This window comes from Streptomyces sp. NPDC056628 (assembly GCF_042792555.1).
Classification (GTDB): domain Bacteria; phylum Actinomycetota; class Actinomycetes; order Streptomycetales; family Streptomycetaceae; genus Streptomyces.
In genome coordinates this window covers 1-53,791 of sequence record NZ_JBHTWG010000021.1, presented here as the reverse complement: position 1 = coordinate 53,791, position 53,791 = coordinate 1, and the positions used below count along the sequence as shown (strand labels likewise).

The window sequence follows — 53,791 nt, the reverse complement described above, 5'->3', positions numbered from 1 at the left end:
GGACGTCATCTGGACGATCCCCCTGGCCGTGGCCATCGGCTTCGCCGTGCACCTGGCCATGGACACCGGGCGGCTCGCCGCGGTCCTCGTCGCCGGGCGGCCGGTGGCCCGTACGGTGGTCTGCGCGCTGGCCGCCGGTCTCTGCGGTGCCGTCTACACGCTCGTCACCGACCGGAACCCCACGGACGTGGCGTCGTCCGGCCAGGCCACGCTGGCCCGGCTGGCGCAGGACCCGCACGCGTGGGGGGTCGGCGCGCTGATCGCCGTCCTGCTGTGCAAGGGCGCCGCGTACGCCGTGTGCCTGGGCAGTCTGCGCGGCGGCCCGATCTTCCCGGCGCTGTTCCTGGGGGCGGCGGCCGGTGTGCTGCTGTCGCCGCTGCCCGGCCTGGGCGTCGTACCGGGGCTGGCGGCCGGCATGGCTGCGGCGGGCGGAGCCGCGCTGCGCCTGCCGGTCAGCAGCGCGGTGCTGGTCGTCCTGCTCATGGGCGCGGCGGAGATGACGCCGGTGGTGCTCCTGGCAGCGGTCGCGGGCTTCGCGACGGTGGCCCTCCTGCCGCCGGGCCGCGCGGTCCCGCCCGTTGGGCAGCCCGAGGAGGCGCCCGCGCCACAGGATGCCGGCGGCAGCACCCGGGCCACGTGAAGCGGTCGCCATCGCCCCCCGGCGGTGCGGCAACTGATCCTCTACGAGCGCACCGGCGACCCGGAGGACATGGCGTACCGGAGGCTGCCCGGCCGGGGCGCGGTTCAGTCGCGGCCCCGGTCGAGGGCCGCGTCGAGATCGAGGGCCGCGTCGACGAGGGCCAGATGGGTGAACGCCTGCGGGAAGTTGCCCAGTTGCCGGCCGGTCGGCGCGATCTCCTCCGAGTACAGACCCAGGTGGTTGGCGTACCCCTTCATCTTCTCGAACACCAGCCGGGCCCGGTCGGTCCGTCCCGTCCGGGCCAGAGCGGCGACGTACATGAAGGTGCACAGCGAGAAGGTGCCCTCCGAGCCGGCCAGGCCGTCCGGCGACGCCTCGGGGCTGTAGCGGTGGACCAGGCTGTCGCTGACGAGTTCCTCCTCCATCGCGGCGAGGGTGGACGTCCACAGCGGATCCTGCGGCGTGAGGAACCCGACCGTCGCCATCCGCAGCAGCGAGGAGTCGAGGACGTCGCTGCCGTAGTGCTGCACGAACGCCCGCCGGGACTCGCTCCAGCCCTTGCTCATCACCTGCTCGTAGCAGGCGTCGCGCGCCCCGCGCCATCGGTCGGGGTCGGCCGGCCGCCCGTTGGCGTCGGCCAGGCGCAGCGCGCGGTCGAAGGCCACCCAGGACATGACCCGGCCGTAGGTGAAGTCCTTACGGCCGCCGCGGGTCTCCCACATGCCCTCCTCCGGTTGGTCCCAGTGGTCGACCAGCCAGTCGAGGTCCGTCAGCAGCGCGGTCCAGCCGTGATGGCCCAAGGAGTGTCCGTGCCGGTGCGCGAAGTAGATGCTGTCGAGGGCCTCGCCGTAGATGTCGAGCTGGAGTTGGCCGGCGGCGCCGTTGCCGACGCGCACGGGCGACGAGCCGGCGTAGCCCGCCCAGTGGTCGAGAATCTGCTCGTCGAGGTCGGAGGAGCCGTCGACCCGGTACATGACGTTCAGCGGGCCGGTGGCGCCGTGACCGCCGGCGTTTTCCTTGACCCGGTCGGACAGCCACTGGATGAACGCCTGCGCCTCCTCGGTGAAGCCCAGGCCGAGCAGGGCGTACACGGAGAAGGACGCGTCCCGGATCCAGGTGAACCGGTAGTCCCAGTTGCGTTCGCCGCCCAGTTGCTCGGGCAGCGCGGCGGTGGGGGCGGCGACGACGGCTCCGGTGGGCGCGAACGTCATCAGTTTCAGGGTGATCGCGGACCGCTCCACCGTCTCGCGCCAGCGGCCGGTGTAGCGGGACTGGTGCAGCCACGAACGCCAGTACCGCACCGTCTCGTCGAACAGCTGCTCGTACTCGGCGAGCCGTATCGTCCGCGCGGTCCCGTCGCCGCCCCATTCCAGGACCAGTCCCCGCTCCTGGCCGGCCTCCAGCGTCATCGTGAAATGCAGGGCGTCGCGCCGGTCGGCGAGGACGTCGAGCAGCCGCTCGTCGTCCGGCTCCCGGATCAGATGCACGGTGAGGTGCGCGCCGTCGTCCGCGGTGAACGTCGCCCCGCGGGTGGTGATGTGCAGCCGGTGCGGGCGGCGTCCGTAGTCGAACCGGGGGGCGATCTCCACCTCGAACGTCATCCGGCCCCGGACGCTGCGGACCACGCGCACCAGCTGGTGGCGTTCGGTGACGGTGGTGCCGGTGACGGGCATGAAGTCCTGCACCTCGCCGGCGCCTGCCTCGGTCATGTAGCGGGTCACCAGGATCGCGGTGTCCGGGAGGTACAACTGCTTGGTCGCGTAGGCGCCGTGCCGGGGCCGGACCGTGCAGTGCCCGCCGTTGTCCTTGTCCAGCAGGGCGCCGAACACGCTCGGCGAGTCGAACCGCGGGGCGCAGAACCAGTCCACGCTGCCGTCGGTGCTCACCAGGGCCGCGGTCTGCAGGTCCCCCACCAGGCCGTGGTCCTCGATGAGGGGGTAGTCGTCCATCGGGGCTGACCTCCCGGTGCGCCGGACCCGGTCTCCCCCTCCGTATCAGGGTAGGGCGGCGCTCCCGCATCGGCGCGCGGGGCTCCGGGCGCCCCGGTGGGCCGGCCAGGCCGTGGACGCTCTTCCCGTCCAGGTGCGCATCGCCGGCAGCCGCCGCCGCGCCCGCTCCGGGTGGACCGCCGCGAGTACGGCGGCCGGCCTGACGGCGCCCCGTTCCAGCCGGGAGCCGAGGAACGACGACGAGCCTCCGCGCCGACGAGCACCGGGGCGGCGACGAAGCACGCCGTCCGTCCGGTGATGAAGGCGAGCCCGGTGCGTACTCCCCCGGCCGACGCCACCACGAGGACGAACGCCGTCGGCGGGAGGGGATCGAGCGTGACGGCGAGGGCGGCGAGCGTCAGGTCGAGGACCGTCAGGGATCCCGTCGGGCACGGTGCGGGTCGGGCGTATGTCCGCGTGTCGGCCGCCCGCGTTTCCGCGCGGGTGCTCACGCGAGGTGGCCGACGGGGTGCCGGGCACCGGGTCCTCACGCACTCTGGGGGTGGGAAGGAGCGGCTCGATGGAGACTGGCCGACGCCGGGGGTCCCCGCTGCGCGCCACCTGGTGGCGTGAGCGTGCCCGGGCGTCGACGGTGTGGGCGAAGGGCGTCCACGCGCGACTGGAGCGCCGTTTCCCGGTGATCACCGGGATCGTGGACCGTCTGCTGTCCGTGAACGTCTTCGACTCGGCCACCCGGATCGCCGCGCAGTGCTTCCTGACGGCCGTGCCGCTGCTGTTCGTGCTGAGCGCGTACGCGCCGGAGGCGGTGCAGGATCAGGTGACGACGTCCATCACCACGGTGCTCGGTCTGACCGGGCGGGCGAAGGCCGAGGTGGAGCAGACGTTCCACCCGCCGTCGGAGGATCTGCGGCAGGCGACGGGCGTGGTGGGCGGCCTGATGGTGCTGCTGTCGGCCACGGCGGTGAGCCGCGCGGTGCAGCGGTTGTGCCGCAGGGCCTGGGGCATGCCCCGCTCACGGACGAAGGTCGCCCCGTGGCGGTGGCTGGCCTGGATCGCGCTGTGGCTGGCCGCTCTCGTCGTGCAGGGGCTGCTGCACAACGGGTTCGGGCTGGGGGCGACGCTGGGGTTCCCGATCGTCCTGCTGATGCAGGCCCTCATGTGGTGGTGGACGCAGCATCTGCTGCTGGGCGGGGCCGTGCCGTGGGGGCCGCTCCTGCCGGGTGCCGTCATCACGGCGGTCGCGGTCAGCGCCCTGTCGGTGACCGCGCACTTCTACATGCCGCGGGCGCTCAACCGGGCCCTGAGCGAATACGGTTCGGTCGGCTCGGTCTTCGTGCTGCTGTCCTGGCTGATCGTGGTGTGTGTCGCCGTGGCGATCGCCCTGAGCGTGGGCGCCGTCCTGTCCCAGGAGTCCTTCCTCCGCACCCGGTTGGGGCCGCTGCCGACGATCCCGGACACGTCCGCGGCCGAGTGACACGCGGCCGGCGGCGGGCGGCCCGTGCGGAGCCGCCGTGAACCGCGTGGACGAGGCGGTCGTCCTCGCCTAGGGTTCCTCCGCACGCGATCTTCCGCGGGCCGTTTTCCACTCATCGCCCGTGGGGGGGGTCGTCGCATGCCCGTTTCCTCTGAGCCGCTTCCGCGGCCGCACACCCGTCCGCCCGGCGGCGTGCGGCCCGCGTCCCAGGTGCTCCTGGCCGTCGTCTGCGTGCTGTTGGCGGGTATGGCGCTGGCCGATCTGTTCGCGGTGTTCGCCGGTCTCCGGATCCGCACGGTGACCGGGACCGACCCCGAGCGGGCGCTCGACGGCGCCTACACGCTGTACGAGCGGGCCGGTGACCTGCAGAGAATGGTGACCCCGCCCGGCGTGGTCGTCTTCGTCGTCTGGTTCTTCCTGACGCGACGGGACCTCGGGGTGCTGACGCCCGACGCCTTCCGGCACGGCCGCGGATGGGCCGTCGGGGGCTGGCTGATCCCGCTGGTGAACCTCTGGATGCCATACCTCGTCGCCGTCGACATGTGGGGCGCCGCCGCGCCGCTGCCGAGCGAGGGGCGGCACCGGACGTCGTTGTGGCCGGTGAACCTGTGGTGGGCGCTGTTCATCGGCGGCACGCTGCTCGGCCGGTACAACGGGTCGCGGTACGCCGACAGCGACAGCCTCACCGAGGTGCGGGACGCCGTGACGCAGTACATGGCGGCCGACCTGCTCAACGCCGGTGCCGCCGTGGCCGCCGTGTATGTCGCGGTCCGGCTGACGGCGATGCGGCGGCTCAAGGAGGCCGGCGGGCCGTTCGCGTACGCGGGGTGAGCGGGGCGGGGCACGTGCCCCGCCCCGCCCGCGGGGTGTCAGGGCTGGGTCTGCCGTTCCGTCTCGTCGGAGGCGGAGGCGCGGTCGCGGTCGCGGGTGAACCAGGCGACCGCCCACAGGACCACGCCGATCAGCAGAAGCACGCCCGCGATGCGGTACTCGTCGCCGGGGCGTCCCGACGACCACGGCAGCACCAGGTAGAGGCAGGCGACCGCCCCCACGACGGGCAGGACGCGGCCGGCCCGGAAGTGCGGTGCCGCCACCGTGTCCTTGCGCAGCACCAGGACCGCCACGTGCACCCCGGTGAAGACGGTGAGCAGCAGCAGCGACGTCGTGCCGCCGAGCAGGGCGACGACCGGGCTGTCGGGGTTCAGCGAGACGAACGTGATGAGGCCGAAGGCGATGACGGTGGTGAACAGGATCGCCGCCTGCGGGGTGCGCCGTACCGGGTGCACCTTGGCGAGGAACGGTGGCAGGACGCCCTTGCGGCTCATCCCGTACAGCAGCCGGCTGGCCATCATCATGTTGATCAGCGCGGAGTTGGCCACGGCGAACATGGAGATGAACGGCAGCAGGTCGGAGATGGGGAAGTCGGGAGCCGCCGTCTGCACCACGGTGGCCAGCGGCGTCTCGCTGTCGGCGAGGCGGCCGACGGGCACGACCGCGACCGCGCACACGGACACCAGGACGTAGATCAGGCCGGTGATGCCGAGCCCGGTGAACATCATGCGGGGGAAGATCCGCGCCGGTTCCCTGGTCTCCTCCGCCATGTTGACCGAGTCCTCGAAGCCGACCATGGCGAAGAACGCGAGCGACGTGGCGGTGCTGACGGCGAGGAAGACGTTCTTGTCGGAGGCGCTCTCGAAGGTGACGACTCGGGAGAAGTCGGCGTTCCCCCCGGCGATGAACCAGCCGCTGATCAGGATGACGAGCAGCAGACCCGACAGCTCCACGGCCGTCAGGAACACATTGACCTTGAGGCTTTCGCTGACGCCCCGCAGGTTGACGAGCAGCACCAGCCCCATGAAGCCGAGGGCGATCGCCAGGATCAGCCCGTCGCCGCCGTCAAGCCCGAACCCGGTGACCAGGTTGGCCGCGAAGGCTCTGGAGGCCGCCGACGCCGAGGTGATGCCGGAGCACATCACGGCGAAGCACACCAGGAACGTCAGGAAGTGCTTGCGGAACGCCTTGTGCACGTACAGCGCGGCGCCCGCGGCCTCGGGGTACTTGGTGACCAGTTCCAGGTAGGAGCAGGCGGTGATCAGGGCCACGGTGAACGCGATGACGAACGGCAGCCAGGCCGCGCCCCCGACCTCGCCGGCGACCTGTCCCGTCAGGGCGTAGACGCCGGTGCCGAGGATGTCCCCGACGATGAACAGCAGCAGCAGACCGGGACCCATGACCCGCTTGAGCGCCGGCTCACCGTCCGCGTTCGTGGCGGGCGAATCCTTCTGTCCCGTGGATGACATGGCGTACTCCTCGTCGTGGTGGCGGCCGGGACCCTCACTGATGACGACTACTGCCCCTGATCCATCCGCCGCATGTGCGCCACGGGGAAACGCCGAGGCCCGTCCGCGTCATGCGGACGGGCCTCGTGTCGGAGCGCCGGGCAGGCCTTGCACCTGCATCTCCCCGCAGGAAGCGGGGCGTCTTTCCTTGGACCACCAACGCAGGGTCGGCGACCGCGAGTTGCGGTGACCGGCTCTGGGAGCAGCTTAGTACATCCGGGTGAGTGCCCGCGCCCCCGGCCCTGAATCTCCGTCCGGGCGGTCGCCTTGCCGCAGGCGCTGCGGCCGGGACGGCGCCACCTGGTCGCGCACCAGCGGTGGCCGTCCGCCCTGGGTGCCTGGTGGCGGGGCGGCTTCCGGCCGGACCCGTGACGCGGCCCCGGAGGTCAGCCGCCCAGCAGGGGCAGGGTGAGGCCGCACCGGACGGGCCGGGCGTGCGCCGGGTCGAGGGCGTTGCGCACGAGCTGGGCGGCGTTGGTGTCGTAGGCGAGCGACAGATGGTCCGAGACGTCCTGCGGGCAGATGTCCTGGATCAGGATGTTCCGCACGGTGGCGCCCGGTCCCGCCGTCAGGAAGTTGTTGCGGTAGGGCGTGGCGAAGAGGTCGTAGCGGGTGGAGACGACCGTGTACGAGACACCGGGCCGGGTGTCGCCGTCGCGGTCGAGCCTGCGGTTCACCTCGGAGCCCACCATCTGGTCCGACCACGCCTGGCCGACCACCGCGGACACGGCCGGGTCGAGGCCCAGCCGGCCGGTCACCGTGCCGACGCCGGAGATGTTCCCGCCGTGGTTGGACGGGGCGAGCGCGACCAGCCGGCGCACCTTGTTGCGCTCGGGGTGCGCCGGGTCGGTGCCGCCCTCGAAGCGCAGATACCAGCGCGGGGTCGGACCGCCGCCCTGCGAGTGCCCCACGAGGTCGACCTTGCGGGCGCCGGTGGCCTTCAGGACGCGGTTGACGTACCGGGCGATCTGCCGGGCCGACTTCGGTACGGGTCCGGTCGCCTTGAACGGATTGCCGGGCGTGCCGCCGTAGTTGGGAGCGAAGACGCAGTACCCGAGGCTCTTCAGATAGGGGGACAGCATGCTCCAGTTGTTGTAGGCGTTCGCCGCCGAGCCGTGCAGCAGGACGACCGGGCGGGGGTGCGCGCGCGAGGGCCGGCACGACCAGTCGTCGGCTCCGGCGGGGGCCGCCTCCGGGTGGACGAGTCCGTACGCCACCGCCGTGGCGACGTCGAGGGTGGGGGCGGGAGGCGCGGGCTCGGCGGACGCGGTGGCCGTGCCCGTCAGCCCGAGGGCCAGCGGCAGGGCGACCGACGCGCACACCGCGGCCCAGCGGCCGCTCCGCCGGTTCGCACGGCTCCGGGAGAACTTCCGGTCCGCCATCGTCACTCCTCGTCTCCGGGCCGGCCGAGCGCCGACGCGAAGATCATCGGGGACCGCCGCGGCGGCGGGTGCCGGGGCCGCCCACGGCACCTCCGATGGAGCAGACGCATTTCATCCGGCCGGCCCAGCCGGTGCCCGGGGCTCGTGTCAGGCCGCCGCCTTCTTGCGCCGGCGGCCGCCCCCCGCGAGGGCGTCGATCAGCTCCTGGCGGCTCATCCGGGACCGGCCGGGGATCTCCCGCTCGGTCGCCCGTTCGTACAGCTCGGCCTTGCTGAGCTCGCGCAGCTCGCTCTGCTGGGGGGCGGCGGACGTCTTGCGCGCCGAGCTCTTCGGCCCGGACTTGGAAGAGGACTTGGACGGGGACGTGCGGCCGCGCCGCGCGCCGCCGCGCTCCCCGCCCCGCTTCTCGCGGCCGGAGCGGGCTCGGTCGATGCTGCCCTGGAGGACCTCCATGAGGTCGACGACGTTGGTGGCGGTCGGCGCCTCCTCGGCCGGGGCGATCTCCTGTCCCTCCGCCTTGGCCTGCACGAGCTCGCGCACCTTCTCCTCGTACGTGTCCCGGTACCGCGACGGGTCCCACGGCCCGCTCAGTGCGTCGACCAGCTGGAGCGCCATGTCGAGTTCCTTGCCGCTGCCGGCCCGCCGCTCCGGGAGCTGCGGCAACTCGCGGGTGGGGTCGCGGACCTCGTCCGCCCAGTGCAGGGTCTGGAGCATCAGCACCTTCTCCTCGGCGCGCAGCGCGGTGAGGTACTGCTTGCCCCGCATCACGAAGGTGGCGACACCGATCCGGTTCGCCTTCTCCAGGGCCGCGCGCAGGAGTTCATACACCTTGAGATGCTCCTCGCCGCGTGGCGCGAGGTAGTAGGTGCGGGCGAAGTACACCGGCTCGATCTCGTCGAGGTCGACGAAGTCGGAGATCTCGATGGTGCGGCTGCGGCCCGGTGCGATCTCGTCCAGCTCGTCCGGCTCGACGACGACGTACTCGCCGTCGGCGACCTCGAAGCCCTTGACGATGTCGTCGCCGGACACCTCGTCGCCGGTGCGCTCGTTCACGCGGCGGTTGCGGATGCGGTCGGACGTGCCGCGCTGGAGCTGGTGGAAGTGCACGGAGTGGTCCTGGGTCGCGGTGTACAGGCCGACCGGCACGCTGACCAGTCCGAACGTGATCACACCTGTCCAGATCGCCCGTGCCATGACCGTCCGCTCCGTCGTCTCCGTCCGGGGGCCGGCACCCCGGTGCCGGCCCGCTGCTGCCTCCACGCTGGCACCCCCGCGGCGGGCGCGCGCGGCGAGCCGGCCCGGCCGGGGGCCGACCGGCGGAACACGCCGTCCGGGACGCACCGGATGGGGTGAACCGCGCCGGGGGTGCCACCGGACCGGTGCGGCGGCATCGGAGCAGCACAGGTCCCGATCACCGCTTGGCGGCTCCGCCGTCCGGTCGCCGCGCTGCGGCGCCCCGGTCCGGTCGGTTCTGGTGGAGGTGCTCCAGGGCGTCCAGGACGACGGTGCGGCGGTACCAGGAGCGCCAGGCCGCGACGTCGGCCGCGAGGCGGGCGAGTTCCGCGCGCCGGGCGGGGGGCGGCCAGATGCCCGGTTCGTTCCTGTGCAGGGTCAGCGTGCCGGTGCAGTACGTCTCCGGCGTGATCAGCGGCACGCTGTACACGGCCCGGCGGCCTGCCGCCAGGAGCGCCTGACCGGCCGGGTGGGCCGAGAGGACCTCGTCGGCGGCGACGTCGGGCACGGCTGCGGGCGCGAGCCGTTCCCGGGCCACGGCGCACACCACCGGCGGGCCGGTGACGAGGGCCACCTCGTCCCAGTAGGCGGCGTCGAGCCCGCGACGTCCCTCGAGGAACAGCGCGTGGTCCTGGGCCGGGTCCGTGAGGTGCACCTCGCCCGCGTCGGCCCCGGCCACGGCGATCGCCGTGTCCAGGGCGGCGGCGAGCACATGACACCGGTCGGTGACGTCCCCGCCGTACGCCCGTACGAATGCGGTGTCGGGCGGCGGGGCGTGCGTGCCGCGTCCCAGGAACCAGTGGGCGTCCGTCTGCGGCGGGGGTGCCGTGACGACGGCGGACGCGAGGATCCGCAGCGGCACGTTGCACTGCTGCGAGCCCTCGCGCAGCAGCGCGAACGCGGCAGCGGGGCCGGGCAGGCCGTAGCGGGCGATGAGCATGCCCTGGGCGACGCCGATGAGTCCGCTGGTGCGCGCCTTGGCCCGGAGCCCGAAGATCTCGCCCCGCAGGCTCTCGGCGTCGGCCGGCGGCTTCCCCGTCCGGCGCGGCCGTGCGGGCCGGCCGGGGGCGGGGGCGGTCGAGGGGGGCAGCGACGTCAGGGCCTCGACGAGCGTGCCGTGGAGGCGCATGCCGGGGAGGTCGTCCTGCTCCAGTTCCTTGCGGACCTCGGGTGTCGCCACCACGAGGACGGGGGCGCCCGCGAGATACCCGGTCTCCTCCCGAAGGGTCCGGCGGGCCGCCTCGCCGACCGCGGGGACGGCCGTCATGTCGAGGACCAGCCGGTGCCCCTGACGGGCGGCGCGGTCCAGATGCCGCGTCAGTTCTCCGGCCAGCCGGACGCAGCAGTCGGCGTCCAGCGCGCCGGCCAGGCACACCACCGTGACACGGTCGGTGGCCGGCACCATCGTGAGGGGGGAACGACTCGTCATCGCGCCTCGCTCTTCCGCTCCTGTCGGCCGCGTGCGTCGGACGGCCGGAGCGCCGGCGTGGCCCCCGACCGACCGCATATCCACCCTCGCTCGCCTGTGCCGTGAGAGCAAGGAGAGACCACCGTCGGGGGGGCCGCGCCCGGGCGGCCGGAGCGGCCGGTCAGGGGCGGGCCCGGGTGCCGGACGCCGGTTCCCGCTGTTCCGCGCGGGTCGGATGCGGGGCGGGCAGCAGGGAGCCGGCCGCGACGACGACCTCGTGGGTGCCGATCCGCAGCAGGCACGGATCGGGGGTCCCGCCGTGCGGGTCGCCGGGCGGTCCCGGCGTGTACAGGGCGATGTGCCGGTGCAGGGGCGGCGGCCCCCACAGGCGGGGCGGGACCGGCCCGAACAGGGTCACGGACGGGGTGCCGTGGGCCACGGCGAGATGCGCCAGTCCGGTGTCGCCGCTGATGAGGAGCGCCGCGTGGGCGACGAGGGCCGAGAGCCGCGCGAAGGACAGCCCGCCGGGCCACCGGTCCCACGGGGGCACCCCGGCGCGTTCGGCGACCTCCGCGACGAGGGCGTCCTCGCGGGGCCCACCGGTCAGCACGACGCGGTGGCCCGCCGCGCCCAGGTGCCGTGCGACGGCGGCGTACCGTCCGGCGGGCCAGCGGCGGGCGGCGGACTCCGCGCCGGGGTGGACGACGACGGCGCCGGGGGCCGGCGACGGCGTGCCGGGCGGGGGCAGCCGCAGGTCGTCCGGGTCCGCGGGGATGCCGTGGGCGGCGAGGAAGCGGCACCACCGCTGCCGTTCGTGCTCGTCGGCCCGCCACACGGGCGTCCCGTCCGCGAAGGCGAGGAGCCGGTGGGGGCGCAGCGCGGCCAGGGCGTCACGGCTCGCGGGGCCGTTGCCGTGCAGGTCCACGGCGAGGTCGGGTGGCGGCCCGGTCCAGTGGGTCAGGTCGGGGACGCCGCGGCCGGGGGCCTCGGCCGGCAGGATCTCGTCGACGGCCCCGGTGGTGAGGGCGGCCTCCCGGAGGGCGGGGGGCAGCGCGAGGACGACGTGGTCCCCGGGGAACGCGCGCCGCAGCCCCCGCAGCGCCGGGACGCCGGCCAGGAGGTCGCCCAGGCCCAGCGCACGCAGGACCAGCACGCGCCGCCGGGGCGCCCCCGCGGGCGTCCCCGCCCACGCCCGCGGGACGCCGTTCATCGTCCGGCCCGGCCCGGGGTGAGGGCCGCCCGTTCGGCGATACCGGTGGTGGAGCGGCCGTCCAGGTAGGGGAAGAGGACGACCTGGCCGCCCCAGCTCTCCACCAGGGCCGCCTCCGGCAGGCGGGTCATGGCGTAGTCGCCGCCCTTGGCCCAGATGTGCGGGCGCAGCTCGGCCAGGAGGCGTTCCGGGGTGTCCTCGTCGAAGACGCCCACGGCGTCGACGCACTCGAGGGCGCGCAGGACGCGGACGCGGTCGGCCTGCGGGACCAGGGGCCGGCCCGCGCCCTTGCGGCGGCGTACGGAGGCGTCGGAGTTGACGCAGACGATCAGGCAGTCGCCGGTGCGCCGGGCGGCCTGCAGCAGGGCCACGTGGCCGGCATGCAGCAGGTCGAAGCAGCCGCCCGCGGCGACGACGGTGCCGCCCGCGGCCCGCACCCGGGCGGCCGTGCGCACCGCGTCGCCGGTGGGTTCGCGGTCGGCGGGCCGGAGTCCCGCGGGGGCGGTGTCCACGGCGTCGGAGCGCACCCCGCCCTCGGCGACGTAGCGGGTGGCGGCGTGCACGGCCTGCCGTACGGCCGTCTCGACGAGGTCGCCGTCCGCGAGGCATCCGGCGGCGGTCGCCGCGAACCGGTCCCCGGCCCCGCAGGCGTCGCCGTCGGCGGTGACGGGGGACGGCACCAGAAGCGGGGTGCCGCCGTGCGAGAGCAGGGCGCCGCGTCCGCCGAGCGTAACGGCCACGGACGCGGCGCGCCAGGCGTGGACGAGCCGGTCGGCGTCCTGGGCGGCGCTGTGCAGGTCGTGGTCCGGCCGCGGCTCCGCGTCGGCGGGGACGGGGGCGGCCCGGCGGGCGAGGGCGTGTGCCTCGGCGGCCGACGGGGTGGCGAGGCGGGCGCCCGCCACGGGCGCGCCGCCGCGTGGATGGGGGTCCCAGGTGAGCGGGACCCTGGCCGCGGCGGCGGCCAGATCGTCGCGGAGCACGGTGGCGGTGTCCCGGCCGTAGTCGGCGACGAGGACGGCGCCCGCCTCGGCGAGCGCCCGGCGGGCCGCTTCGGTGGCCTCCCGCGCCCGGCCGTCGCCGTCGTCGAGGCGCAGCAGGGGCCGGCCGTCCACGAGGACGCGGGTCTTGCTGGACAGGGCGTCGGTGAGCGGGAGTTCGACCAGGCCGACCCGGCCGTCCAGGAGGTCGCGCAGGGCGGCGCTCGCGGGGTCGTCGCCGAGCGCGGTGACCAGGGTGACCGGCCGGCCGTCCGCGGCGGCGAGGCAGGCGGCGAGCGCGGCGCCGCCCGGCCGGGAGGTGCGCCGGGGCCCGCTGACGACGGGGACGGGCGCGTCGGGCGCGAGGCGGTCGGCACGGCCGTGGACGTCGTGGTCGAGGAGGGCGTCGCCGACGACCAGGAGCGGGGCGGGAGCCGTCGTCACGCGCCCTCCTCGGTGAGCAGGGCCCAGCGCTGTTCGGCCTGGCGCCGCCGGGCCGCCGTCCGGCGTTCCACCGCCTCGTCGAACGCCTCGCAGAGCATGTGGACGGCGACGAGGTGCAGTTCCTGGACGGTGGCGGAGGTCGCCGCGTCGACGCACAGGGCGTCGTCGGCGGAGCCCGCGAGCGGGTTGGGCGCCGGGCCGGTCAGCGCCCAGACGGGCATGCCGAGCCGGTGCGCCCGGTCGGCGGCGGCGAGCAGGTTGGCGCTGGCGCCGCTGGTGGACAGGAGCATGAGGACGTCTCCGGCCCGGCCGTGGGCGGCGACCTGCCGGGCGAAGATCTCCTGGACGCCGTAGTCGTTGGCGATGGCGGTCGTCGCGGAGGTGTCGGCGTGCAGGGCGACCGCGGAGAACGGGGGGCGGTCGTCCCGGTAGCGGCCCACGAGTTCGGCGCTGAGGTGCTGGGCCTGGGCGGCGCTGCCGCCGTTGCCCGCGAGGAGGAGCCGGGCCCCGCCGTCGAGGGTGGTGGCGAGCGAGGTTCCCCAGCGCCGCAGCAGCGGGCCGGCGTAGCCGCGGAACCCGGTCAGTGCCCGCATCAGGTCGTCGCAGTGGGTGACGTCGGAGGCGAGTTTCATCGCAGGGCTCCCGAGAGCGAGGGGACGGAGGAGACCGCGCTGTAGGCGCGGGTGACGCCGTCCGCCACGCGGCCCCAGGTGTACCGGGACAGGACGCGGCGGCGGCCCTGGGCGCCGTACCGGGCGAGCCGGTCCGGGTCGGCCAGCAGGCGGCGGACGGCGGCGCTGATGTCGTAGTCGTCGTCGGCGGGGACGAGTTCGCCGGTCATGCCGTCCACGACCGTGTCGAGCTGTCCGCCGACGGCGGTGGCGAGGACCGGCGCGCGGCAGGCCATGGCCTCGACGGGGACGATGCCGAACGGCTCGTAGCGGGGCAGGGACAGCACCAGGTCGGCGCTGGACATCAGGGCGGGCATGGCGGCGCGGCCGACCGCGCCGAGGAGGGTGACCCGGTCGGCCACGCCGTGCTCCTCGGCGATCGCACGCAGTCGTTCGGCCTCCGGTTCGGCGAGCAGCAGGGCCTGTTCGGGGCCTCCGGCGATGAGGAGTTCGGCGCCGGGGACGTCCGCGAGGGCGCGGATCGCGCGGTCGAAGCCCTTGCGGGGCACGAGCCGTCCCACGGCGAGCAGCCGCCGGGGCGCGGAGGCCGGTCGGCGGGCGCCCGCGCGCGGCGTGAACTGCTCGGGGTCGACGCCGCACGGGACGACGGAGATGTTCCGCCGGGACAGCCCCATGGCCTCCAGCTCGCACACCTCGTCCTGGCAGGTCGCGATGATGCGGGCGCAGTCGCGGCCGACGACGGTCTCGATGGCGACGCGGTCGCTCGGGCTCGTGTCGGCGGCGCCCTGGTGGCGCCGCTTCACGGTGCCGAGGGCGTGGTAGGTCTGCACGACGGGCACGCCGAGCCCGTAGGCGCCGGACAGGGCCGCCCAGCCGGACATCCAGAAGTGGGCGTGCACCACGTCGGGTGGTGCCGCCGCCCATTCGCGGGCCAGGAAGGCGCCGAACTCCGGTATGTAGGGCGGGAGTTCGTCCTTGGGGACGGGCGCCGCCGGTCCGGCGGGGACGTGGACCACCTGGAATCCGTCCGGTGTGGTGACCCGCTCCGGCGACCGGGGGTCGTCCCGCCGCGTGTACACGGTGACGTCGTGCCCGCGCCGCACCAGGTGCCCGGCGAGCTGCGCCACGTACACGTTCTGTCCGCCCGCGTCGGGTCCCCCGAGCGCGGCCAGCGGGCTGGCGTGCTCGGAGACCATGGCGACACGGCCGGCCGAGGGATGCCTCGTAGTCATCGGGTGACCTCCTTGATCAGACGCTCCCAGTCGTCCAGGAACCGCCGTTCCGAGTAGCGGGCCTGCGCCGCGGCCCTGGCCGCCTCCCCCGTCCGGCGGGCGTCGTCAAAGTCCGCGAGGAACCGCCGTAGGGCGTCGTGCAGGACGTCGAGCCGGTTGGAGACCACGCCGGCGCCCTCGGGTACGGCCTCGCGGACCTCGGTGGTGTCGAGGGCGACGACGGGCATACCGAGGAACATCGCCTCCAGCAGCGACAGTCCGAGCGAGGTCCAGCGCACCGGGTGCAGATAGGCGCGGCACCGTGCCATGGCCGGGTGCAGTTCGCTCTGCGGGAGGTCGCGGCTGCGCAGCCGGCCGGGCGGCAGGCCCAGGTGGCCCGCGAGCCCTTCGGTGCGCATGCCGAACACGTCCAGCGGTGCGGCGCGCGCGAAGTCGGGCAGCAGGTCGGTGCCGGTGGTGCGGCCGCGCCGGACGGGCTCGTTGACGACCACCGCGGCACGGCGCTCCTCGCCCGTCCACAGCGGTCCGGGGTCGATGACGCCGTGCTCGACGACGGCGGTGGGCGCGCGGCCGTTGTCCCACATCAGCCGGTTGAAGTGGGTGACGTGCACGAGGGTGATGTCGGTGCGGCCGGCGAGCGGGTGCCGGGTGCCGGCGGGGGTCCCGTGCGGGCTGTTGTGCTCGACGTACACGGCGGGCACGTCGACTCCGGGGCGCCGGCCGGTCCAGTGTGCGGCCAGGTCGAGCTCGTGCGGCCGTTGCAGCACCATGAGGTCGATGTCGGCGTCGCGCAGCTCCTCGGGGGTCACCTCCCGCACCCGCCGCGGCCACTGCCAGGTACTGGCCCGGCCGAGGCCGTCGGGTCCGCGGTCGGGGGTGACGGGCACCAGGCAGGTGGCGGGGCCCTGGACGAAGGTCGTCAGCCAGGAGCCGTGCACGTGCCACACGAGTACGTTCATGTCGTCTCCGCGAGGAGTTTGTGCACCGCGGCCACCACGTCGTCGGCCGTGACCTCGTCGAGGCACGGGTGGCCGGATACGGGACAGGTCAGGGCCCTGGTGCCGGCGCAGGGCGCGCGCTGGTCGCCGAGGAGCACACAGGGCACCCCGTAGGGCGCCCAGCGTTCGGCCGGGACGACCGGGGCGAACAGCGACACCACGGGGGTGTCGACGGCCGCGGCCAGATGGGCGGGCCCGGTGTTGCCGCACACGAGGGCGTCGGCGGTGCGCAGGACGCCGGAGAGGGTGCGCGGGTCGGTGCGGCCGCCGAGGTCGACGGCCGTGCCGCCGCTGACCGCGCGGGTCAGGGCGGTCTCGCCGGGGCCGCCGGTGACGACGACCCGGTGGCCGGCGTCGGCGAGCGCGGCGACGGCCTCGGCGCAGCGTTCGGGGCTCCAGGCGCGGGCGGGGGCGCTGGCTCCGGGGTGCACCACGACGTACGGGCCGTTGCCGGTCAGCGCGACAGTGTCGGGCGGTGGCAGGACGCGCGGCCGTCCGTCGTCCCCGGTGTGCGGCAGGAAGCCCAGGGCGGCGGCGGTGTCCAGGGCGGCTTCGACCTCGTGCCGGCCGGACTGCCGCCGGTGCCGTACGTCGAGCAGCCGGCCGGGGTGGTCGACGCTGTCGGCGCCGATGCGCGGGACGCCGGCGAGGCGCAGCAGCAGGGCGGTGGGCAGCGGGCTCTGGTGGAAGGAGGTGAGGACGAGGGCCGTGTCGAAGGCGGCGTCCCGCAGGCGGCGCAGCAGGCCGTCGACGTCGGCGTCCCGGACGGACGGCGGGTCGAAGCCCTCCCAGGGGGCGTCCCACACGAGGACGTCGTCGAGGCGGGGCAGCAGGCTCGCGGCGGGTTCGCCGCGGGGGCCGCAGAGCAGGGTGACATGGGACGCGCCCGCCGCCACGGCCCGGATCGCGGGTCCGGCCAGCAGCACGTCGCCGAAGCTGTCGAGGCGTACGACCAGGGCCCTCATCGACGCTCCTCCCCCTTCGCGAGGAGCCGGCGGACCGCGGCGAGCAGGTCGGGCGCGGTGGCGGGGGCCGCCTCGATCTCGGCGGGGAGGGTGGCCGCGGTGGGCACCAGCACCGCCCGTGCGCCGGCGGCGCGGGCCGCCTCGACGTCGGCCCCGATGTCGCCGATCACCCCGCAGCGCCCGGGGGGTACACCCAGGCGCCGCGCCGCCTCGACGACGAGTCCCGGGCGGGGCTTGCGGCAGGGACAGCCGGCCTCGGGGGCGTGCGGGCAGTACAGCCAGGTGTCCAGGCCGCCGAGGAGGGCGTCCACACGGTCGTTGACCCGGTGGACGTCGGCCCGGGTGAGCAGTCCGCGGCCGACGCCGGACTGGTTGCTGACCACGCCGGTGGGGATGCCGCGGGCGCGCAGCAGGTCCAGGGCCGGGCGCGCGGCGGGCAGCGGGCGGACCCGGCCGGGGTCGCCGTTGTAGGGGACGTCCTCGATGAGGGTGCCGTCGCGGTCGAAGAGGACGGCGGCGACGCCGGCCCCGGTCATCGGGCGCTCCTCGGGGACGGCGCCCGGCGGTGGCGGACGACGCCGTCGAGCCAGTGCCGGATCGCGAGCGGGGGGATGACGACGCTGGTGGCGACCATGGTGGTGATCTCGCCGGGGGTGCGGGGCCCGGGCAGGATGCGGGCCAGGGCGAACTCGCCGGTGCCGAGCGCCCACAGCGCGGCGGCCGTGGCGGCGGCCCGTCGGCGGCCGGTGAGGGCGAGCACGGGGGCGGTGAGCGCCATCGCCGTCACGAAGGCGTGGCGGGGCAGGCGGCCCCGGGGGGCGCGGGCGCGCCGCCACCAGTCGGGGCCGTGCAGCCGGGTCATCAGGGCGTCGTCGGCGTTGCCGCGCTGGGCGCGCACGGAGGCCCAGCGGTCGGCCGGGCGGACGGGGTGCCGGGTGGTGCGCTGTCCCCGGTGCAGGGACCAGCCGGCCTCCTCGACGCGCAGGGCGAGGTCGGCGTCCTCGCGGAAGGCCCGGCCGAACCGTTCGTCGAAGCCCTGGACGTCCATCAGCGCGGTGGTGCGGTACGCCATGTCGGCGGTGGCCCAGGCGGCCCGCTCCAGGCCGGCCGTGCCGCGTTCCCAGTCGGTGGGCCGGCGGTCCTCGGGGAGGGGGACCCGCAGCCGTCCCTGGACGCCGCCCGTGGAGGGCCCGGCCGCCGCCAGGTCGTCGGCGAGGCGGCGGGACCAGTCGGGCAGCACCTGGACGTCGTCGTCGAGGAAGACGGTCCAGGGGGTGAGGACGGTGCGCCAGCCGGCGTTGCGGGCGGCGGCGGGCCCGCGCCCGCCGGTGCGCAGGGTACGCAGCCGTCCGCGCAGCGGGCCGGCCGCCGCCAGCGGCAGGGGGCCGGTGGCGTCCGGGCGGTCGTCCACCACGACGACCTCCTCGGGCGGATGGCCGTCGGCTGCGGCGAGCGCCCGCAGGCAGTCGGCGAGGCAGGGCCGGCCGATCGTCGGGATGACGACGCTGTAGGCGGGGGCGGCCGTCATGCGAACACCTTTCCGCGCCGGATCGCGAACGGGCCGAGGGCGAGGAGGTCCACGGGTGCGGAGCCGAAGCACTCCAGGGCGTCGCGCGGGTCGTCGACCATGGGCCGGCCGGCGGTGTTCAGGCTGGTGTTGACGACGACGGGCAGTCCGGTGCGGCGCTCGAACCCGTCGATCACGCGGGCCACGAGGGGCTCGTCGGCGCGGTCGACGGTCTGGATCCGGGCGGTGCCGTCCACGTGGACGACGGCCGGGATACGGCCGCGCCACTCCTCGGCGACGTCGTGCACGAACAGCATGTACGGGCTGGGCAGCGGTCCGTCGAAGAGTTCGGCGGCGCGTTCGGTGAGGACCATGGGGGCGACCGGGCGGAACTCCTCGCGTCCCTTCACCGCGTTGAGGCGTTCCAGGTTCTCCGCGCGGCCGGGGTGGGCCAGCAGGGAGCGGTGCCCGAGAGCGCGGGGGCCGTACTCGCTGCGGCCCTGGAACCAGGCGACGATGCCGTCGGCGGCGAGCTCGGCGGCCACGGTCTCGGCGATGTCGCCGGGCTCCTCGTAGGGCACGGCGGCGCGCTCCAGCCAGGCGCGCAGTTCGTCGTCGCTCCAGCCCCGGCCGAGCGCGGCCGTCGGCATGGCCTCGACGGCCTCCTTCTGGTGGGCGACGTGCAGGGCGGCGCCGAGCGCGGTGCCGGCGTCCCCGGCGGCGGGCTGGACCCAGACGTGGTGGAACGGGGTCTCCCGGTACAGCCGGGTGTTGGCGACGCAGTTCAGCGCGACCCCCCCGGCGAGGGTCAGCACGTCCTCCCCCGTACGGTCGTGCAGCCACCGTGCGAGGCCCAGCAGGACCTCCTCCAGGCAGGCCTGGGCGCTGGCGGTGAGGTCGGCGTGGTCCTGGGTCCAGTCGGCGCCCGCCGGACGCGGCGGGACGAGGGACGCCCAGGGGACGGGCCGCGCGCGGAAGCCGCCGTCGTCGTCGAGGTGGACGTAGGGCCGGACCCGGTCGAGGAAGCGGGGGGTGCCGTAGGACGCGAGGGCCATCACCTTGAACTCGTCGCTGCTGCGCAGGAATCCGAGGTGCTGGGTGAGGTCCTCGTAGAACAGGCCCATCGAGTCGGGCAGCGACTGCGAGCCGAGCACGGTGAGTTCTCGGTTCGCGTAGCGTCCGGCGAGGTGGGAGCCGCACTCTCCGCGCCCGTCGAGGACGAGGACGGCGCTGTCGGGCCAGGGGCCGGCCAGGCCGGCGGAGGCCGCGTGGGCGACGTGGTGGGCGACGAAGCGGACCTTGCCGGGGTCCAGGCCCGGCAGGGCCTCGGCGAGGAAGCCGGGGGCGCGGCGGGCGTACTCCTGGCGCAGCTGGTCCCAGGGATCGTGCAGTCCCATCTGGTCGGCGGGGCGGGCCAGTTCGGGGTCGTAGGAGTAGGCGACCGCGTCGAGGTCGGCGGGGGTCAGCCCGGCCTCGTCGAGGCACCACCGGGCGGACAGCTCGGGGAGTTCCCAGGCGGAGAAGGGCACGGGCCGCTTGCCGTGCTTGCGCCGGCTGAACCGTTCCTCCTCGGCCGCCGCCACGATCCTGCCGTCCACGACCAGGGCGGCGGCGGGGTCGTGGAAGAGGGCGTTGATTCCCAGAACGCGCATGCGATGCCTCCGTACGGCTGACGGGAAGGGCGGGGTGCGCCCAAGGAGTGTCGGGCACCGGACGCCACTCGCTGATCCGGCCCGATCGACACGACACGCCCTAGGCGGCCGGATCGGGCGCGGGCTGCGCCGCCGCGAAGTAGGCGATGGTCTGCTTGATGCCCTCCTCCCAGGGCACGCGGGGCGTCCAGCCGAGCAGCTCGCGGGCCAGACCGGTGTCGGGGCGCCGCCGCTGCGGGTCGTCGGTCGGACGGTCGACGTACACGATGGAGGAGGACGATCCGGTGAGTGCGACGATGCGCCGGGCGATCTCGCCGACGGTGACCTCGTCGCTCCCGCCGATGTTGACGGGCCGCACGGAGTGGCTTGCCGCGACCAGCAGCACCCCGTCGACGGTGTCGTCGACGTAGCACAGGGACCGGGTCTGCCGGCCGTCGCCCGCGACGGTGAGCGGTTCGCCGGCCAGGGCCTGGCTGACGAAGGTCGGGACGGCCCGGCCGTCGCGCGCGCGCATGCGCGGCCCGTAGGTGTTGAACATCCGGACGATGCCGGCGTCGGCGTCCCGGGTCCGTACGTGGGCGGTGACCAGCGCCTCGGCGAAACGTTTGGACTCGTCGTAGACGCTGCGCGGCCCGACCGGGTTCACGTTGCCCCAGTAGTCCTCGCGCTGCGGGTGCGTCAGCGGGTCGCCGTACACCTCGGACGTGGAGGCCAGCAGGAGGCGCGCCCCGTCACGCTCGGCGACGGCCAGCATGTTCCGGGTGCCGAGGCTGCCGACGTCGAGGGTCTCCAGCGGCAGCCGCAGGTAGTCGGCCGGTGACGCCGGGCAGGCGAAGTGCAGGACGAGGTCGTAGTGGCCTCGCAGCAGCGCGGGCGCGTCGGGTGCGCTGACGTCGCAGTCGACGAACCGGAAGCCGGGGCGTCCCTCCAGGTGGGCGACGTTCTCACGGGCCCCGGAGCACTGGTTGTCGGCGCAGTCGACTTCGACGCCCGAATCCAGCAGACGGTCGCACAGGTGGCTGCCGAGGAAGCCGGCGCCACCGGTCACCAGGGCACGGTGCCAGGTGCGCGTCGAGACAGCAGGCATAGGGGTGTCCCTTCGTCCGCGCGCGGGCGTGAGAGACGGAGCGTCCCGTGCACGCGCGGGCGTGGCTCGAGAAAAGGGGTTCGGCGGGGTCGGCGGGCTGTCGGGGAGCCATCGCCGGTTTCTCGGAAGGGGAGTGATCGGTCGGTGCGGGCCGCGTGCACACGGCACCGCCGTGGTGGTGGGTCGCCTCGTTCCGGACGCCGCACTGGCCAGGGTTCCCGGACGAGTAGCTTTCACACGTTGATCCCTACTCGTCCGGTTTCGTCCACTTCAGCCGCGATGTGAGCAACCCCACTGCCTTATGAAGTTTCTTTTCGCTGCGCCCAGTTGCGGAGCCCCGCACCGGCCGGGGCGAGCCGGCCCAGTCGTCGCCGGTGCCCGGTCTGCCACGATGGTCCACGCCGTGACGACTCGGTGGAACCATCCGCGCAGCGCAGCCCGGTGGCTCTCCGGTTCCCCGGTCCCCCCGTCCTCTTGCCCCGGGTACGACTGTGTCCTTCACCCCTGCTCCGGCCACCCCCGCGCCGGACACCTCCGCCGCCCCCTCCGGGGCGGCGTCCCGCTCCCCCTGGCGTTCGCTGCGTCACCGCGGCATGCGCTGGTGGTCCGTGGCGAACTTCGTGTCGAACGCCGGCACCTGGATGCAGCTCACCGTGCAGAACCTGCTCGTCCTGCAGATCACGGGTTCCGCCGCCGCCACCGGTCTTTCGATGTCGGTGCAGGCCGCTCCGGCCCTCTTCGTGAGCCTGCTGGGCGGCACCGCGGTGGATCGCTGGCCGCTGAAGCTGACCGCCGCCGTCAGCCAGGCCCTGCTCGGCGTGATCGCCTTCACGACGGCGACCCTGGTGGCGCTCGACCTGCTCGACATGACGACCCTGATGGTGCTGGCCGCCGTCACCGGCGTCGTCGCCACCGTCGACGGCCCCGCGTGCGCCCTGCTCGGCAACGACCTCGTGCCGGTGGAGGACGTGCCGTCCGCCATCGGCGTGGGCGCCCTGGTGCACAACGCGGGCCGGCTGGCCGGCACGGCCCTGGCCGGGGTGACCGTGGGCTTCCTCGGCACGGCGGCCGCGTACGCCGCCAACGGGCTGTCGTTCCTGGTCGTGACGGCGGTCATCCCGTTCCTGCGACCGGCGCCCGGCGCGGCCCGGCACTCCGCCCGGGCGGGCGCGGCGCGGGGGCCCGAGCCGTCCGGTGCGGGCCCGGACCTGAGCGTGCGGGAGGGGCTGCGCTTCTTCGCACGCCGCCCCCGTCTCGTGGCGCTCGCCGCGGTCACGGGCGTCAGCTCGGTGTTCGGCCGCAACTACGGCCTCACCCTCGCGGTGCTCGTCACCGGGCCGCTCGCGGGCGGCGCCGGCTCCTTCGGCACCGTCTCCACGGTGCTGGCCGTCGGCGGCATCCTGGGCGCCGTGCTCGGCGCGCGGCTGCGCCGGCCCTCCGTGCGGGTGGTGGGCACGCTGGCGGCGGCGGGCGGCCTGCTGCAGGTGGCGGCCGGGCTGTCCCCGTCCCTGGCGGTGCTGCTGGTCCTGGTGCTGCCGATGGCGGTCGTGGAATCCGTCTCCGACACCACGGGGACGGCGGTGCTCCAGACGGATCCGCCCCCGCACCTGCGCGGACGCGTGCTCGGCGTGTGGAGCAGCATCGGCACGGCCTGGGGTCTGGGCGGACCTCCGGCGCTCGGCCTGCTGATGGAGACGGCCGGCGCCCGCGGCGCCCTCGTGGCGGGGGGCCTGATCATCGCGGGCACGATCGGGACGGGTCTGCTGCTGCGCGCCCGGCGCACCCCCGTGCCGGTGCCGATCCCGGCGAAGGACCTGGACACCGGAACGCGTCCCGCCCTGGAGACGGCAGCCTGACACCAGGGGTCAGCCCATCAATACGGGCACCCCCCGAACCCGGACCGCCGCTGCGCGCACCGCACTCCCCCACACCCGCGGCGGCCCCGGCGAGAGACCTGGACACCGGAACGCCGCCGACGGCTGGGCGATCCGGTCCACCTCCGCGCCCATGACCGACCACGCCTCCCACCGGCTGGGCGCGATGTCCGCCCGCCGCCGGACGGGCCGCCCGGCCCGCGCGTGCGTGCGGACCGGACGGCCGGCCCGCGCATGCGGACCGGCCGGGAATGCTCGCGTGCGCGTCCGTCAGAGGACGGTGCCCGGGTCCTCCGGCCGGATGCGGCCGCGCCAGCCCCCGGTGCTGCCGCCCTTCTCGACGTACTCCTTGAACCGGTGCAGGTCGCCCTTGACCCGCCGGTCGATCATGCCGAGCGCGTCCGCGCCCTTCTCGGCCACGCCGGTCGGCTCGACCTCCATGGTGAGCTCCACGCGCGTGTGCGTGTCGTCCAGCTGCTCGAAGCGGACCGAGCCGCGCTGCTGGGTGTCGCCGCCCACGGACCGCCAGGTGATGCGGTCGTCGGCCAGCTGGTCGACGATCTCGGTGTCGAACTCGCGCTTCACCCCGCCGATGCTCGTCACCCAGTGGTTGTGCCGCTCGTCCAACTGGCGGACCTCCTCGACGCCCTCCATGAAGCGCGGGAAATCCTCGAACTGGGTCCACTGGTCGTAGGCCCGGCGCAGCGGGACCTCCACGTCGACCGTCTCCCTGACCGTGCTCATCGATCCTCCTGGTGCGCTCGTCTCGCAGGCCGGTCCGCGCTCCGCGGACCGGCCTGCCGTGCTGTTCGGGGGGCGGGTACCCGGGCGGCGCGATGTGAAAGATCGTGAGAACGGGTGATTCGACGTGTGGTGCCGTCCAGCCGGGAACCCGGCGTCCATGAACGCTGAGAGAGTGCCGCACGAGTCGTACTGGCTGCAGACCGCGCCCCCCGGTGATCCCGCTCCCCCGCCGGACGGTGACCTCGAGGTCGACGTCGCCGTGGTCGGCGGGGGCATCGCGGGGCTCAGCACGGCGTGGGAACTGGCCCGGCAGGGCCGTCAGGTGGCCGTCCTGGAGGCGGGCCGGCTCGCCGCCTCGGTCACCGGGCACACCACGGCCAAGCTCACCGCGCTGCACACCCTGGTCTACGACCGGCTGCGCCGCACCCGTGGCCCGGAGGCCGCCCGGCTGTACGCGCGCTCGCAGACCGAGGCGATCCGCCGCGCCGAGGAGTGCGCGCGGGAGCTGGGCGTCGACTGCGAGTGGGAGGAGGCCGCGGCCCACACGTACGCCGAGAACCCGCGGCGCGTCGGTGAGCTGCGCGCCGAGGCGGAGGCGGCCCGGGAGGCGGGGCTGGACGCGGAGTTCGTCACGGAGACGGACCTGCCCTTCCCGGTGGCCGGCGCGGTCCGGGTGAACGGGCAGGCCCAGTTCCATCCGCGCAAGTACCTGCTGGCGCTCGCGGAGGACCTGCGTCGGCACGGTGGCACGGTGTACGAGAACACCCGGGTGACCGGGCTCACCGAGGGCGAGCCCTGCGTGCTCACCACCGAGGCGGGCGTGCGGGTGCGCGCCTCGAAGGTCGTGGTCGCCACGCACTACCCCGTGTTCGACCGCGCCCTGCTCTTCGCCCGGCTGTCCTCGCGCCGGGAGCTGGTCGTGGCCGGCCCGATCGCCGAGGAGCACGCTCCGCGCCACATGTACATCACGCCGGAGCGCTCCACACGCTCGGTGCGCACCGCGCCCCTCGGCGAGGGACGCCGGCTGCTGATCGTCACGGGCGAGCACTTCACCCCCGGCACCGCCGACGCGGAGGAACGCTTCGAGCGGCTGGCAGCCTGGGCCCAGCGCCACTTCCCGCAGGTGACGCTCACACACCGGTGGGCCACCCAGGACAACGACTCGACGGACACCGTGCCGCTCGTCGGTCCGTTCCACGCCGGCAGCCGGCACACCTACGTGGCGACCGGCTTCGGCGGCTGGGGCATGAGCGGCGGCATCATGGCGGGCCGGCTGCTCGCGGACCTCGTCGGCGGGCGCGAGGTCGCCTGGAGCGCGCTGTACGACCCGCGCCGACTGGGCCCGGTCGTACGCGAGGGAGGCCGGTTCCTCACCCATCAGGCGCAGGTGGCGCGGCACTTCGTCGGCGACCGGATCGCACCGCTGGCCAGGACCGGTCCGTCGCCGGACGACATCGCGCCGGGTGACGGGGCGGTGGTGCGGGTGGGCGCGGGACTGTGCGCCGTCCACCGGGACGAGGAGGGGCGGCTGCACGCGCTGTCGGCCCGCTGCACCCACCTCGGCTGCATCGTGTCGTTCAACCGGGCCGAGCAGGCGTGGGAGTGCCCCTGCCACGGCTCCCGTTTCACCCCGGACGGCGAGGTCGTCCAGGGACCCGCGGTGCGGCCGCTGCCCCGGCGCGATCTCTGACCGCGTTTCCCGGCCCCAGGTCGGGGGCACCCGGTCCGCACCTCAGAGAGAGCCCCGACCGGGCTCGTCCCGGACAAGGAAGAAGATGAAGCGCCGTGACCGCGCGGTCTGCGAAGAAGGAAGTCCTGCACGTGCCCCCGACCGGCTGGCTGGAGTCCCGGCACCCGGAGGAGAGGTCGATACGCACCTGCGTCGCCGCTGTGGAGGACAGAGACAAACAGCCCTCGGCCCGCACGGGGGCCGAGTGGAACATCGTCCGGGGCGAGGACTGATCCCCTCCCCGGCCGGTGCCCGACCCCCGTCTTCGATCCCCGGAGCGACTGTGAAAGCACTTGTCATCAACCGCACCCTGAAGGGGTCTCCCGAGCCCTCGACCACCGAGGCACTGGCCTCGGTGGTCCCGCGTCGGCTCGCCGAGCGGGGCGTGGAGGAGTCCTTCGTACGGGCCGTCGACCTAAAGATCACCCCCGGTGTCGTGACCGACGCGGGCGACGGCGACGAGTGGCCCGGCGTGCACCAGCGGCTCCTGGACTCCGAGATCCTGGTGACGGCCCCGCCGACCTGGCCGGGACGTCCGTCCTCGGTGGCGCGGCGGGCCCTCTCCGGGCGGCCGCTGCAGGCCGCGGGCTGAGGAGTGCGTCCGTGACCACTGAAGCTCTCGCTCCGCACCCTCCCCTGCGCTGCTGGGTGCTGCCGGGCGTGTACCGCCCCCAGTTCGACACCCGGCTGCTGACCCGTGCCCTGCACCGCGAAGGCGTCACGCCGGGCACCGACGTACTGGATCTGGGCACGGGCAGCGGCATGCTGGCCGTCGAGGCCGCCCGGCTGGGCGGGCGGGTCACCGCCGTGGACATCTCCCGGCGGGCGCTGGCCGCCGCCTGGTGGAACGCCCGGCAGAACGGGCAGACCCTGCGGCTGCGCCGCGGGGACCTGATGACGGCGGTGTCCGGCCGGCAGTTCGACCTGGTCGTCTCCAACCCGCCGTACGTGCCCGCCCCGGGCAACCGTCCGCCCCGGGGCGCGGCCCGCGCCTGGGACGCCGGAGCCGACGGCCGGCTGCTGATCGACCGGATCTGCGACCACGCGCCCGCGCTCCTGCGCCCCTCGGGAAGGCTCCTGATGGTGCACTCGCATCTGTGCGGCGTCGACGCCACGCTGGCCCGGCTGACCGCGGCCGGACTGCGGGCGCAGGTCGTCGAACGGTCCCAGCTGCCCTACGGCCGGGTGCTGCGCTCCCGGGTGGACTGGCTGCGCGACCGCGGTCTCGCGGACGACGACCTCACGGAGGAACTGGTGGTGATCCGTGGTGAACGCGTCTGAACGGCCCCGCCGCATCCGGGTCCAGCGGGACGGCCCGCTGCTGGTGGAGGGGCCCGTCGAGGTGGTCGGCGAGGACGGCGAGGTGACGGTCTGCGACCGGTTCAGCGTGGCCGTCTGCACCTGCCGCCGCAGCAAGATCTTCCCCTGGTGCGACACCAGCCACCGCAGGCGCGCTCAACGGACGACGACGGACGAGGACGGGACCGCATGACCACGACGACTGACCGGCGCCTCTCGCGGCGGACGGTGCCCGCGCTGCCCGCGCCGCGCGGCCCGCTGTCCGCCGCCGTCATGGATCTGCTGCGCGGCGAGCGGGACGTCGATGTCCCCTCGCCGGCCGAGGCGTCACCGTACGGCGACGATCTCCAGCTCGCCCTGTACGTCCTGTATGAGCTGCACTACCAGGGCTTCGAGGGCGTTTCGGACGCGCGGGAGTGGGACAGCGGCCTACTCGCCGTACGGGGCACGCTCGAGGACCGCTTCCTGGGCGCGCTGCGCGCGGACGTGCCGGTGGGTGAGGGGGACAGCGCGTGGGCGGCGCTGGACGAACTGCAGGTCGAGCCGGTGGACGGCACCGGCAGCGTCTCGCACTTCCTGCGGGACGAGGGCACCCTCGCCCAGCTGCGCGAGTACGCGGCACTGCGCTCGCTGTACCACCTGAAGGAGGCCGACCCGCACGCCTGGGTCATCCCCCGCCTGTACGGGCGGGCCAAGGCGGCGATGGTGGCCGTGGAGTTCGACGAGTTCGGCGGGGGCCGCGCGGACGAGATCCACGCCCAGCTGTTCGCCGACCTGATGACGGACCTGGGGCTGGAGACGGCGTACGGCCACTATGTCGACGCGGCTCCCGCCGAGGTGCTGGCGACGGTCAACCTGATGTCCCTGTTCGGTCTGCACCGGGCACTGCGGGCCGCCCTCGTGGGGCACTTCGCCTCGGTCGAGGTCACCTCGTCCCCGGGGTCGCGGCGGCTGGCCGAGGCGCTGCGCCGGGTGGGGGCGGGCCCGGCCGCCGTACGGTTCTACACCGAGCACGTCGAGGCGGATGCCGTCCACGAGCAGGTCGTGCGGCACGACGTCGTCGGGGGGCTGCTGGAGGACGAACCCGGTCTGGAGGCCGACGTGGTGTTCGGCATCCGCGCCACCGGCCATCTGGAGGACCGCCTGGCGACCCGGCTGCTCGCGGCGTGGCGGGACGGCGGGACGGCGCTGCGGACCCCGGAGCGGACCGCCACGGCCGCCTGACGCACGGGGACGAGGCTCGGGGACGCCGGCCTCGCGTAGGAACCACGCCGAAGCCCCTGCCGCACGCACCCGTGCGGCCATCGAGGCCCGCCCGGCATCCCCGCGGTGCTGCCCGGTGAGCGGGTGACCGAGCCGGTGCTGGGGTACCTGCTCACCGGGGTCGAGGCGGGCATGTTCCTGCCGGACGCGGCCGACCGGCGACTCCGCACCGTACGGGTCGTCGCCGAGGACTGACCGCCGCCCCGCGCGCCTCACCCGTGCACCGCCGTTACACCGGCCCCGCCGCCGGGTACCCGGGCGGGCGTTTCCCCGTTCCGACCCGTACCCCCTGGGAGAGGCGTGACCGACGACACCGGGAGCACCACCAGCACCGACGACACGCGCACCGACCCGACGGACGCAGGGAAGGTCGCCCTTCTGGTGGTCGACATGATCAACACCTATGACCACGAGGACGCCGAGCTGCTCGTGCCGTCCGTCGAGCAGGTCGTGCCGGTCCTCGCGGACCTGATCGGGCGGGCCCGCGCGGCGGACGTCCCCGTGATCTACGCGAACGACAACTTCGGGCGCTGGCGCTCCCACCACGGCGAGTTGGTGGAGAACGCGCTGTCCCGGCCGCGCGCCGACCTGGTCGAGCCGATCCGCCCGGACGACGAGTCGCTGTTCGTGGTGAAGGCCCGGCACTCCGCCTTCTACGAGACGCCCCTGTCGTATCTGCTGTGGCGGCTGGGGGTGGGGCACGTGGTGCTGACCGGTCAGGTCACCGAGCAGTGCGTGCTGTACTCCGCGCTGGACGCGCACATCCGGCACCTGGACGTCACGGTGCCCGAGGACGCCGTCGCCTCCATCCACCCGCATCTGGCGTCCGCCGCGCTGGAGATGATGGAGCTCAACATGGGGGCGCGGATCGCGAAGGCGGCGGACGTCGACTTCGGCGGCTGAGTCAGCGCCGGACCCCGCTCGTGGCCTTCGCGGCGTCGTCCGGGGCCCGATCGGCCGTCCGTCGGCCGGAACCGGCGCCGCGGCGGACGACGAGCACGGCGCCAGGGCGACGGCGAGTCCGACTGCGGTCCGAACGCCGAAGGGCTCACCGAACATGAGCGCCCCCAGACGGCCGTCACGGGTGCCATCAGGAACATCAGGGTGTTCACCTGGGTGACGCCCGAGCGCCGAAGGATGATCCAGTACAGGCCGTAGCCGCCGAAGGTGACGAGGACGACGGGCCACGCCGTGGGCGTCGACCTGATCGCCGCCGAGGCCGGGGTCACCAAGAAGACCATCTACGACCGCTTCGGTCCCAAGGAGCAGCTGGTCGTGGAGTACCTCGCCGGCCGGGACGATCACCGTACGGCCCAGCAGATCCGCCGTGCAGACCAGACGGCGCCTACTGTGGCGATCCACGTGATCTCGCCGCGACCGGAGGAGAAATGACCGTGGCCCAGGCACGGCCGGGGGGCGAACGGCGGGGCTGGGCACCGCTGCTGGCCGTGTGCGCCGGCTACTTCATGGTGATCCTGGACGTGACCGTCATCAACGTCGCCGTCCCCGTCATCGGCCGCGACCTCTCCGCCTCGCTCACCGGCGTCCAGTGGGTCACCGACGGCTACACGCTCGTCCTCGCCGGGTTCCTGCTGACCGGCGGCGCGCTGGGCGACCGGCTGGGCAACCGCCGTGTCTTCTGCGCCGGGGTGGCCGTGTTCACCGCCGCCTCCGCCGCCTGCGCGCTCGCGCCGGACGTGTCGTTCCTGGTCGCCGCCCGCCTCGTGGAGGGACTGGGCGCCGCCCTCATCGTCCCGGGCTCCCTCGCCCTGCTCCAGCAGGCGTATCCGGAACCGGCGGCCCGTTCGCGCGCCTTCGGGCTGTGGGGGTCGATGGCGGGCATCGCCGCCTCGGCCGGCCCGCTGCTCGGCGGAGCGCTCGTGTCCACCGTCGGCTGGCGCTGGGTCTTCCTCGTCAACCTCCCGGTCGGCGCGGCCTGTCTCGCGCTGACCCTGCGTCATGTGGCGCCCTCGCCCCGCCGGGCCGACCGCGCCCTGGACTGGCCCGCGCAGTGCGCGGTCGTGGCGGCCGTCGCCCTGCTGACCGCCTCGCTCAACGAGGCCGGGCGGCGCGGCTGGACCGACCCGGCCGTCCTCGCCGGCCTGGGCCTGGCCGTCCTGGCCGCCGTGGCGTTCGCCGTCCGCGAGCGGCTGGCCCGCTCCCCCGCTCTACCGCTGAGCCTGCTGCGGGCGCGGGAGGTGAGCGGCGGGGCCGCGATCGGCCTGCTGTTCAACTTCGCCTTCTACGGCATGGTCTTCACGGCGAGCCTGGAGTTCCAGCAGGAGCGCGGCTACAGCGCCTTCGAGACGGGGCTGGCGCTCTTCCCGGCGGTGGCGATGACCATGTTCGCCTCCGTTCTGTCCGGCCGGCTGGCCCGCCGTACCGGCGACCGGCCCCTGGTGGTCACCGGCATGGTCGTGGCCGCGCTCGGCCTCGCCGGGTGGGCGGCGGCGGGCCCCGACCCCGGCTACGCCCTCCTGGTCGCCCCGATGATGGCGGCGGGCTTCGGCACCTCGTTCGCCCTGACCGGCTCGACCACCACCGTCATGGGCGCCGTACCCGCCGGGTACGCGGGCACCGCCTCCGCGCTGTTCAACACCACCCGCCAGATCGGCAGCGCCACGGGCGTCGCCCTCGGCGGCAGCCTGCTCGCCTCGGCCGCCACCCCGTCGGCCGGTCTGCGCCTCAGCATGGCCGCCGGCGCCGCCGCCTACCTCACGGCCGCGGCGCTGGCGTGGCGGTGCGTGCCGAAGCGGTGACCGGCCCCGCCCCGCGGATCCGTGCACGTCACTCTCGCCGATCATGGACGACGCTTGGCGCGAGGACAGGATCGGCAGCGCGCTGCGGGGGCGGAACCCCACCGTGCCGCGCCGGCTGGACGCCGGGTTCGCGGTGATCGGGGACACGCAGTTCCTCCCCGGCTACTGCGTGCTCCTGTCGGACGACCCCACGGCCGGGCGGCTCTCCGACCTCCCGCGGGAGAGACGGCTGGCCTTCCTGTCCGGCATGGACCGGCTCGGCGAGGCCGTCGAACGCGCCTGCGGGCGGCTGGACCCGGGCTTCCGGCGGGTCAACCTGGAGATCCTGGGGAACACCGACTCCTTCCTGCACGCCCATGTGTGGCCCCGCTACGACTGGGAGCCGGCCGGCCTCGTCGGGATGCCGGTGTGGCTGTACCCGCGCCGCTGCTGGAGCGATCCGGCACACGCCCTCGGCCCGCGGCACGACCCCCTGCGCGAGGCGATCGGCGCGGAGCTCGACCGGCCGACGGACCCCGGGGCACCGCGCTGACCTGTGCCGACGGACGCCGTACGCGTGCGCGGCCCCGACGCGTGAAATGCTGGGAGACCGGCACAGCCGGGACCCCTAGAGGTGGAGGACGCGATGGACTGGGCTTGGTTCGCGCAGCAGATGGCGTCGATGGCACGCGATCTCCTGGCGCAGGAGTCGGTCGACGCGACCCTGGGACGGATCACACGCTCCGCCACCGAGCTGGTGGAGGGCTGCGACGCCGCGGGGATCCTGGTGCTGCGAGGCGACGCGGTGCAGACGCTGGCCGCCACCGACGACCTCGTCGTGGTCAGCGACCGGATCCAGGGGGAGCTGCGGGAGGGGCCCTGCTTCGACGCCGCGCGCTCCCGCACGGGCGAACGGGTCTACCGCATCCCCGATTTCACCGCGGACGCGGGGCGCTGGCCCCGCTACGCGCCCCGGGCCCAGGAGCTCGGGATCGGCAGCATGATGGGCTTCCTCCTCTACACCGAGGACGAGGATCTCGGCGCTCTCGATCTCTACTCCCGCAAGCCGGGCGCCTTCACCGAGGCGAGCGAGCTCGCCGGGTGGCTGCTCGCCTCCCACGCCGCGATCGCCTTCTCCAGCGCCCGCACCCACGCCCAGATGGAGGACGCCGTCGCCACCCGCCATGTGATCGGCGAGGCCATGGGCATCCTCATGGGCCGTCACGGGCTCGACGAGGCGGGCGCCTTCGACGTCCTGCGCCGCTTCTCGCAGGAGAACAACATCAAGCTCCGCGAGGTCGCCCGGCAGGTCTGTGAGAAGGGCGCCCTGACCTGAGCGGCGGGGACCTGTGCGCGGGTGCGGGCCGCACTCTAGACCACCGCCCCCTCGCCACGCCCGGGGGGCCGTGTTCGACCTGACTGAGCCGGGAGTGGAGAATCAGAACCATGAGCGAGAACGTGTTTTTCCAGATCTCGGCCGACGGCGAGGACCTCGGCCGCATCGTCTTCCGGCTCTTCGACGACGTCGTGCCGAAGACCGCGCGCAACTTCCGTGAGCTGGCGACCGGCCAGAACGGCTACGGCTACAAGGGCGCGCCCTTCCACCGGGTCATCCCCGAGTTCATGCTGCAGGGCGGCGACTTCACCAACGGCAACGGCACCGGCGGCAAGAGCATCTACGGCGAGAAGTTCGCCGACGAGAACTTCCAGCTGAAGCACGACCGTCCGTTCCTGCTGAGCATGGCGAACGCCGGACCGAACTCCAACGGTTCGCAGTTCTTCGTCACCACGGTCGCCACGCCGTGGCTGGACGGCAAGCACGTCGTCTTCGGCGAGGTCGTCGAGGGCGAGGACGTCGTCCAGGCGGTCGAGGCCCTGGGCAGCCGCTCGGGCGCGACGGCCAAGAAGATCCTCATCAAGGACTCCGGCACCGTCGACTGACGTACCGTCGACACGGCACGGCCCGGCGCGATGTCCACGCCGGGCCGTTCGCGTCGCCGGTGTCAGGCGTCGCCCGCGCCCTCGGGGGCGCCGCCCGAGGGCGTGACCAGCCGCCGGTACGCGGCGCGCGCGTGCCGCACCCGGGCCAGGACCGTGCCCACGAGCGCGGCGGTGAGCAGGCACGCGAGCCAGAACGTGTCACGGGACCCGGTCCAGGTCAGCGTGCCCTCGGGCGGCACGCCGAAGGCGTTGAGGAACAGCCAGCACAGGACGGCCGTCCCGGGGGCCGCGCTGAAGCGGGCGCCCAGCCCCAGGAACGCGGCCAGCAGCGACAGCGCGGTCAGCGCCAGGAAGGGCCGGTCCGGGCCGACGACGGCGTTGACGAGTGCCACGAGGACCAGTGCCCCGCCGAACGCCCCGGCCCACACCAGACGGGTCGGCACGGGCCGCGGAACGGGCTTCGCGCCCTTGCCGAGGGACACCCATTCGATCACTGCGGTGCTTCCTTCCGGTCCACCCCCGCCGCCCGGCGAGAGGAGATCGTCCCGGTCGCCACGGCGCATGACACTGAACCGTGATTGTCTCACTGGTCCCTGTACGGCCTCCGCGGCCGATTCCGGGGTCGCTCGTAGGGTGGCACCGGCGGGGCGCCGGGGAAACAGCCGTTCCGGCCAGTCGCCGGGCCCTCCCCGGCCATGTCCCGCGGATCAGCGGGGCGCACGCCCGCGGCGCTGCCCGGTGCGGGTGCGCTGGGGGTCGCAGCGCTCCACGGCGACACCGGCGAGCACCAGTCCGGCCGCGATGACCAGCCCGTCGGCCACGGCGATGCCGGTGCCGAGGGTGGTGAGGCCGGCCGCCAGCAGCCACCAGGCGCGGGTGCGGCGGTACTCCTGGGGGCGGGCGGGGCGGCCCGCGCGGAACCGCCGGACGAAGCGGGGGTCGTCCCGCAGGAGTCGGGTCTCCAGCGCGACCAGGCGGTCGTCGTCGGACGAGGGCATGGCTCCTCCTTCCCGGAGCGCGTCGCCGCGCCTGGAGCCGTTCCGATCGAGGGGGGTACCGACAGTCGAACCCGCGCGGTCGCGCCCCCGCCATCGGTCCCCGCACCCATGTTTCCCGGGGCGCGACACCCACAAGCGCGGGACGCGGGACCTGCACGAACCCCTCGCACACACGGCCCGGGCGGCGGACCCGGCGGGGGTGACCCACCGGAGCCGCCGCCCGGGCCGTTCATCGGTCGCGCACCGGCGGCCGTCGCCGCGGAGGGCTCACGCCGATCCGGCCGGACCGCTCTGGACCGCCTGCGCGGACTCCTCGGGGAGCCGTTCCTCCGCGGGAGGCGGCGTGGAGCCGCCCCGCCGGCGGGCGAACCAGCCCGCGGCCGGCTCGGTGTAACGGGCGGTCAGCGGACCCACGACGACCAGGATGAGGACGTAGGCCGTGGCCAGCGGGCCGAGCGAGGGCTCGATGCCGGCGGTGACGGCGAGTCCGGCGATGACGATGGAGAACTCGCCGCGGGCGACCAGCGTGCCACCGGCCCGCCAGCGGCCCTTGGGGCCCACTCCGGCGCGCTTCGCGGCCCAGTGGCCCGTGGCGATCTTCGTGGCGGTCGTGACGACGGCCAGCGCGAGGGCCGGCAGCAGCACGGGCGGGATGCTCGCCGGGTCGGTGTGCAGTCCGAAGAAGACGAAGAACACCGCGGCGAACAGGTCCCGCAGCGGCGCGAGCAGGTTGTGCGCGCCCTCGGCGACCTCACCGGACAGGGCGATGCCGACGAGGAAGGCGCCGACGGCCGCGGAGACCTGGAGCTGCTGGGCGATCCCGGCGACCAGCAGCGTCAGGCCGAGCACCACCAGGAGCAGCTTCTCGGGGTCGTCGCTGGAGACGAAGCGCGAGATGTGCCGTCCGTAGCGCACGGCCAGGACGAGGACGAGCCCGGCCACGCCGAGCGCGATGGCGAGCGTCAGGCTGCCCGCCGCGATCCCGGCACCGGCCAGCAGGGCGGTGAGGATCGGCAGGTAGACGGCCATGGACAGGTCTTCGAGGACGAGGATGCTGAGGATGACCGGGGTCTCGCGGTTGCCGAGCCGGCCCAGGTCGCCGAGAACCTTCGCGATGACGCCCGACGACGAGATCCAGGTGACGCCGGCCAGGACGACGGCGGCGACCGGGCCCCAGCCCAGCAGCAGCGCCATGGCGGCGCCGGGCAGGGCGTTCAGGGTGGCGTCGACGAGACCCGCCGGGTACTGCGTCTTGAGGTTGGAGACGAGGTCGGTGGCCGTGTACTCCAGGCCGAGCATGAGCAGCAGCAGGATGACGCCGATCTCGGCGCCGATCGCCACGAACTCCTCACTGGTGCCGAGCGGGAGCAGCCCGCCCTCGCCGAAGGCGAGACCGGCCAGCAGGTAGAGGGGGATCGGCGAGAACTGCAGGCGTCCGGCCAGCCGGCCGAGCAGTCCCAGGCCGAGGATGATCGCACCGAACTCGATCAGGAAGATGGCGGAGGAGTGCATCGATCACTCCCGTCCGAGTATCGCGGCGGCCGCCTCCACGCCCTCGCGGGTGCCGATGACGATCAGGATGTCTCCCCCGGCCAGCCGGAAGTCCGGCGTCGGCGAGGGGATCGCCTGGGCGCGCCGCAGGACGGCGACGAGGGAGGCCCCGGTCTCGGTGCGCATCCTCGTGTCGCCGAGGACGCGCCCGTTCCAGTACGAGGTGGTGGACAGCTCGATGCGTTCGGCCACCAGTCCCAGGTCGGTCGTGGACAGCAGGTTCGGGCTGTGGTGGGAGGGGGCCAGCGCGTCGATCAGCGAGGTGGTCTCCGGTTCGGTCAGGTGCAGCGACTGGGCGCACGCGTCGGGGTCGTCGGCCCGGTAGACGTTCACCGTCCGGGTGCCGTCCCGGTGGGCGATCACCGACAGATGGCGGTGCTCCCGTGTGGTGAGGTCGTACTGGACACCGATCCCCGGCAAGGGCGTGGTGCTCATCCGCGGAGCAGGCACAACCCCTCCCCTCCATGGTTGTTCGCGACTGTGCTGCCGGCACGGCTCCTCGGCCCGGTGGCCCGCCGTGCGGTGCTCATCGTGCCAGGTGCCCGCGAGCTGGGCATATGGGTGTCAGCACGGATGGACGGAGGGTGGCGGCGGCGGTGAGAATGCGTGCGGGGCAGTGGGCCCCCGCACGGGCCGGGCCCCTGAGGGGGTCGTCCGGCGGCCACGGGAGACAGTGGAGGTGGGCATCGGCGGGAAGGGCGGCGATCATGACGTTGTACTGGCGGATCTTCCTTCTCAACGCGGCGGTGCTGCTCGCCGCGGTGCTACTGCTCCTGGGGCCGGTCACCGTGTCCACCCCGGTGCTGTTCGGGGAGGCGCTGGTCCTGCTGACGGGACTCGCCGTGATGCTGGTCGCCAACGCCGTCCTGCTGCGCTTCGGGCTCGCCCCGCTGGCCCGGCTGACCCGGGCCATGGCCACCGCCGACCTGCTGCGCCCCGGCAGCCGTACGAACGTCACCGGGCCCGGTGAGATGGCCGAGCTGACCAAGACGTTCAACGCGATGCTCGTCCGTCTGGAGGCGGAGCGGGCCACCAGCACCGGCCGGGTGCTGTCCGCGCAGGAGGCCGAGCGGCACCGCCTCGCGCAGGAGCTCCACGACGAGGTGGGCCAGACCCTCACCGCGGTCCTGCTCCAGCTCAAGCACGCGGCCGACCGGGCGCCCGAGACGGTCCGCGCCGATCTGCGCCAGGCGCAGGAGACCACCCGCGCGGGCCTGGAGGAGATCCGCCGCATCGCCCGCCGGCTGCGGCCCGGCGTCCTGGAGGAGCTGGGGCTGCACAGCGCCCTGCGGGCCCTGGCGAACGAGTTCACCACCTCGCTGCTGAGCGCCACGACGCACATCGCGCCCGGTGTGCCCGCCCTGGACCCGGCGACCGAGCTCGTCCTGTACCGCGTCGCGCAGGAGGGGCTCACCAACACCGCGCGGCATGCCCGTGCCACCCGGGTCGAGGTGCATCTGCGGCCCGAGGCCGACGGCCGGGTGACCCTGCTGGTCCGCGACGACGGCCGCGGGATCGGATCGGCCCCGGAGGGCGCCGGCCTCAGCGGCATGCGGGAGCGCGCCCTGCTCGTCGGCGCCGAGCTCACCGTCGGCCCCGGCCCGCGCGGCGGGACCGAGATCCGCCTGCGCGTCGACGGCAGTCCGTCCGTCCCCCGCCCCCAGGAGAACGCACGATGACCGCACCCGCCCGCATCCTGCTCGCCGACGACCACGCCCTGGTGCGTCGTGGAGTGCGGCTGATCCTCGACGCCGAGCCCGACCTGACCGTGGTGGCCGAGGCCGCCGACGGCGCGGAGGCCGTCGAGCGGGCCCGGGACCTGGGCGAGGACGTCGACCTGGCCATCCTCGACATCGCCATGCCCCGGCAGACCGGGCTGCAGGCGGCGCGCGAGCTGTCCCGCGTCCAGCCCGGCCTGCGCACGCTGATGCTGACGATGTACGACAACGAGCAGTACTTCTTCGAAGCGCTGAAGGCGGGCGCCTCCGGATACGTCCCGAAGTCCGTCGCCGACCGGGACCTGGTGGAGGCGTGCCGCGCGGCACTGCGGGACGAGCCGTTCATCTATCCGGGTGCCGAGTCCGCGCTGATCCGCACGTATCTGGACCGCATCCGTTCCGGTGACCGGCTGCCGGCCCGCCCGATCACGGAGCGTGAGGAGGAGATCCTCAAGCTCGTCGCCGAGGGGCACTCCTCGAAGGAGATCGCCCGGCTCCTGGTGATCAGCGTCAAGACCGTGGAGCGGCACCGGGCCAACCTGCTGCAGAAGCTGGGACTGCGGGACCGTCTGGAGCTGACGCGCTACGCCATCCGCGTCGGCCTCATCGAGCCGTAGGGCGGGTCCGCGCCACGAAACGTGTTCGTCCTGTGCACAGCCGTGTACTCTCCCCCGCTTCGGGTACGCCCCTTTGCACTGATGAAGTCCAGCAGGATGACGGACCATGCCCCGCGAACAGGATTCCCCGCCCCCCTCCGGCGCGGTCGGACGCGAGACCGTCGAGGCCGTGGAGGGACTGGTGTCGTTGTGGTTCTCGGCGGTCGCGGACGTGAAGCCGCGGCTGTCGCCACGTCAGGTCCGGGCGCTGAGAGCCGTGCGTTGCCGGCCCGAGCTGAACGTGACCGCGCTGGCCGGGTATCTGCGCGTCGGCCTGCCCACCGCCAGCCGGTTGTGCGACCGGCTGGAGGCCGCCGGGCTGCTGCGGCGCTGTGTGCAGCCGGACAACCGACGTGAGGTGCGGCTGGAGACCACCGCCCAGGGCGACCGGTTCCTGGCGGAGCTCACCCGGGTGCTGTCGGTGCGTCTGGCGGCCGCGTTCGACGGCGTGGCGGCCCCTCAACGGGTGCGGCTCGAAGGGATGCTGCGCTCGCTGGACCACGGCGGCTTCGACACGGCGTAGCGGCGACCGGCGCGCGGAGGGTCAGGCCGGCTGTTCGTCACCGTGCACGTGGCACAGCAGCAGGCAGACGTCGTCGTCGTGTTCGGAGTCGTTCAGCAGCGGGGGCAGCAGCCGGTCGGCGGACCCTTCGAGGTCCTGGCCGAGTTCGTCCGCGCGGAACGTGGCCAGTGCCTCGGTGAGCCGCCGGATGCCGGGGTCTATGCCCTGGGCGCGGCGCTCCACCAGTCCGTCGGTGTAGAGCGCGAGCGTCGAGCCGGGCGGCAGCGGCGCCGTGTGGTCGGCGATGCGCTGCTGCAGGGGGATGCCGAGCATCGCGCCCGGTTTGGCGTCCAGGGTCAGCACCTCGCCGTCGGGGGCGCGCAGCACCGGCGGCGGGTGGCCGGCGGCGGCCCAGGTGAAGGTGTCGTCGTGCGGGTGGAAGCGGGCGATGACGGCGGTGGCGTACAGGTCCATGCGCAGGCGGTGCAGGAACTCGTGCAGGCGGGTGAGGAGTTGGCCGGGGCTGCTGCCGTCGACAGCGTAGGCGCGCAGGGCGGTGCGCAGCTGACTCATCATCACCGCGGCGTGCAGCCCGTGTCCGGTGACGTCCCCGACGACGGTGATGAGGCTGCCGTCGGGCTGGAAGAAGGCGTCGTACCAGTCGCCGCCGATGTTCAGGCCGCGGGTGGCGGGCAGGTAGCGGGCCGCCAGGCTCAGGCCGGGTGTCGTGGGCAGGTCGGTGAGCAGGGCGCGCTGGAGGGTCTCGGCGATGTCCCGGTTGTGCTCGAACCGCCGGGCGTTCTCCAGGGCGATGCTGGCGCGGCGGGTCAGCTCGATGAGCATGACGGCGTCGTCGGCGTCCCAGCCCTCGTCGGGGGCGGTCAGGGTGAGGACGCCCTGCGGGGACCGGCGGGTCAGCAGGGGGATGCAGAGCAGGGGCCGGTCCGGGTCGAGCGCGGAGGGCGGCTGGTCGTCCACGCCGGGCAGGCCACCCGGGTGGTCCGCGGCGTACTGGGGGCGCTCCCGGCGGGCGGCGACGACCGCGGCCGCGGGGTGGGGGGCGCACTCGCGGGCGGTCTCCGAGCCGTCGAACAGCCAGATGTCGACCGCGCGGGCGTAGCGCGGGACCAGCAGGGCGGGCAGCAGCCCCACGATGGCCTCGTGGTTCAGGGACGCCGTCAGGGCGGCGCTGGCGTCGGCGAGGAAGGTCAGCCGGCCGCGGGCCGCCTCGGCCTCCCTGCGGGCCTTCTGCTCGGCGTCGAAGAGGCGGCGCTGCGCCTGGTTGGCGGCGTCGAGTTCGGCGTGCAGGGCGAGGACGCCCTGGTTGGTCTGGTGCAGTTCCTCCCGGTGGAAGGCGACGAGCGCCTCCTGCTCGTCGAGCCGTTCGAGCAGCAGGGCGGCGTCCTCGTCCGAGCCGAACAGGGCCTCGGCCAGGGTGGCCGGGTCGTCGGCGTCGTGGTCGCCGCCGGGGAGGTCCACCTCCTCGGCGCTGGAGATCGCCATGCGCCAGGGCCGGCGGCGGTCCTGCGGGCGGCGCCCCTCGGGCTCCACCTCGATGACGAACTCGCCGCCACCGGGCATCGGGGTCGCCGTCACGCCGACCCGCCAGGTGCCGCCCTTGGTGAGGCACTGCCGCAGGTGCGCGGTGAACGCCGAGACCAGCCGGACGCGTTCGACCGTGCTCACCCCGCACCTGGCCGCCAGCCGCGCCGCGGCGATACGGGCTCGCGCGGCCTCGGTGACGGTGCGGACGGACCAGGTTCGGATCATGAGGAGCGGTCCGGGAGGCTGGGACTGAGTACGGCGACGGCGGTGTCGTCGCGCACCGGCCGGGCGGAGCTGCTGGCGTCCCGCAGGATCGAGGCGGCGATGACGGCGGGGTCGAGCAGGGGCATCCCACCGGTGGTGGGGCCGGGGTTCCAGCGGCTCGGCAGGCCGTCGGAGTGCAGGACGAGGAGGCTGTCGGGCGTCCACGGCTCCTGGTGCTGGTGCAGATGCCCGGGGAGGTGGGCGCCGACTATGCCGGGACGCGAGATCAGTCCGTGCCAGTCGTCGCCGCGACGCAGCCGGGCTCCCGCATTTCCCACCCCGGCAAAATACAACTGCCCAGCGGTGACGTCGAGTTGGGCCACGGCGACGGCCGCGCCCCGGGTGTCGCGCAGCGCGGCGTGCAGCCGCCGCAGCAGCTCGGCCGGCGGGAGGTGGGCCGCCTCGTGCAGGGCGTGCACCGCCGCCGAGGAGGCACGGGCGGCCTGAGGGCCGTGACCGAGCCCGTCGGCGAGCATCAGCGTGACGCGGTCGGCGGTGCGCACACAGGTCCACGCGTCGCCGGAGAACTCGCCGCCGGCCAGCGGGACGTTGACGCCGCCGACCCGCACCGGGACCGGCGGTGGGTAGGGACCGCTACCCGGCCGGGCGGAGCGGTGACCGATCCTGGCCATGGCGACGGTCCCCCGGCCGGGCACGCTGTGCAGGCCGAAACCGTCGGAGGTGCGCCGGCAGGTGCCGAGGCCGGCGCCGAGGGAGTCCCTCGTCGAGAAGCCGTCCCGCAGGGCCGTCTCCATGTCGGCGATGCCGGGGCCGTGGTCGACGGCCACGATCTGCACCAGCCGGAGGTCGTCGTCGCCGTAGGCCGGCGCGGGCGGGCCGACGAGGTCGAGCAGGACGCGTCCGCCGCCCGCGTGCTTGAGGAGGTTGGTCGCCAGTTCGGTGGCCACGAGTTCCGCGGCCGCAAGCCGGTCCTCGGGCAGCCGGGCGCGCCCAGCCGCGTCCCGGGCCGCGACGCGGACGTCGCGGACCCGGGTCGAGTCGTGCACCGGCACCTCCCAGACGCGCGGCATCACGAGCCTTCGCGTGGCCGGGGCGGCGCGGCCACCCACGACGTCACCGTCACGGTGGTGCCGTAGCCGCGGGTGCTGTCGATGGAGAACTCGTGGACCAGGCGCCGGGCGCCGCCCAGCCCCATGCCCAGTCCCTCGCCGGAGGTGTACCCGTCGGAGAGTGCCTGGTCGAGGTCCGCGATGCCGGGGCCCTGGTCGCTGAACACGAGGCGCAGTCCCCGTACGTCGCCGTTGGTGACCTCCGCGCACTCCATCCGGCCGCCGCCGCCGTGGACGAGGGCGTTGCGTGCCAGCTCGCTGGCCGCGGTGACCAGCTTGGTCTGCTCGACCAGGCTGAACCCGAGCGCGGCGGTCAGCTGCCGCACATGCTGCCGCGCCCGGACCAGGTCCAGATCCGAGGTCAGGGGCAGACGGGCGGAGACACTTCCGGTGCTGTGGGTCACGGCCGCTCCCGGCGGGCGCCGGCGGGACGGGGCAGCTCCGCCACCCCGGCTCCGAGCAGGTTCATGGCCTCCTCGGTGTTCAGGGCGGTGCGCAGCCCCGGCAGGGTGAGCCCGAGTTCCACCAGGGTGATGGCGACGGCCGGGCGCATCCCGGAGACGACGGTCTGCGCGGCCAGCAGCCGGGTCATCGCCGCGATGTCGCTGAGCACGCGGCCCATGAAGGAGTCGACGATCTCGACGCCCGAGAGGTCGATGACGACGCCGGTGACCGCGCTGTCGGACACGGTCCGGCCGATGTCCTGCCGGAGCCTTTCGGCCGCGGTGTCGTAAAGGTCCCCCTGGAGCGTGACCAGAAGGACCCCGCCGAGCCGCAGGACGGGCACGAATCCGTCGGGTGGTGGGGCGGCGGGGCCGGTCACCGTGGCTCCGGGGCGGGGCCGCCGGACAGCACGATGTGCGCCCCCTGCTGCTGGAGGGCGTGGGCCAGGGCGTCCGCGAGGCTGGCGCGGGTCAGGATCGAGCTCAGGTCGATCCCGAGGTGGACGATGGTCTGCGCGATGGCCGGCCGGATGCCGGAGACGATGCACTCGGCCCCCATCAGGCGGGCCGCCGCGACGGTCTTCATCAGGTGCTGGGCCACCAGCGAGTCCACGGTGGGCACGCCGGTGATGTCCAGGATCGCGATGCGCGCGTGCTGCTCGACGATGGCGTCCAGCAGGGTCTCCATGACGACCTGGCTGCGCGCGCTGTCGAGCGTGCCGATGAGCGGGACGGCGACGATGCCCTCCCACAGCTTGATGACGGGCGTGGCGATCTCCAGCATCTCCAGCCGCTGCCGGTTGATGAGGTCCTGACCCGCGACGGTCGCCGTCTCCAGCATGACCAGCCGGAGGGTGCCCATCAGCACCGCGAGGACGGTGGTGCACTCGCGGACGTGGTCGGCGGGCGCGCCGGAGAGCTCGTCGAGCAGGAGGTCGGTGACGGGCGGGCGCAGCGCCTCCATCTCCGCCGAGATCTGCCCCATGCTGGCGCCGGCCCGCGCGCGCGCCTGCGAGGTGCGCGCGAGCTGCTCCCGGACCACGGCGAAGCCGTCGGCCTCCAGGTCCTCGACGCGTCCGGACGTGGCCACCGCGGCCAGGGCCTCCACGACCGCGCGGCCGGCCTCCACCGCCTCGTCACGGGAGACGGTGAACACGGTGCGGAACACCGCGGCGTCGGCCCAGCGCTGGGCGATCTGCTCCCGCCGCGACCGCAGGAAGGCACCCACCTCCTGCTTGGGATCCGTCCTGTCCTCTGCCGTGTGCTGTTCCGGCACGAAGTTTTCCTCCTAGTTCGTTGATCGCTGCCCCGACCCTACGGGGAAGCCGGTCCGCCCGGTCAGGGCGCCTCGAGCGGCCCGAACCAGTCGAGGCACACCACGAGGGCGTCGTCGGTGGGGTCGGGCGTGCCGCGGTGGCCGGCCATCTCCCGCAGGACGGCCCGTGGCACCTCGGCGGCGGGCAGCAGGCTGGTGGACACGATGGCGCGGGCCAGGGCGCGCTCGCCGTACTCCTCCCCACCGGGGGCCGCGACGGCGTACACGCCGTCGCTGGCGAAGACGAGCCGGTCACCGGGGACGAGGTCGACCTCGTGGGCGACGTAGTCCGTCTCCTCGAACATGCCGAGCGGCAGCTGGGCCTCCAGGTCGACGGGGGTGACGGTGCGGCCGCGCAGCCGCATCATCCGCGGGGACCCGGCGTCGACGACCCGCAGCCGTCCGGTGCGCAGTTCGAGTTCGACCAGCAGCACGGAGAGGTACGCCTCACCCCGGTACTGGGCGAAGAGGGCCTGGTCGGCGAGGGCGGCCTGGTCCTCGATGGAGAGGCCGGCCCGCCGTGCGTTGCGCAGGGCGTTGATGCCGAGGTTGGTCAGCAGGGACGCCTCGATGCCCTCGCCCATGCCGTTGGTGACGTAGAGCATCAGCCGGTCGGCGTCGGCGGACCAGTCGAAGTTGTCGCCGTAGATGGCGTAGGCCGGCTCCAGCTGGGCACCCAGCGCGTACTGGGGCCCACCGCAGGACCGTCCGGGGAGGAGCTGCCATTGCATCTCGGCAGCGAGGGTGAGCCGGTCGGCGCGCCGGGCCCGCAGATACAGGTCGGTGTCCCGGTCGGCGACGACGATCTCGTGCCCGAGCACCTCTGCGATGTCGGTGAGCTCGTCCAGGGCCTTCGCGGCGTGGTCGGCGGAGGGCAGCGTGAGGGTGAGAACGCCGAGCCGGTCGCCGCGCACGGTCACCGGAAGGTGCAGGTGCACCTCGTCGCCGGTGAGCTCCTCGACGAACGGCTCCTGCGAGCCGAAGCAGCGTCCGGCGCTGTTGCCGCGGGCCGGGACGGAGTCGCCGCGGCCTTCGGCCGTGCGGACGGCCTGGAGCGTGACGAGGGCGTAGTCGGCCAGGTACAGCTCGACGGACGTCGCACCGTACTCGGCGCACAGCACGTCGCGGACCGCGTCCACGAGCCGGTGCGGGGCCGCGGTGCGCAGCGCCCGCTCGACTGCCACGAATCTGTTCACGATGTCGGATCGGCCATCCTCGTCATGGTGACGGCACCGGGCCCCCACGTCACCGTGGGGACCGCCGCCGGTCCCTCTTGTCTGTATCTATCGTTCTGCACGTATTGCCCGAAGCACCGGGCTGACAGCATCCGCCAAGCCTGAAAGAGTGGGGTCGTGACTTCCTCCTACGCGCGTCCGCAGCCGGACGAGGTGGCACACATGACCTCCGAGGCCGCCGAGTTGCTGGAGGTCCTGTGGGGCCGCGCTTCGACGGCTCCGGTGTCGGCCTCCCAGATCCGGGTGCTGTTCATTCTGGAGCACAGCGACGGCATCAACCTGCGTATGCTCGCGGAGGCGCTCGGCTCCACCCCGCCGTCGACGAGCCGGCTGTGCGACCGGCTGCAGGCGGTGGGCTTCGTCGAGCGCGAGACCAGCACCGCCAGCCGCAGGGAGCTGCGGCTGCATCTGAGCCGGCGCGGGCGCGCCTTCCTGGCGGAGCTGCGGGCACGGCGCGAGGCCGCCCTGCAGTCCGTCCTGGAGCAGATGCCCGTCGCCAAGCGGAACGCGCTGCTGGAGGGCCTGGAGGCCTTCTGCCTGGCGGCGTCCGCCGAGATCCATGACAGCGACGAGGCGTCCGACGCCCGCAGCGCCTGACGCCCGGCCCCGTCCGGTCAGGGGGCGTGGGCAGGACGGGGTCCGCGCCGCCGGACAGCGGCGCGGACCGTCGTTGCTGAACGGCACGTCCCACACCCCTCCCGCGCTATGACTCGCTCACTCTGTTGCCTCATGGCCATAGTTGTCAAACGGCAACTGTTGTGCCTGCGGGTGCGGGGACGCCCGGCCGGGCCGTCCCGATGAGAGGCCGTGCTCAGTCCTCGGCCGAGGGCTTCGGGACCCCCGAGCCGCCGGAGTCCGCCACGGCCAACGCCTCCTCCACGCTCTCCACGACAGGGACGGTGATGCTGACCCCGGTGAGATCCATGATCCGCCGGACCGCGGGAGTCGGGGAGATCACATACACGCCACCGGGGATCTCGCGCACCTCCTGGTAGGCCCGCAGCACGATGTTCATGCCGGACGAGTCCATGAAGGGCACCCCGGCGATGTCGAGCAGGAAGTGGCGGCGGCCGTGGTGGAGCTGGTTGGCCAGATGGTGCTGCAACTCGGTGGCCGTATCCATGTCCAGGTCGCCCTCCACCGTCAGCAGCACGGCGTCCTCTCTGGGCACTTCCACCTTGATCGACAAGGGATTATGGGCAACGGACACAAATACCTCCCACAGGCTTTGGCGATCGGAACGGGTGCCCCGACCGGCCGATTCGATGCATCGCGGAGCGCGGGACGTCGGAACCGTCCCCGGCCCGGTCGTCGGCGGTTCCGAGGTGCGGCGTCCGCGATCCGACCGTGGCGCACGGTCGGACCTGACGTCGACGCGTTCCGCACGGCCGTCTACCCCCGAATGTGCCCGGTACACCGAGCGGATCCGAGACGCTCCGGAGCAGGTCACCCAGATGGATGGCCCCCGCATACAGGACGGCGGCGAGCCGGTTTGACCCGCGGTCGTCTGGTCACGCGAAAGGGGAGGGAACGTCACAGATCGTGGAGGAGGAAGGGGATCGGACCGCCCCGTCCGGCACGGACGCCGCGCGGCTGCTCCGCCTTCCGCCTCCGGTCAGGGAGCGACAGGATGAGTCAGGAACAAGGAGCCGGTGCCCCCGCCGGCCCGGCCGGCGGCTGCGCGCACCAGGGGCCGCGCAGCCCCGCCGAGGCGCGCGGAGTCGTACGGCGCGCCCTCGCCGGGTGGCCGTCCGGCCAGGGGATCCCGTACACACCCGACACGCTGTCGGACGCGCTGCTCGTCGCCTCGGAGCTGACGACCAACGCGATGCTGCACGGCGGCGGGGTCACCGACTTCGACGTCGAGATAGTCGGCCAGAACCTCCATCTCTCCGTGTGCGACCGGGAGAGGCGGCGGCCGGTGACGCTGGACACCGTCGACCGCCGCGGCCGGCATCGCTGCGGAGGCCGCGGCTGGCCGATCGTGTGCCGGCTGGCCTGCGAGGTGGAAGTGGCGGACCTGCCGGCCGGCGGCAAACGCGTCACGGCGGTGATCCCCCTGCTGGGGTCCTACCCCCACCCGGGCGGTGCCTGACCCCGCACATACGGGTGGGCCGCCGGCCTCACGGCCACGGCCCACCCGCGGTGCTTCTTATGACGTCCCTCGACCCGTGGTCAGGCGACCCCGGGCTCGAGGAGTCCGACACGCAGCCGCTTGATGATGCGGCTGATGAGGCGCGAGACGTGCATCTGCGAGACGCCGATCTGCTCGGCGATCTGCGACTGGGTCAGCTCCTCCACGAACCGCAGGTGGATGATCCTGCGCTCGCGCTCGTCCAGTCCTGCGATGAGCGGAGCGAGCGAATGGAAGTCCTCCACCAGCTCCAGCGACGGGTCCTCCTCGCCGAGGAGGTCCGCCAGCACCGACTCGCCGCTCTCCGCGTCACCGGAGATGGCGGCGTCCAGCGATGCCGACTGGTAGCAGTTGGAGGCCTTGCGGGCCTCGATGACCTCTTCCTCCGACAGCGACATCAGCTCGGAGAGCTCACGCGTGGTCGGCGTCCGGCCGAGCCGGGAGCTGAGCTCCTCGGTGGCCTTGGCCAGCTCCACACGCGCTTCCTGAAGACGGCGCGGCACATGGACCGCCCAGCTGGTGTCACGGAAGAAACGCTTGATCTCACCGACGATGTACGGCACGGCGAACGTCGTGAACTCGACCTCGCGAGAGATCTCGAACCGGTCGATCGCCTTGATCAGTCCGATCGTGCCGACCTGGACGATGTCCTCCAGCGAGTCCCCGCGGGCACGGAAGCGCGAGGCCGCGTACCGCACGAGGGACAGGTTCATCTCGATCAGGGTGTTGCGTACGTACTGGTATTCGTGCGTGCCCTCTTCCAGCATGACCAGTCGGTCGAAGAACTGCCGCGACAGCTCGCGTGCGTCCTGGGGCTTCACCCGCGACGGGTCCTCGATCAGCGGCAGCGCCGCCTCCGTCGCGTCCGTCTCCTGTGCCGTGGCCGTTGCCTGCGCCACCGTCACGGCTGCCATGCCGCCCTCCCGATGCCGGAACCTGTTGTCGTACCCCCGCATGCCCCCGATCCCCCGGGTCAATCCCGAAGAAGTCGAAGAACTTCGAGGAACTTCCGAACAGAGTCACTTCCCGCGGGAAGCCCCGTCCGGACGCGTCCACCATAAGCCCGCCCCGCCCGCCCGGACCCCACCGGTCCGGGCGGGCGGAATTCCCTCCTCTTCTTATGCGTGTGCGTTGTTTGCACCACAAGAGCCGGGGCATGCGGGATTTCGTGCTTCGGACCAGAGGCGCGCCGGTGCGAACGACGTGAGCCGCTCCGGGGCCCGCGTGCCCCGTGCACCGTTTCCACACGCACATCCCTGAGAACGCCGTTCAGGAGCTGTCTCTATGCTGGTTGAAACGTCCGCACATGGTTCCGACCTCCCTGCCCGCACCCGTGTGTCCGGCGGACGCGTCCACGACGACGCCCCCGACACGGCGAGCAACTTCGTCCGTCTGGCCGAGCTGCCGGACGGGCCCGAGCGCAACGCGCTCCGCGACGAACTGACCCGGGCCTGGCTGCCCATGGCCCACCGCATCGCCGGCCGCTTCCGCAACCGCGGGGAGTCGCTGGAGGACCTGCGCCAGGTCGCCGCGCTCGGCCTGGTCAAGGCGATCGACCGGTACGAGCCCGGCCGCGGCGCCTTCGAGAGCTACGCCGTCCCCACCATCACCGGTGAGATCAAGCGGCACTTCCGCGACCGCATGTGGGCGCTGCGGGTGCCGCGCCGCGTCCAGGAGCTGCGCAACAAGGTCCGGATCGCGCGCCGCGAGCTGACCGAGGCCGGCTCCGGGGGCACCGCCTCCGTCGCGGACATCGCCGCCCACACCGGGCTCACCGAGGACGAGGTCAACGCCGGCCTGGAGGCCCTGGAGAGCTACAGCACACTCTCCCTGGACGCCGAGATGTCCGCGAGCGAGGACGGCTTCAGCCTCGCCGACACAATCGGCGGCTGCGAGGAGGCGTACGACGTGGTCATCGACCGGGAGGCGGCGAAGGAGGGGCTGCGGCGGCTGCCGGAGCGCGAGCGGACGATCCTCTACATGCGGTTCTTCGAGGACATGACGCAGAGCCGCATAGCCGACCAGCTCGGGATCTCCCAGATGCACGTCTCCCGGCTGATCAGCCGGTGCTGCGCGAAGGTGCGGGCCGAGGTGCTCGACCAGGGCGCCCGCCCGCAGCGCCGTGGCGGAGGCCGGGCCGGATGAGGCCGGTCCTCCCCCTCCCCCGTACGACGACTTCATCCGAGGAGCGGACACGGATGCTGACGCCCCACCCGACGCTGCTGCGCCGGCTCGTCGAGGAGTACGAGGCGCTCATGGCGCAGAAGGCCTCCCGCGAGGTCCCCGGCCGCGGCGATGTGCGGGCCCAGGACCTGGCGTACACGCTGTGCGTCTCGACCGGGGCCCGTGAGGTGGGGCAGGCCCTGGAGACGGCACGGCACCTGCTCGCGGCGTCGGCGGTCGACGTCGCGGCGCGAGGCAAGGCGGCCGCCGTGTAGTCGGCGCGCCGGAACGGACTTGACGGTCACGAAGGAAGGGAGCGATGTGGGCACCGACGGAATCTGGTCCTACCCGCCCGGCATCGGACACCGAGAGGGCCTCGACCTCACCGGTTTCAGGGTCGAGGCGACCGACGGGATCATCGGGCATGTCGACCGGCAGGCCGACGACACCGTCCAGCGCCATCTGATCGTCGACACGGGCGCCTGGGTGTTCGGCCGGAGCGTGGTGATCCCCGCGGGTACGGTCACGGGCGTGGACGAGCGGGCGCGAACCGTCACGGTGGCGTGCACGCGCGCCGAGGCCAAGGAAGCTCCCCGGTTCGAGACGGACCGCGAGACCCGTGATCCGCGCTACCTGACCGCCGTCGGTGCCTATTACGCGGCTCTGTCCCATGCTTCGCAGGCATCGGGGTAGCGGGGTGATCATGTATGGGAACGGGACGAGGAGCACGGGACGCCCGTGTCCGAAGGCTGGTGACGTGACCACAGCCGCGAAGCGCCGGGTGCGCGCCCGGAGGGCCCAGCAGGTCAGGGGCCGGGCGCGCACCACAGGCGAACGATCGTGAGGCCGGCGGAGCACCGGCCGGCCGGGGACGTGCGTTTCCGGCCGGCCGAGGTCAACAGCGCGGCCTCGGCACGCAGCTTCGTGAAGTCGGTCATCGAGGAGCACGCGCGCACCTCCCCCGTGGACGAGCGCGCCGTCATGGATCTGATGCTGGTGGTGTCGGAGCTGGTGACCAATGCGATCCAGCACGGCGACGGCCTCGCCGGGTTCGAGGTGGCCGTGGAACGGGAGGGGCTGCGGCTGCGCGTGCACGACTACAGCGACACCGTGCCGTTCGCCGCCTACGGGCCGGGCACGCTGCCGCAGACGCACGAGGGCAGCGGGTACGGCTGGCCGCTGATCATCCGCCTGGCCCGGGACATCCGGATCGACCGCCGCCGTGAGGGAGGCAAGACCGTCAGTGTCCTGGCACCGCTGACGTGACCGTCCGTCCCGCTGCCGGGCGGCCCTCCTTCGGGACGGTCACGCGGCCCGGCTCACCAGGGCAGAAAAGCGTGGACGTCCTTGCCGTCCTCGCGCACCACCACGCTGACCTGGTCGCAGAGTGTGTGGATGAGATACCAGCCGATGCCTCCGCCCTTGCCCGTCCCGGGGTGGAAGGGGCGCGGCGCGGGGGGCGTGGTGCTGGTGTCGCCGAGCGTCACGTGGACGCCGTCGAAGGCCTTGCGCATGGTCAGCTCTATCGGACCCGGCGCGTACTGGATGGCGTTCGAGACCAGCTCGCTGACCACCAGCAGGACGTCGTCCCGGTACTCCGGGGTCGCCGGGGGCGAGGCCCGCGCGAGGTTCTTCAGGTACTCCTCCGCGCCCAGACGCGCACGCGTCACATCGCCGAACCCCCCGTCGAAGCGGGCCCCCCACTCCTGTGTCCGTTCCGTAGACGGCTTCTTGCCGCCGTCCTGCGATTCCGTCGCCATCACACCTTCTCCGGCCCCGTCCGCCGTTCGGCCGCGGTGACTTGTTTCTTGCTGCTTCCTCCGCTGCTGGTTCCCAGCGAGAGCTCGGATACGCGTCCCGAACCGCGTGCAGCCTGCCAGGTTCCCCGGCCACGGCGTGCTCACACAGGACACCGAGTGCCATCACCGGGCAACTCGGGCGGCGGGACGGCCTCCCCCACGGTGTAGATGTCCTTGACTTCACCTCGGTCACCGCGCGCCCCTCGGGGAACACCGCCCGCCAGTCGCCGATCACATGCGGCTCGTCGGTGCCCATGGCGCGGACGACCATCAGTCCCTCGCCGTAGGCGCGGTGCGCCTGGGGCGGGAGCGTGGGCCGGGTCCACTTGGGCCGGGCCTCCCAGATCTCGTCGGCGCCGCGGGCCGAGGGCTTGCGCAGCGCGTCGGGCAGCCAAAGGTGGGCGACGACGTCGTACCGGCCGCCCTTGCGGGTCTGGTCCAGCAGCGCCATGGCGTCCGGGATGGCCCGTCCGACCAGGGCGGCGGTGGCGGCCTCGACGTCACCGGAGTGCTGGTCCAGGGCGGCCGCGACGGCGGGGATCGGGTCGGGGGGCCTCGGCCGTCCGCGGCCGCCGGTGCCCGTCCGCCCGGTCCGACGGTGGAACACCCCGGTGGCTGACCTATCTTGGCGCCATGCAGGCATACACGATCGGGCAGGCGGCGCGGTTGCTGGGCGTCAGCCCGGACACCGCCCGGCGCTGGGCGGACGCGGGCAGGGTGGCCACCCATCGCGACGGGAGCGGCAAGCGGCTCATCGACGGCAAGGACCTGGCCGCCTTCTCCGTCGAGCTCGCCCGCGGCGGCACGGGTGAGGAGGCACCCTCCTCCACCTCGGTGCGCAACGCCTTCCCCGGGATCGTCACCGCGATCAAGCTGGGGGACGTGGCGGCCCAGGTGGAGATCCAGGCCGGACCGCACCGGCTGGTGTCGCTCCTGACCCGGGAGGCCGTGGAGGAGCTGGGTCTGGAAGTGGGCGTGGAGGCCACCGCACGGGTGAAGTCGACGAATGTCCATGTCGACCGCGCCTGAGCCCCGCGGCTGTTCCGTACGAACGCACATGCCAGGACGCCGGCCCTGGGTACCGGCTCATGCGAAGCGACAGGAGTCCGGCCCCTCGCATCTGCGTCAGTATGATCGGCGTACGCGTTCGTGACCGAGGAAGCGCACCCGCGGGAGTGGAGGAGGCCGACGTGGAGGAGGACACCTCCGGTCCCCGGGCCACCGCCCGGCGGCGCCGCCGGATGAGCCGCGGGGCTCCGCTGCCCCTGCTCGTGCCCGCGCTGATCGGTGTGGCGTTCCTCGTCCTGCCCCTGACCGCGCTGCTCGTACGGGCCCCTTGGCGGAGCATGCCCGAGCTGCTGACCAGCACCGAGGTGTGGCAGGCGCTGCGGCTGTCCCTGGTCTGCGCGACGGCGGCGACCGCGGTGAGCCTGGTCGTGGGCGTGCCGCTGGCCTGGCTGCTGGCACGGGTCGAGTTCCCCGGGCGGCGGCTGGTGCGGGCCCTGGTCACCCTGCCGCTCGTGCTGCCGCCCGTGGTCGGCGGTGTGGCGCTGCTGATGGCGCTCGGCCGCAACGGGGTGGTGGGGCGTCTGCTGGACGACTGGTTCGGGGTGACGCTGCCGTTCACCACGGCGGGGGTGGTGGTGGCCGAGGCGTTCGTGGCGATGCCGTTCCTCGTCATCAGTGTGGAGGGCACCCTGCGGGCCGCCGACCCCCGCTACGAGGAGGCCGCCGCCACCCTGGGCGCCTCCCGGTTCACCGCGTTCCGCCGGGTCACGCTGCCGCTGGTCGCGCCCGGCGTCGCGGCCGGCGCCGTCCTCGCCTGGGCGCGGGCACTCGGCGAGTTCGGGGCGACCATCACCTTCGCCGGCAACTTCCCCGGCCGGACCCAGACCATGCCGCTCGCCGTGTACCTGGCCCTCCAGAACGATCCGGAGGCGGCGATCGCCCTCAGCCTCGTCCTGCTCGCCGTGTCGGTCGCGGTGCTCGCCGGACTGCGTGACCGCTGGATGACCACCTCATGACCGGGACGGCGAACGACAGCGGGCCGGCACACCGCGACGAGGGCCTGGACGCCCATCTGGTCGTGGAGCGGGACGCCTTCCGCCTCGACGTGGCGCTGCGCGCCGCGCCCGGTGACGTGGTCGCCCTCCTCGGCCCGAACGGGGCCGGCAAGACGACCGCCCTGCGCGCGCTGGCCGGCCTGGTCCCGCTGTCCGCCGGCCATCTGCGGCTGGACGGCGCCGACCTCGCCCGTACGCCGCCCGAGGCCCGCCCCGTCGGGGTCGTCTTCCAGGACTATCTGCTCTTCCCGCATCTGTCCGCGCTGGACAACGTGGCGTTCGGGCCGCGCTGCCACCAGGTCCCCAAGGCCGCCGCCCGCGCGCAGGCCGCCGCCTGGCTGGAACGCATGGGGCTCGCCGAGCACGCCGCGAGCCGACCGCGCCGGCTGTCCGGCGGGCAGGCCCAGCGGGTCGCCCTCGCCCGCGCCCTGGCGACCCGTCCGCGGCTGCTCCTCCTCGACGAGCCGCTCGCCGCGCTCGACGCCCGCACCCGGCTCGACGTGCGGGCGCGGCTGCGCCACCACCTGGCGGACTTCGAGGCGGTCGCCGTCCTGGTCACCCACGATCCGCTGGACGCCATGGTGCTGGCCGACCATCTCGTCGTCGTCGAGGAGGGACGGGTCGTCCAGGAGGGCGGCCCGGCCGACATCGCGCGGCACCCGCGCAGCGACTACATCGCCCGGCTGGTCGGCCTCAACCTCTACCGGGGCGAGGCGGACGGGCACACGGTCCGGGTCGACGGCGGGCCGGTGGTCACGACCACGGAGGAGCTGACCGGCCCGGTCTTCGTCGCCTTCCCGCCCGGCGCGGTGACCCTGCACCGGGAGCGGCCCACCGGTTCCAGCGCCCGCAACCTGTGGCGCTGCGAGGTGGCCGGTCTGGAGACGCACGGCGACCAGATCCGCGCGGCGCTCTCCGGTGAAGTCCCGCTGGCCGCCGACCTGACGACGATCGCCGCCGCCGAACTCGACCTGCGGCCCGGCGCGACGGTGTGGGCGACCGTCAAGGCGACCCAGACCCACGCCTACCCCGCCTGAGGCACGTCGGCCGCCCCGTCCCCCGTTCGCACGGGCCACGGGTGACAATGGGCCTCCCCGCACGGAAGCAGAGGACATGACCGCCGAGGACTCCCGCGTCGACCGCGAACTGGTCGAGGCCGCCGGCCGCGTCGCCCGCAGCGCGTGCCGGGGCGACAACCACACGGTGGCGGCCGCCGCCCGCGCCCGGGACGGCCGGATCGTCACGGGCGTCAACGCCTACCATTTCACGGGCGGTCCGTGCGCCGAACTGGTCGTCATCGGCGCGGCCGCCGCGCAGGGCGCCTACGAGCTGGACACGATCGTCGCCGTGGGCGACCGCGACCGCGGTGTCATCCCGCCCTGCGGGCGCTGCCGCCAGGTCCTGTTCGACTACTTCCCGTCCCTCCACGTCGTCGTCGGCTCCGGGGAGGGCCTGCGGGCCGTGCCCGTCCGGGAGTTGCTGCCCGCGACCTACGTCTGGGCGGACCACCAGCTCGACGCCGGCTAGGGCGTGTTTCGAAAGTCCCGTCTGGTCCGCGACGCCTGGTACGGCGCCTCGCCGCGTTGTCGGGGTCGTCCGCGTACGCCCAGTACGCGGA

General features: G+C 74.0%; 57 protein-coding genes and 2 pseudogenes (1 of these 59 cut by a window edge). 30 read left to right on the top strand and 29 right to left on the bottom strand.

Annotated features, from left to right (window positions below; translation table 11 throughout):
* Window positions 1-640, top strand: the 3' end of a protein-coding gene (locus ACFRAC_RS23745) for a chloride channel protein (RefSeq protein WP_382927205.1). Its footprint begins 680 nt before the window's first position; only the last 640 of its 1,320 coding nucleotides appear in the window; the start codon falls outside the window, past its left edge; its stop codon occupies window positions 638-640.
* A gap of 104 nt (window positions 641-744) precedes the next feature.
* Here ACFRAC_RS23745 and ACFRAC_RS23740 read toward each other — a convergent pair whose 3' ends face one another.
* Window positions 745-2,589: a glycoside hydrolase family 15 protein gene (locus tag ACFRAC_RS23740; protein ID WP_382927010.1), complete on the bottom strand. Its 1,845-nt coding sequence runs from the start codon at window positions 2,587-2,589 to the stop codon at window positions 745-747.
* 559 nt (window positions 2,590-3,148) lie between these two features.
* Here ACFRAC_RS23740 and ACFRAC_RS23735 point away from each other — a divergent pair.
* Both ACFRAC_RS23735 and ACFRAC_RS23730 read left to right on the top strand, forming a co-directional pair.
* Window positions 3,149-4,063 (top strand): YhjD/YihY/BrkB family envelope integrity protein, encoded by a 915-nt coding sequence (locus ACFRAC_RS23735; RefSeq protein ID WP_382927008.1) that lies wholly within the window; start codon window positions 3,149-3,151, stop codon window positions 4,061-4,063.
* Between the two features lie 138 nt (window positions 4,064-4,201).
* The gene (locus ACFRAC_RS23730) at window positions 4,202-4,894 is read left to right on the top strand and encodes a DUF4328 domain-containing protein (protein ID WP_382927005.1); all 693 of its coding nucleotides are present in this window, start codon (window positions 4,202-4,204) and stop codon (window positions 4,892-4,894) included.
* Between the two features lie 38 nt (window positions 4,895-4,932).
* On the opposite strand, the gene ACFRAC_RS23725 is transcribed toward ACFRAC_RS23730, so the two are convergent.
* The 14 genes from ACFRAC_RS23725 to ACFRAC_RS23660 form a co-directional block, all read right to left on the bottom strand.
* Window positions 4,933-6,363: an APC family permease gene (locus ACFRAC_RS23725; protein ID WP_382927001.1), complete on the bottom strand. Its 1,431-nt coding sequence runs from the start codon at window positions 6,361-6,363 to the stop codon at window positions 4,933-4,935.
* Window positions 6,364-6,788: 425 nt separating this feature from the next.
* On the bottom strand, window positions 6,789-7,784 hold the full coding sequence (locus ACFRAC_RS23720; RefSeq protein WP_382926996.1) for an esterase/lipase family protein: 996 nt from the start codon (window positions 7,782-7,784) through the stop codon (window positions 6,789-6,791).
* Window positions 7,785-7,931: 147 nt separating this feature from the next.
* On the bottom strand, window positions 7,932-8,978 hold the full coding sequence (locus ACFRAC_RS23715; protein ID WP_382926991.1) for a Ku protein: 1,047 nt from the start codon (window positions 8,976-8,978) through the stop codon (window positions 7,932-7,934).
* Between the two features lie 217 nt (window positions 8,979-9,195).
* Entirely contained in the window at window positions 9,196-10,446 is a 1,251-nt protein-coding gene (locus ACFRAC_RS23710) for an ANTAR domain-containing protein (protein WP_382926987.1), read from the bottom strand.
* A gap of 160 nt (window positions 10,447-10,606) precedes the next feature.
* Window positions 10,607-11,635: a glycosyltransferase family 9 protein gene (locus ACFRAC_RS23705; protein WP_382926983.1), complete on the bottom strand. Its 1,029-nt coding sequence runs from the start codon at window positions 11,633-11,635 to the stop codon at window positions 10,607-10,609.
* Window positions 11,632-13,056, bottom strand: a complete 1,425-nt coding sequence (gene rfaE2, locus ACFRAC_RS23700; protein ID WP_382926980.1) for a D-glycero-beta-D-manno-heptose 1-phosphate adenylyltransferase — start codon at window positions 13,054-13,056, stop codon at window positions 11,632-11,634. The genes ACFRAC_RS23705 and rfaE2 overlap by 4 nt, the downstream gene beginning before the upstream one ends.
* Window positions 13,053-13,688 (bottom strand): SIS domain-containing protein, encoded by a 636-nt coding sequence (locus tag ACFRAC_RS23695; RefSeq protein WP_382926977.1) that lies wholly within the window; start codon window positions 13,686-13,688, stop codon window positions 13,053-13,055. The genes rfaE2 and ACFRAC_RS23695 overlap by 4 nt, the downstream gene beginning before the upstream one ends.
* On the bottom strand, window positions 13,685-14,920 hold the full coding sequence (locus ACFRAC_RS23690; RefSeq protein ID WP_382926974.1) for a glycosyltransferase: 1,236 nt from the start codon (window positions 14,918-14,920) through the stop codon (window positions 13,685-13,687). The genes ACFRAC_RS23695 and ACFRAC_RS23690 overlap by 4 nt, the downstream gene beginning before the upstream one ends.
* Window positions 14,917-15,879 (bottom strand): glycosyltransferase, encoded by a 963-nt coding sequence (locus tag ACFRAC_RS23685; RefSeq protein WP_382926972.1) that lies wholly within the window; start codon window positions 15,877-15,879, stop codon window positions 14,917-14,919. The genes ACFRAC_RS23690 and ACFRAC_RS23685 overlap by 4 nt, the downstream gene beginning before the upstream one ends.
* On the bottom strand, window positions 15,876-16,883 hold the full coding sequence (locus ACFRAC_RS23680; protein ID WP_382926970.1) for a glycosyltransferase family 9 protein: 1,008 nt from the start codon (window positions 16,881-16,883) through the stop codon (window positions 15,876-15,878). Before ACFRAC_RS23680 ends, ACFRAC_RS23685 begins: the two co-directional genes overlap by 4 nt.
* On the bottom strand, window positions 16,880-17,419 hold the full coding sequence (locus ACFRAC_RS23675) for a D-glycero-alpha-D-manno-heptose-1,7-bisphosphate 7-phosphatase (RefSeq protein ID WP_382926968.1): 540 nt from the start codon (window positions 17,417-17,419) through the stop codon (window positions 16,880-16,882). Before ACFRAC_RS23675 ends, ACFRAC_RS23680 begins: the two co-directional genes overlap by 4 nt.
* Entirely contained in the window at window positions 17,416-18,411 is a 996-nt protein-coding gene (locus tag ACFRAC_RS23670; RefSeq protein WP_382926965.1) for a glycosyltransferase family 2 protein, read from the bottom strand. The genes ACFRAC_RS23675 and ACFRAC_RS23670 overlap by 4 nt, the downstream gene beginning before the upstream one ends.
* Window positions 18,408-20,042: a carbamoyltransferase gene (locus ACFRAC_RS23665; RefSeq protein WP_382926962.1), complete on the bottom strand. Its 1,635-nt coding sequence runs from the start codon at window positions 20,040-20,042 to the stop codon at window positions 18,408-18,410. The genes ACFRAC_RS23670 and ACFRAC_RS23665 overlap by 4 nt, the downstream gene beginning before the upstream one ends.
* A 100-nt stretch (window positions 20,043-20,142) precedes the next feature.
* Window positions 20,143-21,129 carry an NAD-dependent epimerase/dehydratase family protein gene (locus tag ACFRAC_RS23660; protein ID WP_382926960.1) on the bottom strand — a complete coding sequence of 329 codons (987 nt, stop codon included), beginning with the start codon at window positions 21,127-21,129 and terminating at the stop codon, window positions 20,143-20,145.
* A gap of 593 nt (window positions 21,130-21,722) precedes the next feature.
* On the opposite strand from ACFRAC_RS23660, the gene ACFRAC_RS23655 reads away from it, so the two are divergent.
* Window positions 21,723-22,985, top strand: coding sequence for an MFS transporter (locus ACFRAC_RS23655; RefSeq protein WP_382927202.1), 1,263 nt, complete (start codon window positions 21,723-21,725; stop codon window positions 22,983-22,985).
* A 288-nt stretch (window positions 22,986-23,273) separates the two neighbouring features.
* Here ACFRAC_RS23655 and ACFRAC_RS23650 read toward each other — a convergent pair whose 3' ends face one another.
* Entirely contained in the window at window positions 23,274-23,747 is a 474-nt protein-coding gene (locus ACFRAC_RS23650) for an SRPBCC family protein (RefSeq protein ID WP_382926955.1), read from the bottom strand.
* 157 nt (window positions 23,748-23,904) lie between these two features.
* Between ACFRAC_RS23650 and ACFRAC_RS23645 the strand changes: the two genes are divergently transcribed.
* From ACFRAC_RS23645 to ACFRAC_RS23585, 13 genes and pseudogenes are all read left to right on the top strand, one after another.
* The gene (locus ACFRAC_RS23645) at window positions 23,905-25,437 is read left to right on the top strand and encodes an FAD-dependent oxidoreductase (protein WP_382926952.1); all 1,533 of its coding nucleotides are present in this window, start codon (window positions 23,905-23,907) and stop codon (window positions 25,435-25,437) included.
* Window positions 25,438-25,532: 95 nt separating this feature from the next.
* Complete coding sequence (locus ACFRAC_RS23640; RefSeq protein ID WP_382926950.1) at window positions 25,533-25,709, top strand: hypothetical protein; 177 nt, start codon at window positions 25,533-25,535, stop codon at window positions 25,707-25,709.
* 50 nt (window positions 25,710-25,759) lie between these two features.
* Complete coding sequence (locus tag ACFRAC_RS23635) at window positions 25,760-26,068, top strand: hypothetical protein (protein WP_382926947.1); 309 nt, start codon at window positions 25,760-25,762, stop codon at window positions 26,066-26,068.
* 11 nt (window positions 26,069-26,079) lie between these two features.
* A complete protein-coding gene (locus ACFRAC_RS23630) occupies window positions 26,080-26,757 on the top strand; it encodes a HemK2/MTQ2 family protein methyltransferase (protein ID WP_382926943.1) in 678 nt (225 codons plus the stop codon).
* Window positions 26,741-26,968 (top strand): CDGSH iron-sulfur domain-containing protein, encoded by a 228-nt coding sequence (locus tag ACFRAC_RS23625; RefSeq protein WP_382926940.1) that lies wholly within the window; start codon window positions 26,741-26,743, stop codon window positions 26,966-26,968. Before ACFRAC_RS23630 ends, ACFRAC_RS23625 begins: the two co-directional genes overlap by 17 nt.
* Window positions 26,965-27,999: an iron-containing redox enzyme family protein gene (locus ACFRAC_RS23620; protein ID WP_382926937.1), complete on the top strand. Its 1,035-nt coding sequence runs from the start codon at window positions 26,965-26,967 to the stop codon at window positions 27,997-27,999. The genes ACFRAC_RS23625 and ACFRAC_RS23620 overlap by 4 nt, the downstream gene beginning before the upstream one ends.
* A gap of 87 nt (window positions 28,000-28,086) precedes the next feature.
* Window positions 28,087-28,233: pseudogene (locus ACFRAC_RS23615) on the top strand (ornithine decarboxylase); the annotation flags it as partial.
* A gap of 186 nt (window positions 28,234-28,419) precedes the next feature.
* Window positions 28,420-28,941, top strand: coding sequence for a cysteine hydrolase family protein (locus tag ACFRAC_RS23610; RefSeq protein ID WP_382927200.1), 522 nt, complete (start codon window positions 28,420-28,422; stop codon window positions 28,939-28,941).
* A gap of 282 nt (window positions 28,942-29,223) precedes the next feature.
* A pseudogene (locus ACFRAC_RS23605) lies at window positions 29,224-29,338 on the top strand (helix-turn-helix domain-containing protein); the annotation flags it as partial.
* A 94-nt stretch (window positions 29,339-29,432) separates the two neighbouring features.
* Window positions 29,433-30,797, top strand: a complete 1,365-nt coding sequence (locus tag ACFRAC_RS23600; protein WP_382926935.1) for an MFS transporter — start codon at window positions 29,433-29,435, stop codon at window positions 30,795-30,797.
* Between the two features lie 43 nt (window positions 30,798-30,840).
* Window positions 30,841-31,329, top strand: a complete 489-nt coding sequence (locus ACFRAC_RS23595) for a diadenosine tetraphosphate hydrolase (RefSeq protein WP_382926932.1) — start codon at window positions 30,841-30,843, stop codon at window positions 31,327-31,329.
* Window positions 31,330-31,422: 93 nt separating this feature from the next.
* Entirely contained in the window at window positions 31,423-32,112 is a 690-nt protein-coding gene (locus ACFRAC_RS23590) for a GAF and ANTAR domain-containing protein (protein WP_382926929.1), read from the top strand.
* Between the two features lie 110 nt (window positions 32,113-32,222).
* The gene (locus ACFRAC_RS23585) at window positions 32,223-32,717 is read left to right on the top strand and encodes a peptidylprolyl isomerase (RefSeq protein ID WP_382926927.1); all 495 of its coding nucleotides are present in this window, start codon (window positions 32,223-32,225) and stop codon (window positions 32,715-32,717) included.
* A 62-nt stretch (window positions 32,718-32,779) separates the two neighbouring features.
* Here the strand turns inward: ACFRAC_RS23585 and ACFRAC_RS23580 are convergent, their stop codons facing one another.
* From ACFRAC_RS23580 to ACFRAC_RS23565, 4 genes are all read right to left on the bottom strand, one after another.
* Window positions 32,780-33,211, bottom strand: a complete 432-nt coding sequence (locus tag ACFRAC_RS23580; RefSeq protein WP_382926925.1) for a hypothetical protein — start codon at window positions 33,209-33,211, stop codon at window positions 32,780-32,782.
* 213 nt (window positions 33,212-33,424) lie between these two features.
* On the bottom strand, window positions 33,425-33,715 hold the full coding sequence (locus ACFRAC_RS23575; RefSeq protein WP_382926923.1) for a DUF3040 domain-containing protein: 291 nt from the start codon (window positions 33,713-33,715) through the stop codon (window positions 33,425-33,427).
* A gap of 267 nt (window positions 33,716-33,982) precedes the next feature.
* Window positions 33,983-35,227, bottom strand: a complete 1,245-nt coding sequence (locus ACFRAC_RS23570; protein ID WP_382926920.1) for a cation:proton antiporter — start codon at window positions 35,225-35,227, stop codon at window positions 33,983-33,985.
* A 3-nt stretch (window positions 35,228-35,230) separates the two neighbouring features.
* Complete coding sequence (locus ACFRAC_RS23565; RefSeq protein WP_382926917.1) at window positions 35,231-35,701, bottom strand: cation:proton antiporter regulatory subunit; 471 nt, start codon at window positions 35,699-35,701, stop codon at window positions 35,231-35,233.
* Between the two features lie 272 nt (window positions 35,702-35,973).
* Here ACFRAC_RS23565 and ACFRAC_RS23560 point away from each other — a divergent pair, with 272 nt between their 5' ends.
* From ACFRAC_RS23560 to ACFRAC_RS23550, 3 genes are all read left to right on the top strand, one after another.
* Window positions 35,974-36,945 carry a HAMP domain-containing sensor histidine kinase gene (locus tag ACFRAC_RS23560; protein WP_382926913.1) on the top strand — a complete coding sequence of 324 codons (972 nt, stop codon included), beginning with the start codon at window positions 35,974-35,976 and terminating at the stop codon, window positions 36,943-36,945.
* A complete protein-coding gene (locus ACFRAC_RS23555; RefSeq protein ID WP_382926911.1) occupies window positions 36,942-37,601 on the top strand; it encodes a response regulator in 660 nt (219 codons plus the stop codon). Before ACFRAC_RS23560 ends, ACFRAC_RS23555 begins: the two co-directional genes overlap by 4 nt.
* A gap of 106 nt (window positions 37,602-37,707) precedes the next feature.
* Window positions 37,708-38,163, top strand: coding sequence for a MarR family winged helix-turn-helix transcriptional regulator (locus ACFRAC_RS23550; protein WP_382926908.1), 456 nt, complete (start codon window positions 37,708-37,710; stop codon window positions 38,161-38,163).
* Between the two features lie 21 nt (window positions 38,164-38,184).
* Here the strand turns inward: ACFRAC_RS23550 and ACFRAC_RS23545 are convergent, their stop codons facing one another.
* The 6 genes from ACFRAC_RS23545 to ACFRAC_RS23520 form a co-directional block, all read right to left on the bottom strand.
* A complete protein-coding gene (locus ACFRAC_RS23545) occupies window positions 38,185-39,912 on the bottom strand; it encodes a PP2C family protein-serine/threonine phosphatase (RefSeq protein ID WP_382926905.1) in 1,728 nt (575 codons plus the stop codon).
* Window positions 39,909-40,982: a SpoIIE family protein phosphatase gene (locus tag ACFRAC_RS23540; RefSeq protein WP_382926903.1), complete on the bottom strand. Its 1,074-nt coding sequence runs from the start codon at window positions 40,980-40,982 to the stop codon at window positions 39,909-39,911. Before ACFRAC_RS23540 ends, ACFRAC_RS23545 begins: the two co-directional genes overlap by 4 nt.
* Window positions 40,982-41,425, bottom strand: a complete 444-nt coding sequence (locus ACFRAC_RS23535) for an anti-sigma regulatory factor (RefSeq protein ID WP_382926901.1) — start codon at window positions 41,423-41,425, stop codon at window positions 40,982-40,984. Before ACFRAC_RS23535 ends, ACFRAC_RS23540 begins: the two co-directional genes overlap by 1 nt.
* Complete coding sequence (locus ACFRAC_RS23530) at window positions 41,422-41,844, bottom strand: STAS domain-containing protein (protein ID WP_382926898.1); 423 nt, start codon at window positions 41,842-41,844, stop codon at window positions 41,422-41,424. Before ACFRAC_RS23530 ends, ACFRAC_RS23535 begins: the two co-directional genes overlap by 4 nt.
* Entirely contained in the window at window positions 41,841-42,740 is a 900-nt protein-coding gene (locus ACFRAC_RS23525) for an STAS domain-containing protein (protein WP_382926895.1), read from the bottom strand. Before ACFRAC_RS23525 ends, ACFRAC_RS23530 begins: the two co-directional genes overlap by 4 nt.
* Before the next feature lie 62 nt (window positions 42,741-42,802).
* Entirely contained in the window at window positions 42,803-43,975 is a 1,173-nt protein-coding gene (locus ACFRAC_RS23520) for a PP2C family protein-serine/threonine phosphatase (protein ID WP_382926893.1), read from the bottom strand.
* 201 nt (window positions 43,976-44,176) lie between these two features.
* On the opposite strand from ACFRAC_RS23520, the gene ACFRAC_RS23515 reads away from it, so the two are divergent.
* Window positions 44,177-44,611, top strand: coding sequence for a MarR family transcriptional regulator (locus tag ACFRAC_RS23515; RefSeq protein ID WP_382927197.1), 435 nt, complete (start codon window positions 44,177-44,179; stop codon window positions 44,609-44,611).
* A gap of 214 nt (window positions 44,612-44,825) precedes the next feature.
* Here ACFRAC_RS23515 and ACFRAC_RS23510 read toward each other — a convergent pair whose 3' ends face one another.
* Window positions 44,826-45,224, bottom strand: coding sequence for an STAS domain-containing protein (locus ACFRAC_RS23510; RefSeq protein ID WP_382926890.1), 399 nt, complete (start codon window positions 45,222-45,224; stop codon window positions 44,826-44,828).
* Between the two features lie 420 nt (window positions 45,225-45,644).
* On the opposite strand from ACFRAC_RS23510, the gene ACFRAC_RS23505 reads away from it, so the two are divergent.
* A complete protein-coding gene (locus ACFRAC_RS23505) occupies window positions 45,645-46,109 on the top strand; it encodes an ATP-binding protein (protein WP_382926887.1) in 465 nt (154 codons plus the stop codon).
* Between the two features lie 80 nt (window positions 46,110-46,189).
* Here ACFRAC_RS23505 and ACFRAC_RS23500 read toward each other — a convergent pair whose 3' ends face one another.
* On the bottom strand, window positions 46,190-47,062 hold the full coding sequence (locus ACFRAC_RS23500) for an RNA polymerase sigma factor SigF (RefSeq protein WP_382926884.1): 873 nt from the start codon (window positions 47,060-47,062) through the stop codon (window positions 46,190-46,192).
* A 370-nt stretch (window positions 47,063-47,432) separates the two neighbouring features.
* Here ACFRAC_RS23500 and ACFRAC_RS23495 point away from each other — a divergent pair, with 370 nt between their 5' ends.
* The 4 genes from ACFRAC_RS23495 (at window position 47,433) to ACFRAC_RS23480 (ending at window position 49,577) form a co-directional block, all read left to right on the top strand.
* Entirely contained in the window at window positions 47,433-48,293 is an 861-nt protein-coding gene (locus ACFRAC_RS23495; RefSeq protein WP_382926882.1) for a SigB/SigF/SigG family RNA polymerase sigma factor, read from the top strand.
* A gap of 53 nt (window positions 48,294-48,346) precedes the next feature.
* Complete coding sequence (locus ACFRAC_RS23490; protein ID WP_382926880.1) at window positions 48,347-48,586, top strand: DUF5133 domain-containing protein; 240 nt, start codon at window positions 48,347-48,349, stop codon at window positions 48,584-48,586.
* 46 nt (window positions 48,587-48,632) lie between these two features.
* Window positions 48,633-49,004 carry a PRC-barrel domain containing protein gene (locus ACFRAC_RS23485; protein WP_382926877.1) on the top strand — a complete coding sequence of 124 codons (372 nt, stop codon included), beginning with the start codon at window positions 48,633-48,635 and terminating at the stop codon, window positions 49,002-49,004.
* A gap of 147 nt (window positions 49,005-49,151) precedes the next feature.
* Window positions 49,152-49,577, top strand: coding sequence for an ATP-binding protein (locus ACFRAC_RS23480; protein ID WP_382926875.1), 426 nt, complete (start codon window positions 49,152-49,154; stop codon window positions 49,575-49,577).
* A gap of 53 nt (window positions 49,578-49,630) precedes the next feature.
* Here ACFRAC_RS23480 and ACFRAC_RS23475 read toward each other — a convergent pair whose 3' ends face one another.
* The gene (locus ACFRAC_RS23475; RefSeq protein ID WP_382926872.1) at window positions 49,631-50,071 is read right to left on the bottom strand and encodes an ATP-binding protein; all 441 of its coding nucleotides are present in this window, start codon (window positions 50,069-50,071) and stop codon (window positions 49,631-49,633) included.
* Window positions 50,072-50,743: 672 nt separating this feature from the next.
* Here ACFRAC_RS23475 and ACFRAC_RS23470 point away from each other — a divergent pair.
* The 4 genes from ACFRAC_RS23470 to ACFRAC_RS23455 all read left to right on the top strand — a co-directional run bounded on the left by ACFRAC_RS23470 (window position 50,744) and on the right by ACFRAC_RS23455 (window position 53,700).
* The gene (locus tag ACFRAC_RS23470) at window positions 50,744-51,139 is read left to right on the top strand and encodes a molybdopterin-binding protein (RefSeq protein WP_382926870.1); all 396 of its coding nucleotides are present in this window, start codon (window positions 50,744-50,746) and stop codon (window positions 51,137-51,139) included.
* A 212-nt stretch (window positions 51,140-51,351) separates the two neighbouring features.
* Window positions 51,352-52,134: a molybdate ABC transporter permease subunit gene (gene modB / locus ACFRAC_RS23465; protein ID WP_382927193.1), complete on the top strand. Its 783-nt coding sequence runs from the start codon at window positions 51,352-51,354 to the stop codon at window positions 52,132-52,134.
* The gene (locus ACFRAC_RS23460; RefSeq protein ID WP_382926867.1) at window positions 52,131-53,210 is read left to right on the top strand and encodes an ABC transporter ATP-binding protein; all 1,080 of its coding nucleotides are present in this window, start codon (window positions 52,131-52,133) and stop codon (window positions 53,208-53,210) included. The genes modB and ACFRAC_RS23460 overlap by 4 nt, the downstream gene beginning before the upstream one ends.
* Window positions 53,211-53,286: 76 nt before the next feature.
* Window positions 53,287-53,700, top strand: coding sequence for a cytidine deaminase (locus ACFRAC_RS23455; RefSeq protein ID WP_382926864.1), 414 nt, complete (start codon window positions 53,287-53,289; stop codon window positions 53,698-53,700).
* Window positions 53,701-53,791 lie beyond the last annotated feature (91 nt).

Coding starts and splice junctions, on each gene's coding strand:
- ACFRAC_RS23590 (WP_382926929.1), top strand. CDS start 31,423: ATGGACTGGGCTTGGTTCGCGCAGCAGATGGCGTCGATGGCACGCGAT.
- ACFRAC_RS23505 (WP_382926887.1), top strand. CDS start 45,645: ATGAGTCAGGAACAAGGAGCCGGTGCCCCCGCCGGCCCGGCCGGCGGC.
- ACFRAC_RS23470 (WP_382926870.1), top strand. CDS start 50,744: ATGCAGGCATACACGATCGGGCAGGCGGCGCGGTTGCTGGGCGTCAGC.
- ACFRAC_RS23675 (WP_382926968.1), bottom strand. CDS start 17,419: ATGACCGGGGCCGGCGTCGCCGCCGTCCTCTTCGACCGCGACGGCACC.
- ACFRAC_RS23455 (WP_382926864.1), top strand. CDS start 53,287: ATGACCGCCGAGGACTCCCGCGTCGACCGCGAACTGGTCGAGGCCGCC.
- ACFRAC_RS23545 (WP_382926905.1), bottom strand. CDS start 39,912: ATGATCCGAACCTGGTCCGTCCGCACCGTCACCGAGGCCGCGCGAGCC.
- ACFRAC_RS23475 (WP_382926872.1), bottom strand. CDS start 50,071: ATGGCGACGGAATCGCAGGACGGCGGCAAGAAGCCGTCTACGGAACGG.
- ACFRAC_RS23735 (WP_382927008.1), top strand. CDS start 3,149: ATGGAGACTGGCCGACGCCGGGGGTCCCCGCTGCGCGCCACCTGGTGG.
- ACFRAC_RS23730 (WP_382927005.1), top strand. CDS start 4,202: ATGCCCGTTTCCTCTGAGCCGCTTCCGCGGCCGCACACCCGTCCGCCC.
- ACFRAC_RS23665 (WP_382926962.1), bottom strand. CDS start 20,042: ATGCGCGTTCTGGGAATCAACGCCCTCTTCCACGACCCCGCCGCCGCC.
- ACFRAC_RS23490 (WP_382926880.1), top strand. CDS start 48,347: ATGCTGACGCCCCACCCGACGCTGCTGCGCCGGCTCGTCGAGGAGTAC.
- ACFRAC_RS23720 (WP_382926996.1), bottom strand. CDS start 7,784: ATGGCGGACCGGAAGTTCTCCCGGAGCCGTGCGAACCGGCGGAGCGGC.
- ACFRAC_RS23740 (WP_382927010.1), bottom strand. CDS start 2,589: ATGGACGACTACCCCCTCATCGAGGACCACGGCCTGGTGGGGGACCTG.
- ACFRAC_RS23560 (WP_382926913.1), top strand. CDS start 35,974: ATGACGTTGTACTGGCGGATCTTCCTTCTCAACGCGGCGGTGCTGCTC.
- ACFRAC_RS23660 (WP_382926960.1), bottom strand. CDS start 21,129: ATGCCTGCTGTCTCGACGCGCACCTGGCACCGTGCCCTGGTGACCGGT.
- ACFRAC_RS23685 (WP_382926972.1), bottom strand. CDS start 15,879: ATGAACGTACTCGTGTGGCACGTGCACGGCTCCTGGCTGACGACCTTC.
- ACFRAC_RS23550 (WP_382926908.1), top strand. CDS start 37,708: ATGCCCCGCGAACAGGATTCCCCGCCCCCCTCCGGCGCGGTCGGACGC.
- ACFRAC_RS23500 (WP_382926884.1), bottom strand. CDS start 47,062: ATGGCAGCCGTGACGGTGGCGCAGGCAACGGCCACGGCACAGGAGACG.
- ACFRAC_RS23725 (WP_382927001.1), bottom strand. CDS start 6,363: ATGTCATCCACGGGACAGAAGGATTCGCCCGCCACGAACGCGGACGGT.
- ACFRAC_RS23680 (WP_382926970.1), bottom strand. CDS start 16,883: ATGAGGGCCCTGGTCGTACGCCTCGACAGCTTCGGCGACGTGCTGCTG.
- ACFRAC_RS23670 (WP_382926965.1), bottom strand. CDS start 18,411: ATGACGGCCGCCCCCGCCTACAGCGTCGTCATCCCGACGATCGGCCGG.
- ACFRAC_RS23540 (WP_382926903.1), bottom strand. CDS start 40,982: ATGCCGCGCGTCTGGGAGGTGCCGGTGCACGACTCGACCCGGGTCCGC.
- ACFRAC_RS23705 (WP_382926983.1), bottom strand. CDS start 11,635: ATGAACGGCGTCCCGCGGGCGTGGGCGGGGACGCCCGCGGGGGCGCCC.
- ACFRAC_RS23570 (WP_382926920.1), bottom strand. CDS start 35,227: ATGCACTCCTCCGCCATCTTCCTGATCGAGTTCGGTGCGATCATCCTC.
- ACFRAC_RS23715 (WP_382926991.1), bottom strand. CDS start 8,978: ATGGCACGGGCGATCTGGACAGGTGTGATCACGTTCGGACTGGTCAGC.
- ACFRAC_RS23555 (WP_382926911.1), top strand. CDS start 36,942: ATGACCGCACCCGCCCGCATCCTGCTCGCCGACGACCACGCCCTGGTG.
- ACFRAC_RS23650 (WP_382926955.1), bottom strand. CDS start 23,747: ATGAGCACGGTCAGGGAGACGGTCGACGTGGAGGTCCCGCTGCGCCGG.
- ACFRAC_RS23585 (WP_382926927.1), top strand. CDS start 32,223: ATGAGCGAGAACGTGTTTTTCCAGATCTCGGCCGACGGCGAGGACCTC.
- ACFRAC_RS23690 (WP_382926974.1), bottom strand. CDS start 14,920: ATGACTACGAGGCATCCCTCGGCCGGCCGTGTCGCCATGGTCTCCGAG.
- ACFRAC_RS23710 (WP_382926987.1), bottom strand. CDS start 10,446: ATGACGAGTCGTTCCCCCCTCACGATGGTGCCGGCCACCGACCGTGTC.
- ACFRAC_RS23460 (WP_382926867.1), top strand. CDS start 52,131: ATGACCGGGACGGCGAACGACAGCGGGCCGGCACACCGCGACGAGGGC.
- ACFRAC_RS23595 (WP_382926932.1), top strand. CDS start 30,841: ATGGACGACGCTTGGCGCGAGGACAGGATCGGCAGCGCGCTGCGGGGG.
- modB (WP_382927193.1), top strand. CDS start 51,352: ATGAGCCGCGGGGCTCCGCTGCCCCTGCTCGTGCCCGCGCTGATCGGT.
- ACFRAC_RS23575 (WP_382926923.1), bottom strand. CDS start 33,715: ATGCCCTCGTCCGACGACGACCGCCTGGTCGCGCTGGAGACCCGACTC.
- ACFRAC_RS23565 (WP_382926917.1), bottom strand. CDS start 35,701: ATGAGCACCACGCCCTTGCCGGGGATCGGTGTCCAGTACGACCTCACC.
- ACFRAC_RS23495 (WP_382926882.1), top strand. CDS start 47,433: ATGCTGGTTGAAACGTCCGCACATGGTTCCGACCTCCCTGCCCGCACC.
- ACFRAC_RS23655 (WP_382927202.1), top strand. CDS start 21,723: ATGCGCTGGTGGTCCGTGGCGAACTTCGTGTCGAACGCCGGCACCTGG.
- ACFRAC_RS23645 (WP_382926952.1), top strand. CDS start 23,905: ATGAACGCTGAGAGAGTGCCGCACGAGTCGTACTGGCTGCAGACCGCG.
- ACFRAC_RS23695 (WP_382926977.1), bottom strand. CDS start 13,688: ATGAAACTCGCCTCCGACGTCACCCACTGCGACGACCTGATGCGGGCA.
- ACFRAC_RS23620 (WP_382926937.1), top strand. CDS start 26,965: ATGACCACGACGACTGACCGGCGCCTCTCGCGGCGGACGGTGCCCGCG.
- ACFRAC_RS23515 (WP_382927197.1), top strand. CDS start 44,177: ATGACCTCCGAGGCCGCCGAGTTGCTGGAGGTCCTGTGGGGCCGCGCT.